Source organism: Emticicia sp. MM, assembly GCF_001649495.1.
This window is the reverse complement of record NZ_LXHX01000119.1, coordinates 57,672-104,405: the sequence shown is the minus strand read 5'-3', so window position 1 is coordinate 104,405 and position 46,734 is coordinate 57,672. Positions and strand designations below refer to the sequence as shown.

Genomic DNA, 46,734 nt, shown 5'->3' with positions numbered 1-46,734 from the left:
GAAAGTTCGTTTATTCCACGGTTCTTACCACGATGTTGACTCTGATTCATTGTCTTTCGAGATGGCAGCACGTATGGGCTTCAAAGAAGCTGCACGTCAAGCTGGTCCGAAAATCCTTGAACCAATCATGGCAGTTGAGGTAATTACTCCAGACGAATACACTGGTCCTATCACTGGTGACTTGAACCGTCGTCGTGGTATGATGAAAGGTATGGATACAAAAGCTGGTTCGCAAGTAATCAAAGCTGATGTGCCTCTTTCAGAATTATTCGGTTATGTAACTGACCTTCGTACAATGTCATCTGGTCGTGCAACGGCTAACTTGACATTCTCTCACTACGAAATCGTACCTCAAAACATCGCAGATGGTATTGTTAAGAAAAACGCTTAATTAATACCGAAAACGTAGTTTTAGCAATAAAAAAATCCTCCGTCAGCAATAACGGGGGATTTTTGTTTAAGGGAAGTCAGTATTCTACACTCTTTCAATAATCACGGCGTAGCCCATTCCTACACCTACGCACATTGAAGCCAAAGCATAACGCTTTTTACTTCTAACAAGCTGATTTACAGCCGCTTGAACAATTCTTGTACCTGACATTCCGAGTGGATGGCCGAGAGCAATTGCTCCACCGTTGGGATTGATTCGGGCATCATCATCGGCCAAACCAAGATTTCTTGAAACAGCCAAACACTGAGCAGCAAAAGCTTCATTGAATTCAATTACATCCATATCATTCAGCGTTAAACCTGCTTTTTGTAGGGCTTTTTGAGATGCTCCTACTGGCCCAATTCCCATGATGCGTGGCTCTACTCCTACTACTGCCGATGATACAATTCGAGCTTTAGGCGTCAGATTATATTTTTTTACAGCTTCTTCTGAAGTGATGAGCATAGCTGCAGCACCATCATTTAAACCCGAAGCATTTCCTGCCGTAACGCTTCCACCTTCTTTTTTGAATGCTGGGCGAAGTTTGGCCAAGGTTTCGAGTGTTGTACTTCCTTTTACAAATTCATCTTTGTCAAAAACTGAGATATTTCCTTTTTTATCGGTTATTTCTACACCGATAATCTCTTCAGCTAAAATGCCATTTTGTTGAGCAGCAAACGCTTTTTGTTGTGAACGATAAGCAAATAAATCTTGGTCTTCACGACTAATGCTATACATTTCGGCTAAGTTTTCGGCCGTTATACCCATGGCGTCAGTACCATACATTTTGTTCATCAGTGGATTCACAAAACGCCAGCCAAAGCTTGAATCGAATAGTTGGACATCACCACCGAATGGTTTTGAAGATTTACTCATTACCATTGGGCCACGAGTCATATGTTCGATTCCCCCAGCAATAAAAACATCACCATCATCAGCTTTAATTGCACGATTTGCGTGAATAACCGCCGACATTCCTGAAGAACACAGACGATTAACAGTTTCGCCTGGAACGGTATAAGGTAATCCAGCCAAAAGTAAGGCCATTCGAGCCACATTACGATTATCTTCTCCTGCTTGATTATGGCAACCCAAGATTACATCTTCGATAGATTCGAGTGGAATGTTGGGGTTTCTTTTGATTAATTCTTTGATTGGAATTGCCGCCAAATCATCAGCACGTACGGGCGATAAACTGCCACCAAAACTACCGATTGGTGTGCGTATGGCATCTATGATATATGATTCTTTCATTATTCGATAACTTTTGGCACGCTGATAACTCTGATGTTCCAACGCTGATTTACAGGGATTTTAGTTCACTAAAATTAATTATTAATCTAACTCAATCTCAAACTTCGCACTAGTTTTAGCCTTTACTTCTTCCAAAGTTGCATTTGGCATGAGACCGATGAGGGTTAATTTACCTGCTGGATAAGCAAAAACTGCCAAATCAGTGATAATCATATCAACCACGCCCGAAGCTGTGAGCGGCAATACACACGACGGAACTATTTTAGGCGAACCATCGGGATTGGTATGGGTCATGGTAATAATAAGCCTTTTTGCCCCTACTGCTAAATCCATCGCCCCACCTACACCTAAAAGTGGTTTGCCCGGAACCGCCCAGTTAGCCAAATTGGCTGCTTCATCACATTCTAAACCACCCATAATAGCCACATCAATATGCCCACCACGAATCATGGCGAATGAATCTGCACTATCGAAATAGCTACTTCCATTAAGGGCTGTTACTGGTATTTTTCCTGCATTTACCGGATAATCCATTGCTCCACCACCATCAGTTGGGACTGGCCCGACACCCAACATACCATTTTCGGTATGTAAGATAATGCCGTGTTCTTCGGTAATTAAATCGGCTACTAATGTCGGTATTCCGATTCCTAAATTCACCACATCGCCTTTTTTCAATTCTTGCAATGCTCTGCGGGCCATATTCATACGAACTTCATCGACTTTCTTTGAAGTAGAAACCGATGCCGACGTACCTAAATCTTCAAGCATGAGGGTGGCTTGTACTAAATAATCGACATAACAACCTTGGGTATGCACATTTTCGGGAGCAATTTCGCCAACTGGTACAATCTCCTCTACTTCGGCAATGACCAAATCGGCGGCAGTTGCCATAGATTTATTGAAGTTATTTTCAGTCATACGGTATTGAAGATTTCCAGCTGTATCGGCTTTCCATGCACGAATAAATGCTACATTTCCCCTCAAACCTTTGATAAAAACATATTCTTCACCATCAATTATTTTTGTTTCTCTACCTTCGGCAATCTTTGTTCCTGCAGAGGTCTTCGTATAAAAACCGCCAATTCCTGCTCCACCCGCACGAAGAGCTTCGGCAAGCGTACCTTGTGGTAATAATTCGGCTTCAACCAAACCTGCTTGTACTGCTTTCACGGCATTGGGATTTGAGGTAAAGAATGAACCTATCACTTTCTTTAACTGTCCGTTTGCCAAAAGTCTATCACCACCTAAGCCTGGTTCGCCAGTATTATTTCCTATAAATGTAAGGTTTTTAGTACCTATTTCGGCCAAAGCGTGCATTAAATGAACAGGATTACCAGTCATACCAAAGCCACCTTGCAAAAGTGTATCGCCCTCTTTAACCATCGAGGCGGCGGTTTTTAAGTCAACAATAGGAACTTGCTTCATGTTTTTATTTATACAGGTCGAATTTATAATACTTGTTTAATCTTCAAATGTTTCAAAAGGCAATCCCACATAGTTTTCAGCAATGGTTGTGGCGTATGCTTCTGATAATGAAATATACTCGAATTTTGCTTTTTGTAATTGATATTGGAATGAACCATGCTCAGCTTGCTTGTGGAAAAGCGTAGTCATGAAATTCGAGAAATCTTGAGCTCTCCAAATACGTTTTAAGGCAGTTTTTGAATAGTCATCTAAGGACTTCATCGAATTATTCTTGTAAAAATCAGTAAATCCATCTACCAAATGTTTTACATCAGCCACCGCTAAATTTAGGCCTTTTCCACCAGTTGGTGGTACGATATGAGCGGCATCTCCTGCTAAAAACAACCGTCCGTGTTGCATATTATCAATAAAATAACTACGCATCGGCGTAATACTTTTCTCGAAAATAGGACCAGATTTCAATTCCCAACCTTCTGTTCCTAATCGAATAGAGAGTTCTTCCCAAATCTGTTCGTCTGTCCAATTATCTACGTGGTCATCATTATCAACTTGAATGTAGAGACGACTTACTTTTTCTGAACGTAAACTATGCAATGCAAACCCCCTTTCGTGATAAGCGTAAATCAACTCTTCAGAAGATGGAGCGACATTTGCCAAAATACCTAACCAACTAAACGGATAAGTAACGGTATATTCTTTGTAACTATCTTTTGGCATTGACTTACGGCCAAGTCCGTGGAAGCCATCGCAAGCAGCAATAAAATCACATTCGATGATACCTTTTTCACCTTCATGTTCGAAATATATTTTCGGACTTTGGCTATCAATTCCTTCTAATTCAAGAGCAGGAGCTTCAAAAAGCAAGGTTTCTCCAGTATTTACCCATGCTTCGGTTAAGTCTTTTACGACTTCTTGCTGACCATAAATAGTTATATTTCGTCCATTGGTTAATTTTCCGAAAGGCACACGAATACGTTTTCCATCAAAATTCAGATAGACACCATGATGCTCTTGCCCTTCTCGAACTAATCTATCGGCTAAACCAAGGTTTTTGAATATATCAACCGTATTTTGTTCTAACAAACCAGCACGCACACGAGCCTGTACGTATTCTTGGCTACGATGCTCGATAATGACTGACGAAATACCTTCTTTCTTTAACCAATGAGCTAAAGTAAGCCCAGCAGGCCCAGCACCAATAATTCCGACTTGTGTTTTTATTGTTTTCATATTTTTTGAATTCAATGTAAATTCCTACAGTAGAGCCGTTGCATGCAACATCTCTACGATGTTTATTCATTAATATTTATACCTAATTCTTTAAATACTTCTTCGGCAGCATGAGTAGCTTCATTAGCAGCAGGAAGGCCACAATACAAGGCAGATTGCATGATTACCTCCTTGATTTCATCAACCGTTACACCATTATTGAAGGCTGCTCTTACGTGCATTTTAAATTCAGTTTGACGGTTCAAAGCAATTAGCATCGCCATGGTTATCAAGCTTCTATTGTGCTTTGATAAATTTGGTCGAGTCCAAACTTCACCCCAAGCATAATTTGTAATAAACGATTGAAAATCAGCATTAAAAGAGTTTATTTTACTATTCGCACGATCAACATGAGCGTTTCCTAAAACGGTTCTACGAACGTGCATCCCTTTGTCAAAGGTTGACTGGCCTGTAAAAAAATCAATTAAAACTTTGGCATATTCTTGGGGTAATTCGGTAGCGGCTAAATGTCTGGCATGAAGCACTTTAAGTGTAGCATTTGGAATATTTGCTACTAAAAACTCAGCTTGTTCAACATTCGTAACAGGGTCTTCATCGCCAGTAATTACTAAGGTTTCAACACGCAAGTTTTGAAGCTGATTTCGAAAATCGGCATCACGAATGGCACAACAGCAATTTGAATATCCTTGCACATCGCTACGTAAAAACATGGCGTGGGTTTGGGCAACTCTTTCTGGATTTTGTTTGCGAAAATCTTCGGTAAACCAACGCTCCATCGTGTCATCAACAATAGCTTGCATACCATTCTTGGAAATAGTTTCGATTCGGCCATTCCAACGCTCATCATTGCCAATTTTTGCACCTGTATTGCTCAAAACTATCTTTTTGAAGCGATTGGGATGATTTAGTCCAAGATATTGACCAATCAAACCACCCATCGAAAGACCGCAATAGTAGGCAGTTTCGATATTTAGGTCATCCATTAGGTTGATGATATCTTTTCCTAAAAGCTCGATTGTATATCCCTCCATACTGATATCATTCTTTGAACTTCCATGTCCACGTGTATCGTATTGCAAGACTCTGAAATAAGGTAGTAAGTAGGGTATTAGTTCATCCCACATCATCATTTCCGAACCTAATGAGTTTGAGAAAATCAGTACGGGGCTGTTCGGAGTGCCTTGTATTTTGTAGTTCATATTTTTTATCTTTTACCTTTGTCAAAGTTCAAAACTTTGACAAAGGTTTAATTCAAAATCTCATCAATCATTTCCAAACTATTACCAATTGAGTTTTCGGGTTTGAATAATGCTTCTAAATTGGGTAAATCAATATTCATTTCTTCAAGTATTTCTTTCAAATGTTTTTGCTGCGAAATAGCTGATTTACAGGCCTTTTCAACCAATTCGTGAGCATTAATTTTACCTATTTTTGTAGCTAAAGCCAGCGAAACATTTTCGGCATAAATTAAACCTTTGGTAAGTTCGAGATTGAGTAACATTCGCTGTCTATCTACTTCTAAACTTTCCATTAACTCAATAGCTCGCTCAATACTTCCCGCAGTTAGGAGCATAATTTCGCTTAAAACCTCCCATTCAGCATGCCATAATCCAGCCGAACGCTCATGCTCTTGAGGCATCGCCGAATACAAACTTGCCACCAAATGCGGCACCCTTGTGGCATTAGCAATAATAGCCGCACAAGTAACAGGATTACGTTTGTGTGGCATCGTGCTTGACCCTCCTTTTCCCTCACCAGCTCCTTCGAAAACCTCTGCAATTTCGGTTTGCATAAGCAATGAAATATCCTTCGCCATTTTACCCAATGATTGATTCAGTAAGGCAAAAACCGAAGCCGCCTCAACTAAAGTATCACGATTAGATTGCCAAGAAAAGGCAGATTTTAAATCTAATATATTGGCCAAACTCAGTTGCACTGACTTTGAAATATTAGCATTCCCACTTCCTACGGCTCCTACTAATTGAAGCATTAAAGCCCGCTTTTGTGTACTTTTTAGGCGGTCTTTACTACGTGAGATACTTTGTAGCCAACCTGCCGTTTTCAGTCCAAATGTAATGGGTCGAGCTTGTTGTAATAATGTTCGGCCAATCATCAATGTTTCTCGATGTTTTTTCGTGAGGTCGGTAAGAAGTTCTTGAAGGATTACTAATTTATCGTTGAGCCAGTACCAATATTCCTGCATTTGCAAAACAGTAGCAGTATCAACCACATCTTGGCTAGTTGCTCCTAAATGCACATACTTCGATGCCTCAACATCGTTATTTTTTACGATTCGAGTGAGCTGCTTTACCAAAGGAATAGCGGCATTCCCCCCTAATTTTATTTCGGATTTGAGCTTATCAATATCTATAAAATCGACTTGACAACAAGTATCAATAATTTCGGCCGATTGCAAAGGAATAATATCATTCTCAGCTTGAGCAAGAGCCAAAGCTCCTTCAAAACGCAACATTTGGGCAATTGTTTGGCGTTCGGAGAGAAGGTTATTTATATCCTTTGAATAAAAATACTCGGAGTATAAAGACATTTTTAATTTACGATTTTTGATTTACGATTTACGAATGTAAAGCACCTTTCGAATAAACTTTTCGTCAATCGTAAGCTCGTCATTACATTTTATACTTCAAAAAATACAGTTTCATTTTCGCCTTGCATATAAATATTAAATTCATATTGCAATGATGAGATTTGTTGGGCAATTAGTGTATGTTTTCTATCAGCAGGAACAAGGTTTAATACCTCATCAGTTGCGTTAAGCTCATCTTCATCAGAAAAATAAATACGCGTGTATGAATGAATCAACTGACCACGCATGAAAACAATTACCGACAAATACGGAGCTTGTCCGTTGTACGATTTTGGCTTGACAGTACTAAAAATAAAGCGATTCTCAGCATCGGTTCCCGTACCAAAGCGACCAAAAAGTTGCTTTTCGCCATCATTCTGCCAAATTTCAATCATGGCATCTGGAATCACAACGCCATTTCCATCGAAAACTTTACCAATAATCGTGATAGCATTTTCAACTTCAAAAGGCTTAACCATCTGGTTACCAACTAATTGCTTGAAATCATATAAATATTGCTCAGGCGTGAGACCATAAGCAAAATATGGCCCGACGGTTTGTGAGGGAGTTTGTTTCATTTTGATTTACGATTTGCGAATAACGATTTTACGATTCAAAAATTGACTTTATAAACTATCATTCTTAAGATTATCATTTTTACAAATTTTCAAAAGGGGTAGCATTATTGCCTCTCAATACAAAGTCAAAGCGATAGGCTAAGGCAAAACTTTCTTCGGTGTTTTCTAAATCAAACTTAGAAATCAACAAATCACGGCCTTTGGGTGGTACACCCAAGAAAATCGGGTCGTATTGCAAAAGTGGGTCGCCCGGAAAATACATTTGAGTAACCAAACGATTTGTAATATTTGCCCCAAACAATGAAAAATGTATATGATTCGGACGCCAAGCATTATAGTGATTTCCCCACGGATACGCCCCTGGCTTTATGGTATAAAACTTATAATTTCCGTCTTTGTCGGTCATACAACGCCCTGCTCCTAAGAAATTTGGGTCAAGTGGAGCATCGTGCTGGTCAACTTTATGCACATAACGTCCACAAGAATTTGCTTGCCAAATTTCGATAAGTGTATTTGGTACTGGTTGTCCGTTTTCGTTGACAACTTTACCAAAAACCTTGATTCTCTCGCCTAAAGGTTCACCATTTTTGATAGAATTTTTTGTAAGGTCATGATCGAGTGGACCTAAATTAAAATCTCCGAAAACTGGACCCGTCAACTCCGAAAGCGATTGTTTGATAACCACCAAAGGCTTAGTTGGAGCTCTGAGAATCGTTGATTTATAATCTGGAAATAGTTTTGGAGGATGAACTTCCAAATCTAGGGGGTTGTAGATGATGTTGCTCATTGATCGAATATTTTTTAACAAAAGTATTGTATTAGTCAAAAACTTTCTTGGATAAATCAAAATAATACTTGTACAAATCAAACATAAAATTTATTTGCGATTTGGAATTTACGATTTGAGATTTTTAATTTTTATCTAATAATGAATACTTTATGAATATAAATTAATATTTTAATAATAAACTAATATATTTAATAAAGATTTTATGACGTTATTTTCAAACATTCAATGAAAAAAGGATTAGTACAATTTGGGGGGCTTTACGGTGATACACAATCAGTGGTTTTTCCGAATTTTTTGCATCATGAAATGCTCGAAACTCGAAGCAAAATTTATGATTGGGAGATAAAAGAACATCTCCATACAGAACTCTTTCAAGTTTTTTTTATTGATGAAGGAAATGGAATTTTGATTTCGGGTGAAAATGAATTAAAAATTGAAGGACCAAGTATTATTCTAATTCCAGCGAATACCGTACATGGATTTGTTTTTCAGCCAGAGGTAATTGGTGAAGTCATTACTTTTTCGGAATCCTTTTTAGAGAATATCTTCAAAAATTCTCCCAAAATCTTGATGGAAACAATGCAACTTAAAATTTTGAATTTTGGTAAAGAAAACTCAACTTTCGACCCAATCATTCAATATAGAAAACAAATTTTAAATGAGTTAATTGATGAAAACCCTGAAAAACGCAATGTCATTCAACTGTTATTTCAGCTTTTATTTATTCAGATTTACCGATTCAGTATCTTAGAAAAACAAGAAATTTCGGTTTCTGATAATCGAATGCTCAATTATTTCAAGGCATTTCAGAAGAATATCAAACAAACAATCACCGAAACAAAATCCGTAGAAGCTTATGCAAAAGAATTAAATATAACGGCTGTTCATCTCAATAGAATTTGTCAGGCAATTGTCAAGAAATCGGCCTTACAAATTATTCATGAATACCTCATTGCTGAAGCAAAAAAATACCTTTTGAACACTCATTACTCTATTTCAGAAGTATCCTATTTTCTTAATTTCAAAGACCCAGCTTACTTTACACGCTTATTCAAAAAACAAACGGGCGTTTCGCCGAGTGAGTTTAAAAAGATATAAAAAATGGCAACCGAAGTCGCCATTTTCAATTAAGTAGAATTGTGTTTTAATGCTTACTCCATAAAACCAGCTTGGGTTTTCTGACCCGTTTTTACCCAATTGCGAAGAGCATCGAAGGCTTTGCCAGTTTGTTCATTCGTAAAATTACAATGTCCTTGTCCATTGGTATATTTTACACTAAAATATTGCTGTTTACCTTGCTTCTGAAGCAAGTTTTCGTAACTAACAATCGCCAAATCGGCTGGAATTAATTGGTCATAAATCGTATGAAGAGCCAAAGCAGGTTTATCAATGATACCCGTACGGTCATATTTATCGAACAGCGTATTTTGACTTACTGTGGCAGCCAATCGCTCAGCCTTCTGATTAACCAAAAGACTATTCGGAAATCTACCGTAAACCGTATTGGTATTATCGTAAGGGTTTCCGCCCGCTTTTTGTGCAATATCTCTCAAAACCCCTTCGCCAAATACAAGTGCAAAAGCCAAATCATCGGGTTTCATATCAAAGTGCTTGGCAAATTCTACAGCCAATAAAGAATCTTTCGCATAGATTGCTTTTTTCATCACAACTGCTTTACGAAAACCCGCCTGCATCGACATAGGCTCTTTGGGTGCTTTCGAACTATCAAAAATATCGTATAATGAGGTAGCAATTCCGGGGAAAAGGCCATTGAAAGTGGCAAACATATCAAATTCTTTGCGAGTCTGAAGATAAATTCGTCCAGCCAACGGACACATTGGTAAGCCTCCGTTATAGTTTTTTCCGAAATTTTCGAGTGTGGCTAACGTAATTCCTCCACCCATTGAGTGGCCAGTCATGAAAGTAGAATCGGGCTGACCATATTTTTTCACGAAGTATTGACGTAAAGACTCTGTATCATCAACACCACGTGCCAAAGCCAAACCTTGATTGCCATAATCAGAAGCCGCTACGGCAAAGCCTCTTTCCAAAAAAGGAGCCATTCGCTTCGGGAAATCTGGATTTTGACTTTGTGCTGGCTTCGAACCCATAAACTCGTATCCGTGAGCATACATCACCAATTTTCCTTTCCAATTTTCAGGAAAAAGGATTTTGTATTTTGCCCCATCAATACTTCCTGTATCGGTTTTGGCAATATTTTGAGCAAAAACTACCTGCGTGAATAATAACAGAGTTAGGATTTTTTTCATGGTACTTTTGGTCAGTAATTTTAGCTATTAGCTCAAGGTATTTCCAAAAAACTAATCGCTTATTTTGAAAGTAAGTTTTATAATAATAGGTTAGTACGCAGGTCGAATCCCTAGAGATTCGACCTGCAAATTATGCTTCTCCCCAAACTTTTAGGGCTGTATTTACAACTAAATCGAGCTTACGCCATTGGTCATCGTGGCTCATATCATTTCCGTGATGTGTTGAAGAAAAACCACACTGTGGACTCACACAAAGGTTTTCGAGTGGAGCATATTGTGCAGCTTCATCAATGCGTTTGCAGAGATCGTCAATGTTTTCGAGCTCTCGTTTTTTCGATGAAACTATTCCCAAAACAACCTTTTTGTTTTTCGGCACAAAGCGAAGTGGTGCGAAATCGCCCGAACGCTCATCATCGTATTCCAATAAATAACGGTCAACATTGATTTCGTTGAAAAGAATTTCAGCAACTGGCTCATAACCACCTTCAGCAAACCAAGTGCTTCGGTAATTTCCACGGCAAAGGTGAATTCCAACTGTTAAATCAGCAGGGCGATTATCAATAACTGAATTGATAAGGGCAGCATACGTGCGTGGTAGTTCATTTGGGTCTTCACCACGTTCGGCAGCAGCAGCACGCATTTTAGGATCGCATAAGTAAGCTAAGTTTGTGTCATCTAATTGCAAATAACGCAAACCAGCCTCATATAAATGATTAATTTCTTCACGATAAGCGGCGGCTAAATCGGCAAAGAAAACGTCCATATCAGGATATGAGTTGATGTCAATTGATTTACGACCGCCACGAAAGTGAATCATTGTTGGCGAAGGAATGGTTACTTTTGGTGTTTGCGTAACAATTGATTTCAAGTAGTTAAAATCAGCCACCTGAATATCTTTTACGTGCTTCAATTTGCCTGTTACACTCAATACAGGTGGTTTAAAACCATCTTCTGCTACTTTTGCATTAGGGTTTGCTTCGATTCCACCAGTAACCGTCACTCCTGCCAATTCTTTCAAGAAATCGAGGTGGAAATAATCACGACGAAACTCGCCATCTGTAATGGCTTTCATGCCCGTTGCTTCCAGTTTCTTTACGGTTTCTGCAATGGCAGCATCTTCGATCACCCTTAGTTCTTCGGCCGAAATTTGACCTAATTTCCATTTATTACGATTTTCTTTCACTTCTGGGCTTCTTAATAAACTACCCACGTGGTCGGCTCTGAAATTTGACATTTTCTTTGACTATTTTTATGAACTAAATACAATTATTTTTGACGATAAATTATGTCGTCCCTTCGGGATTCGGTTTGACATAATACTATTTTTATAATCCTATCATCCTTTCAGGATTATTAAAATGACTCAAATCTTGAAGAAATGATATATTTTTGGCGATAATCTTATTTATCCTTTCAAGAGTATTAAAATCGTTTAAATCTCGAAGAGATGATATGATTGTAGCTATTAAACGAGAAAATCACCTTGAATCCCGAAGGGATGCAATACGAATGTTTAAATCATCTTTCAGCTTATTTCCTTCGAGTCGATTCTTGAAGTAATAATACCCGCAAGAGCAGCTGGTAAGGCAAAAATTAAGAAATTGGTTGCTATTCCTAAACCCGCAGCAATCAACACACCTGCTAATGCTGGGCCAACGATTCCGCCTAGACGGCCTGCTCCCATTGCCCAGCCCACACCTGTAGTGCGGAATTCAGTTGGGTATAATCTTGCTGAAAGAGCATAGAGTCCAACAAAGCCACCTTGGATGCCAAAGCCTAAAAGTGCAAAAATCAGTAGGACTACATCAGAGCCAACAAATAATCCAAACGAGGCCATTAAGACTCCTGTAAGCACTAAAATAACTCCTAATGTCTTTTTTAAACCATATTTGCTCGAAAAATAGCCTTGTGTAATTATTCCAAAAAATGCTCCAACATTGAAAATTGTACCCGCATAAATAGCCAATTCCATCGAAAGTCCTGCATCTTTAGCTAATTTTGGAATCCAGCTTGTAAGGAAGTATAAGGCCGCAAATGCCATAAACAAAGCCGCCCAAAGCTGAATTGTTGGTTTTTTAAAATCAGATTTCAACAGTTGGTCAACTGGTAACCTTGATTTTAATTTTTCAACATTGGGTAAAGAATCTATTGTCGGAATATTCATTTTTGTTAAAATCTTATTCAATTTTTCAAGAGCATTTTTAGGTTGTGCTCGGAAGTAAAAATCAATTGATTCGGACAAAAACAATAAAATTAGAGGTACTGAAAACATGGAAGCTATGCCCGCAATGCGAAACATATACTGCCAACCATCGGTAGGAATAACTTTAGCAGCCACCAAACCCGATGCAACTGCTCCAACTGGATAACCCGAAACCACAAAACTTACCCAAAAATCGCGGGTTTTGTTGGGTGTATATTCAGAAGCTAAAGAAGCAGTACTCGCCAACATACTACCAATACCAAGCCCACTAATAAAACGATAAATTAATAAATGACTAATTGAAGTAGCGTATGAGGTAAGAAAAATACATATACCCATTATAATACCGCTAATGAGAATGATATTTTTTCTACCAATTTTATCGGCAAATGGTGCTAAAAAGAGTGTACCAAGTGTCATTCCGAAAAGACCCGAACTGAAAACTGTTCCGAGTGCAGCGGGACTAATATCCCAATCTTTGGCAATGGCTGGTGCAGTGTAAGAAATAACCAATACATCCATACCATCAAGCATATTCATCAAAAAACAGATAATAATGGTAGAGTATTGTAGGGCAGTCATCGGGTTTTTATCGATAAAAGCCTTGGGGCTTAAATTCATGTGCTTATAATTGTTAAGGTTGAATATTTATTTCGAATAAATCATTTTTTACTAATCTATCAATTCAATTTCCAAACTTGAATTGCCACATTATCAGGATTTCTAATGCCTTTACAAACAAAAATAGCATTGTTCATCCATTCGTATTTACCCTGTGGTGCTTCAAATTTGGGAATCGCACGGAAATAATACTCTGATGGAGACACCTGTTCGCCTCTACCTATGCGAGCTGCCACTTCGGGCGTTGCTACTCTCATCCCTGTATTTTTTATATAAATAATTACGCCATCATCGGTTTTGATTTGATAGTGAGCTTCTAATTCTGCTACACCATCTTTTCTTACAATTTGCCAATCGGCTCCACCATCAAGGATTTCTCCTTTCATCTTCGGCCCTTCAAAAGTTCCACCTACGATTGGAATGATTCTACGCATTCCGTGAGGAGTATCTCCCACAACATAAGGCGGTTTTAATTTTACCTTTAATTCACAAACAAACTCAAGTGACGGTGCCTCTGGGGCATTTTGAGCGGAAATTTCCATTGAAATAAATAGAGAAAGGAAGAAAAATAAGCGTTTCATAGTTTAAATAGGGGAAAAATTATCAAGCCAAGTTAGCTATTTTTTTTGATTTAATGTTTGAATATCAAATCCAGCTACTTTTTTATAATTATCCATTACGGCTGCCAATTTATCGTGAGGTACTTCTTCGGGCAAAAATCCATTCGGAAACCAGTCTTCCATCATATCCATAATTTCATCGGGGCCTTTGGCTCTATTTTGCAGAACTACCTTCGCCGTTGCAGGTACTCTTTCCTTATCGTATTCGATTAATGCTTCTTCTATACTACTTGTATTTTTCAAACATTCTGTGAGGCAATCAGCATCTAAAATGGCTTGAGAAGCTCCGTTTGAACCAATTGGATACATTGGGTGAGCAGCATCGCCAAGGAGCGTAATCCGTCCGAACGTCCATTTATCTAAAGGATTTCGGTCCGACATCGGAAATTCATAGACTGCCTTTGCACCATCAATCATTTTTGGCACATCCAACCAATCGAAATTCCAAGTTTTGTAAATTTCAACTAATCGAGCCTTATCGGCCTCACGATTCCAATCACGAGCCGTAAGTTTAGATTTTCCTTCTTTCAGATTTCCAACCCAATTTACCAAGCAATTTCCATCGGCATCGGGTTTTCCAATCGGATAAACCACCATTTTCTGACGTAAGCTACCAATCATTGCCATAGAATTTCCATTCAAAAAAGGCTTCATGATGGTTGTGCCTCGGTAAAGCACATTTTCTGAATAGACAGGAGGACCTTCATTAGGATATAATTGCTGACGCACAACTGAATTAATACCATCAGCCCCAATCAAAATATCGCCTCTTTCTTCATGAATCTTCTCACCAGTTTCTTTATCAATAAAATGGGCAATTACTTCATGTTGGTTTTGCTCAAAATGACTTAAATGATGATTTTTAGTAATTGTTTCGACACCCATTCGCTCAACAACCTCATCAAAAAGAAGCATTTGCAACACCCCACGATGTACTGAGAATTGCGGCCATTTATAGCCAGCAAATCGACCACGAGGTTCTGTCCAGAATTGTTGGCCAAATCTATTGAAATAAACTAAATCGCTTGTTTCGATGGCATTTTGGGCAATTTTTTCTTGCAAACCCAGATTTGTAAGCACACGCACACAATGCGGGAGTATATTGATACCCACGCCAAGCGGTTTTATTTCTTTAACCGATTCAAAAACCTTTACTTCAAAACCTGCTTCATGCAAACTTAATGCAGTTGTTAAACCACCAATCCCTCCACCGATAATGATTACTTTCATATTAGTCTCTATTTTTTACAATAACTCGAATAGTAAATTGTAATTTTTCAACAAAAATCTATATTTTTCTTAGATAAAAATATGCAATTTTAGACTGAAAGTAAGCAAAATCAATCAATTTAAAGTTTGGAAATTAGAAAAAGGCTCAAAATATCCTTAAATCTCAATTATTATTTTACTTTCTGCTCCAATAGCTGCTTTTTCGAGGGCATTTTGCAGGTCATGAAATGGAGAAAAACTTGATATAATTCGATGAGGTTGAATTGTTTTATTACGAATTAGTTGAATTGCTCGCCTAAAATCGGTCGGATGATGATAAATGATTGATGGTAAAATAGATATACCCTCACGAGCAATCTTAAGCGGTGTAAAATTTGCTTGCTTTTCTGATAAGCCCACCAACACAATTTCCGAGCCACGGGGAGCTGCTGCGGCTACTAAAGATGCGGTTGCGGCCGAACCAGCACACTCAAAAACAGCCGAAACATCGTTTTCCTCCCAAAGTTTATTTAGCGTATCAGCATCGCCATTGGCGGCAATTGCACCTTCTTCAACGGCCATTTGTAGTTTTTGTTGATTGATTTCGCTTACAAAAACGTTGTATCCTAAACGTAAAGCCAAATGATTCAGCAACAAGCCAATGGCTCCTAAACCAATAATTGCGATGGTATCTCCAGGCTTAGCCGACGAAGTGAATAGAGCATGAACACCAACAGCCATTGGTTCGATACAAACCGCATCAAGTTCGTCCATTTCCGCAGGGACTACCCAACAATAATCGGCTGGTACACAAACATATTCAGCAAAACAGCCATTTTCAAGTAAACCAATGACACGTTTGTTGGAGCAAATATACCCTTTGCCATTTAGGCAATGTTTACAATGATTACAGGCAATATTGGGTTCAATAACCACTTTTTCGCCCACTGTTCTATTGTTTACTCCTTCCCCTAATTTGTCAATGATACCTAAACCTTCATGCCCGATAACCGTAGGTTTGTTGAGTAAACGGTGCCCCAAAAACAAATGTACATCCGAACCACAAATGCCCACTTTTGATAGTTTCACGCGTACTTCGCCTCGATTGGGTTCTGGAATTGCAATTTCTTTGAATACAATTTTTTGGGGTTCTTCTAAAAATGCTGCTTTCATTTATAGTAATCATTAGAATAATTTGAATTTTCCGAATGACGAATAAATCGAATTTAAATTTCTTGAAATATAGAATTACTGTAAGAGCTAAATTATTAAAACACAAGAAATTCGGATTATTCGAAAAACTCTACACTCAAAATATTCAAAAATTTATAATTTATCTGATCTAATAGCCCAAATACACACGCCCATCATGAGTAAAGGTATTGAAAAGGCAATAAATAATGCTTGAATACTTAAACCTAAGTCTGAAAAATAGCCAAAAACCAAAGGACCTAAAATTGCTCCAACTCGGCCAATTCCTACTGTATATCCCACACCAGTTGTTCTGATTTTTGCTTCATAAATACGTGAAAGTGTAGGCCAAATACCATTGAAGCCTCCTTGTACAAAGAAGCCAATTAACAAAACTAAAATAAAAATTAGGGTTGTTGTAAGGGTAGAAAAAGCGTAGGTTTGCATGACTACAAATGCTACCAACATAAAGGTAAAAATGGTTTGGCGAAGGCCAAATTGACTACCAATTGCTCCAACCGATGCCGAACCAATAGCCGCACCAATATTGAGCATAATACCAACCCACGTAGCTAATTCAAACGGAAGGCCAGAGTCTTTAGCAATCGTTGGCACCCAACTCATAAGCGTGTAGAGTGTCATAAAACCAAAGAATGCCGCTATCCAAACTTTTATAGTAGAATTTTTATAAGTATTTGTAAATAAAGCACTTACACCAACCTTTTCTATAGTATTTTCTATTTTCGGAAGTGATTCTAAACTTGGCTGATTAAGTTTTATGAGTAGTTTATTAGCTGCTTCAAGGGTATGAGCATTTGGATTATTGAACATAAACTCAAGCGAATCGGTCATGAAAAAGTAAACCATCAACCACATAAGCAACGAAACACAGCCCGCTCCGAGAAACATGGTATGCCATCCAAATATAGGGATAAATTTAGCACAAAGTAAGCCCGTAAGTATTGCTCCAATCGGCCAACCTGCTTGTACTAATCCAACATTAAAATCACGGTATTTTTGATTGGAAAACTCTGCGGCCGTAGCTGCCATCGTTGGTAAAATTCCACCAATGCCAAGTCCTGTAATAAATCTCAACAGGAGCATTAGGCTATATTGCTGACAAATGCCCACACTCAACATTCCAAGAGCAATCATTCCAACAGAAATCAAGAAAATTCTTCTTCTCCCAAATTTGTCAGCTTGAGGAGCAATTAAAAAAGCACCGAAGGTCATTCCTGCCAATCCAGCACTAAAAATATAGCCCATTTCGGTTTTCGATAGTCCCCAATCTTTGATGATTTCGGTACTTGAAAACGATACTATGAGTACATCAATGCCATCATTGAAATTTAGAATAAAACAAATAGCTACCATGAGCCACTGAAAGGAGGTCATGGGGCGGTTTGAGAGTTCGGTTAGGTTGTTTTTCATTATTTAGAGAAAGGGTATAAAAAAATAGAACTTACTGAAGTGTAAATTCTATTGGAGGTGTAAAGCTATAAATTTATTTCAACCCAAGCATTCTGATTGCGTTTTCTTTTAAAATCAAGGGCTTTACTTCTTCTTTGAAACCTGCGTCTGCAAAATCCTTCATCCATCTTTCGGGCGTGATTAATGGAAAGTCTGTTCCGAAAAGCATACGATCTTTTAGCAAAGTATTGGCGTATTGCACCAATTGTTTCGGAAAATATTTCGGCGACCAGCCGCTCAAATCAATATAAACATTGGGTTTGTGCATGGCCACACTTAAAGCTTCATCTTGCCAAGGCCAACTTGGGTGAGCAATAATTATCGGACAATCAGGAAAATCAATGGCTACATCATCGAGGTGCATCGGATTGGAATATTCTAAACGCAAACCACCTCCTCCACGCACACCTGAACCAAAACCAGAATGTCCCGAATGAAACAACATAGGCAATTTATACTCGGCAATTACTTCATAAAGATGATAGGCCATTTTATCTTGTGGATAAAACCCTTGCACAGTTGGATGAAATTTGAAGCCTTTAACACCGTAATTTTCAATCAAATTACGGGCTTCTCTTGCTCCCATTCGTCCTTTGTGGGGGTCTATACTCGCAAAGGCAATCATCACATCATCGTTTTTGAGAGCAGCCTCTGCTACTTCAATGTTTGGGATTCGGCGTTTACCCACATTATGCTCAGAGTCAACCGTAAACATGACAAAAGCTAAGTTATTATCTCGATAAAAATCAGCCGTTTCTTGAATAGTTGGGCGTTTATCTGATTTGAAGTATTTGGCAAATGCTTCATCTAATTCAGGACGAAAATCATCATGTGGTTGGCAGCACGAAACCTCTGCGTGGGTATGTACATCTATGGCGATTACTTTGTTAATATCAATCATTTTGTATTCGGAATTATATAGGGTCAATTTCTAATGTAAGATAATATTCAAACTATATTCTGCTAAGTCTGCGGTAAGATTTTCAAACGACTTAATACATTTCATTTACCAAATCAGCTCTATGCTTTAAAACTGCTCGTTGATTCAATGAACCTTTATCAGTTATTTCTCCTAAATCTATTGATGGTGGGTCGAAGGCTATCACATACTTTCTAATGGCCGTCGAACTCCCTGTTGAGGTTTTATTAAACTCCTCGAGCCAATTATTAATAAATGCCTTGACCGAATCGTGTTGAAAAGCTTCTTTATTTGATATTTCGGATTCCAAATTAGCTAATTTTCTACAAGCATCAGCATTTAAAAATAAAATTGCACCAATATACTCTTTATCTAAACCAGCCAAAACAACATCTTGAATAATAGGTGAACCCGTAGAAATAACTTTTGCTTTCAGCACCCCAACATTCACCCAAGTACCCGTAGAAAGTTTGAAATCTTCAGCTATTCGCCCATCAAAAACCAAACCTTTATCAGGGTTATTTTCATCTAAAAACTTCACCGCATCTCCCGTTTTATAATAGCCATCTTCATCGAATGCGGCTGTCGTTGCTTCGGGGTTTCGCCAATAACCTTTGGTTACATTCGAAGCTCTATAACGGGCTTCCACTTTATCGCCATCGGGTACAAGTTTTACGTCCATTCCCGCCACAGGTACACCTAAAAGTCCAGAAAATGCACCTCCCCAATTCGCAAACATCGCGGAAGGTCCAGACTCCGTACAACCTAAACCCGTAATTATTGGAATTTTCACGCCGATGGTTTCAAGGGCTAATTCTTCTAATCGGTTCCAAACGGGTTGAGCCAAGCTCGCTCCAGCATAAAACAATATATTTAGATTTCGAAAGAAGTTTTCTCGCAAAGTTGGTTCATTTTCAAGATACGGAATGAGCATTTCAAAACCTTTGGGCACATTAAAATAAGCCGTTGGAGAAATTTCTCTTAAATTCTGTACAGTTTCTTCGATACCTTTGGGCGTTGGTTTACCATCATCAATCAGAATTGTTCCACCATTATAAAGTGCCAAACCAAAATTATGGTTACTTCCAAAAGTATGATTCCACGGTAACCAATCAATAAAAATGGGCGGCTGCTCCTGCATAAACGGCAGCACTTGCGTAATTTGTTGTAGATTCGCACACCACATTCCTTGATGATTCATCACACCTTTTGGTAAACCCGTTGAGCCAGAAGTAAACAAAACTTTAGCAATCGTATCGGCATTTACTTTAGAAGCAGCTTCTTCTACATCTGCTGTTGCTTTTACTTGAAGCATTTCTTCAAAATGAGTACCGATTATCCCATCAGCCGTAATAATTACAGCATCTGGGAAAAGTGACTTTGATAACTCAATGGCTTTATGATATACCTTGCCACTTTGGGCAAAAATCACCTTCGGAGTCATGAGTTCGAGGCAATGTTTGAGCTTACCAAAATCATCAGAAACCAACGAATAAGGTGGCGAAATAGGCGTATAAGTAATACCTATATGCACCGAAGCCAACACTAAAAGTGCATGTTCGAGGCTATTTTCTGAAAGAATCACAACTGTTTCATCGGGCGAAAACTCAAGATTTAGCAAATATTGAGCAATATTTTTTACCTTTTCTAGGGTTTCGTGATAAGATAAATTAACCCAATCTCTCGTAAGTGGGTCTCTTCTACCAATAAAAGTATGGTTAGGTTTTATTTCAGCCCATTGCAGCAATTTATCAGTAATTTTTATTGGAAAATCCGCTAATGTCTGCTGATTTCCAAAATGAACAATGCCGTTTTCGAGCTGTTTTTTATAAGTTTTAGTAGGGCCGAATGAGGTATTTTTATACATTTTTATTCTAAAGTTTTATGCCAGAAATAAATCACTCTCCAACTTTCTTAGCTCTTCCTTCCAAGAAATCGGTCAATCTTTTCTTGGCTTCGGGGGCATCGGCCGAAATTGCTGCGATTAAACTTTCCATCATCAAACCTTCGCTCTGACCCGAATCTACAATTTTGGGCAAGACGTGCATCAATGCATAATTGGTCATGCCTGCATTACCCGAAATTTTCTTGGCTAATTCAATACCTTTTTCGAGTCCTTGCCCTTCTTCTACCAAATATTGAGCAAGACCAATGCGTTCGCCTTCTTCGGCTTTATATACTCTTCCCGTAAACATCATATCCATCATGCGAGCCATTCCAATCAATTTTGGTACACGAACCGAAGCTCCTCCGCCCACAAAAATTCCTCTTTGTCCTTCTGGTAAAGCATAAAACGTACTTGACTCTGAAACTCTAATATGGCAAGCTGAAGCTAACTCAAGTCCACCGCCCACAACAGCTCCGTGCAAAACAGCTACTACAGGAACAGGCCCAAACTGCACTTTATCTAAAGCACGATGCCACATTCTTGAATGATAAAGCCCTTGCACAGCATCTCGTTCACGAAGTTCTGAAAGGTCGAGACCAGACGAGAAATGCTGCCCTAAACCATAAATAATGGCACAACGAATATTGGAAGGAATATTTTCGAATACTTTTTCGATGCCTAAAACCAAATCATCATTGAAAGCATTACGCTTCTGCGGTCGATTGATGGCAATTAAAAGTATTTCATCACGAATTTCTAATTTGATTGATTCGGTTGGCGAAGTGAGTTCTTGCATTGATTTAGACAAAAATGAATTGTTTTATTTCAATACAAAATTGAACAATAAAAAGAAATCAAAATAGGTAAAAGGCTATTAATTATATGCAATTTCAATCAAGATTGTAGATTTCGATATTCTTTTGGCGAAATTCCTGTCTTAGATTTGAAGAATCTCGAAAAATCGCTTGGTTCGAAGCCTCCAATTTTAAAAGCAATGTCGGCGATTCGTAAAGGGGTTTGTTTGAGTAATACTTTTGCTTCCAAAATCCGCATTTCTTCGAGCAATTCATGAGCCGATTTCCCTGTGGTTGTCTTTACACATTTATGTAAATGATTGGGTGAAACTGCTAACATTTCGGCAAACTCAGTTACAGTCTTTTTATCGTAGATATTTTCTGAAAGTAAACTTTTATAGCGTTGGGTCAGATTCGAAGCGGCATTATTGAGCGATTTTCGAGTTTGTGAATAAAATTCTTTTATTTCTTTCAAAAATGCTGTTAAGTACAAAGCAATTATTTCAGCACGATTGGCTTCATTACGTAGTTTTTCGGAAATCAGGATTTCTAATAAATCAATAATCCTCTGATTATCAATTAATTGAATTAGTGGCTCGGAAGTAATTTGAAAAAAAGGAAAATCATTTTCGAGGTCGATATTGAGCAGCGATTGATTAAAAAACTCTGGCTGAAAATGACAATAGAAACCCTCAACATCATCAGAAATGGCTTCGAGCGATGTAATTTGGTCTGAAGATAAACCAAAAAAAGTATTAGCTTCTACTTTATATTCGGTCAATCCTTTGCTTCTGATAGCAAAACCTTTGGTTACAAAAAGGAAAAAATACACCGAACGTCGGTGCGGTAAAACAGGGAGTTTTAGGAAAGATTTATAATTTTCAATTCGCTCAATATGAAATTGCTCGTACAAATCAGAGACTTTAGGTTTCCAACTTCCAAATAAATAATTATCAAACTGTGAAGGATTGAGTTTTGGTATTTCTTTCGAGCGATTCATTTTCCCTGATAATTCATTATTAACGCAATTTCAATTAATGTGATTGAGCAAAATCTTAGCAAAACTACCCAAAGCCATCTATTCTAATAGGAAAACAAGGTATTTTTACCGAACTTTGCAAAAAAAATTACGTAAAACAATCGGGCGGCATGCTGCTCTCCAGAATTGTTTGGAAAGAAAAATGAAAACAAAAGGAACAGTAAAAAATAAAATCAATATCGTTACGCTTGGTTGTTCGAAAAACCTTGTTGACTCAGAAGTGCTTTATACCCAACTCAAAGGCAATGGGATGAAGGTAGAGCATGAATCAAAAAAGGACGATGCCAATATAGTTATCATTAATACTTGTGGTTTTATTGATAATGCTAAGCAAGAATCTATTGATACGATTCTTCGATACGTTGATGCCAAAGATGCTGGAATTGTAGATAAAGTTTATGTAACAGGCTGTTTATCACATCGTTATAAAGATGAACTTTCAGTTGAAATTCCAACGGTTGACGCGTGGTTTGGCACAAATGAGCTGCCAAGAATGCTTAAAACACTAAAAGCAGATTATAAGCAAGAATTAGTCGGAGAACGCCTACTTACCACGCCTGCACATTTTGCTTACTTAAAAATTGCCGAAGGTTGCGACCGTCCTTGTAGTTTCTGTGCGATTCCGCTTATGCGTGGAGGGCACGTAAGTCGCCCAATGGATGAGCTAGTTTTACAAGCTCAAAATTTGGCTAAAAAAGGCACTAAAGAGCTAATTTTGATTGCCCAAGACCTTACTTACTACGGTTTAGATATTTACAAAAAACGTAATTTAGCAGAGCTTCTTGATAAACTTTCTGATGTAGAAGGAATTGATTGGATTCGCCTACAATATGCTTATCCTTCAGGTTTTCCGATGGATGTGCTTGATGTGATGAAGAATCGTTCGAATATCTGTAAATACCTCGATATGCCGCTTCAACATGGCTCTTCAGAAATGCTTAAGATTATGCGTCGTGGCATCGACCGTCCAAAAACTGAAGCTTTAATTAATTCTATTCGCGAGAAAATTCCAGATATTGCCATTCGTACAACTCTCATTGCTGGTCATCCCGGAGAAACAGAAGAACATTTTGAAGAAATGTATCATTTCGTAGAGAAAATGCGTTTCGAGCGTTTGGGTGTTTTTCAGTATTCACATGAAGAAGATACCCATTCATTCTCAATGCCTGATGATATTCCAGCCGAAGTAAAACAAGAGCGAACTGATATTATCATGGAGCTCCAACAAGGGATTTCGGCTGAATTAAATCAAGCTAAAATTGGAAATACTTATAAAGTTTTATTTGATAGAAAAGAAGGAGGATATTTTATTGGAAGAACAGAGTTCGATTCTCCAGAAGTTGATAACGAAGTGTTGATTCCTGCTTCACAATATGTGCGAATGGGAGATTTTGCCAATGTAAAAATCAACAATGCCGAAGAGTTTGATTTATACGGTGATTTGGTTTAATAAAATATACCGTAGAGACGTTTCATGAAACGTCTCTACGATTTAGTTTATAAAATTTAAAACCATCACTTCACTGCTGCTACAACACCTTTCACTAAAGCAGAAAGATTAAAATTATCTTTCGGTGTGCATCCCAAACGCACAATTACTAAATTCTTCGACGGCACAACTGTTACCGACTGCCCTTCAAATCCTAAAGCCATAAAAGCATCTTGTGGGAAAGTTTTATCTTGATGGTCAAGCCAGAAATGTGCTGCGTATTTACCATCTGAATGTGCAGTTTCGGTAGAGGAATATTTCACCCAACCTTCTGGCAAGAGACGTTCGCCATTCCAAATACCATCTTGAAGATATAATTGACCAAATTTTGCCCAATCACGAGCAGTGGCGTACATAAACGAAGAACCGACAAAAGTTCCTATAGCATCTGGTTCCAAAACGGCACTTTTCATTCCAATTTTATGAAATAATCGTTGATATGGGAAAGCCAAATAATTGGCGTGAGAAGCAAACTGGCGTCGAATAATTTCTTGCAAAATATTACTTGTTCCACTTGAATACGACCATATTTTATCGGGTTCGGCAGCGGCTTTACTTTGCAAAGCGTAAGCACCTGCTCCTTTTTTACGAAATAACATTCGGGTAGCATCGCTTGGTGCGGCATAGTTTTCTTCAAAACCAAGTCCACTACTCATACGAAGAAGGTGGTCGATGGTAATTTTCTTTCGCTCATCGTTTTGCCATTCCGATATTGGAGCTGGCTTTTTGATATCCAATTTTCCATCTTTTACCAAAAGTCCAATCATGGCACTAGTTACACTTTTGGTCATCGACCAACCCAAAAGCGGTGTTTCGGGCTTAATATTGGTGGCATATCTTTCTGCTAAAATTTGTCCATTATGCAGTACAACCACTGCTCGTGTACGAATAATATTCTGAGGGTCTTTTTCTTGAAAAGCTTCATTGATAGTTTTATCTAAAGATACTTTATCTATTCCTGCAAAATCTGATATTGTTGTTAGTTTCTCGGTAAGTGTATCGGCTAAAGGAACTGATGGTTGTTTTTTGATTTCTTCTTCGGTTAGTTCATTCACAAGTGTACATCCAAGCCCTTTTCTGTAAATGGCCTTGGTTTGAGCCAAGCCATAAATATTAGCGGTTACGGCTTTATTTACTTCATCAACTTCTACTGTGGCAAATGGCACAGCATAGAGTTCTTCTGCTTTGATATTTTCTAAATCACGCCCAGAAACAAACATACAAGAACATACTGTTTTGGCATTATAAGAAGAACCTATGTAAGCATATTGAATGGCATAATTTCCAGCATAAATAAGCCCAATTGCCACAATTAGCAACGTAGCATAAATGATTTTTCGTTTGTTAGACATGGTTTTGATGAATTAGATGGATATGGATACATTTCTTATTGAAAGAAAAAACTTTACAAGAGATAGCATTTAAAGTTGAATTCTTCGAATCAATCTTCCAAAATATTGCCAATGAATGTGTTTTTAAAGAAAAAAGCAGTCAGTAGAAAAACAACCGCCCAGTTGAGATAGATATAGTAAAAATCTTCTACATCACGATAAACATTATCTTTGATTTTTACTTTTTCGAGGCTATTAATTTGCTCAAAAATCTGCTTAAGTGTCTGATTATCAGTAGCTCTAAAAAATTTTCCATTACCTTCTCTGGCGATTTCACGAAGTGTATTTTCATCAACTTTAACTTCGCCATCATTACCTCCAACGGCAATTGTGTACACCTTTATACCAAAAGATTTTGCTAAATCAGTAGCGGTAAGTGGGTCGAGCGTACCAGCGGTATTATCTCCATCGCTCAACAAAATAGCTACTTTACTTTTACTTGGCACTTCTCTGAGTCGATTGATACAAGTAGCCAATGCACTACCAATGGCGGTTCCAGTAGTTTTAATAAGATTGCTATTTATTTCTTCTAAATATTCGTTGAGCATTTCATAATCAGTTGTGAGTGGAGACATCGAAAAAGCTTCTCCTGCAAAAACAACCAATCCGATACGGTCTTGAAAACGACCTTTAATAAATTCGTGGGCAACATTTTTGGCTGCTTCCAGTCGATTAGGTTTTAAATCATTCGCCAACATCGACTCTGAAATATCCATGGCCAGCATGATATCAATTCCTTCGGAAAACTGTTCTTTACTTTCACGCACACGTTGGGGGCGAGCCAAAGAAAGCAAGACACAAATAACACCAAGCGAGAAAAATACCGGTGGAATAAAACGGAGATAACTAATCCAACTCGTGCGTAATTGATAGCTAGTCAGTGAAAGCCCTAATTTTTGTTGACCCCGAGTATAAAAAAGCCAACGAAATAAAAATAGAAATGGCACTCCAACGATACTATAAAGATAGAGTTTTTCAGCCCAAACGAACGAACGCAGGGTTTGCCAGCTTAACCAATCTATCGAAAACCAATCCCACATGAAATAATGAAGAATGTAAATGAAGAATATAGATTTTTCTACTTATCTTCTTTTCTAAAATATCGTTCTGAACTATTTTCTATAATTATCAACGGCATTTCTTACGCTGCCATAAGTATGAAGGAGGTCACTTGCTTCTTCGTAGGGAATATTTAATTCATTCATGACCATTCGGATACCACGCTCAACTAATTTATGATTGGTTAGCTGCATATCAACCATTTTATTCCCTTTTACTCGCCCTAATTGAATCATTACGGAGGTAGAAATCATATTTAAGACCAATTTCTGGGCCGTTCCAGACTTCATTCTCGTACTGCCCGTTACGAATTCAGGCCCCACTACTGCTTCTACTGGGTATTCTGCCTCAGCCGCAACTGCACTTCCTGCATTACAAACAACACAACCAGTAAGAATTCCGTTTTGGCGAGCGGTGCGTAAACCCCCTACTACATAAGGTGTGCGACCCGACGCAGCAATGCCTACTAAACAATCGTTGGTATTGATTTCGTATTCTTCTAAATCTTTCCAAGCTTGTTCTATATCATCCTCCGCATTTTCAACGGCTTTTCTGATTGCTTTATCTCCACCGGCCATTATTCCGACCACCATTCCAAACGGAACTCCGAAGGTAGGCGGGCATTCTGAAGCATCTACTACACCCAAACGGCCACTTGTGCCCGCACCAATATAAAACAAACGTCCTCCAGCCTTCATTCGAGGTACAATCTGATTCACCAATGCCTCAATCTGAGGAATGCACTTTTCTACTGCATAGGGCACGGTTTTATCTTCATTATTGATTCCTTCGAGTAATTCTCGAACCGACATTTTCTCAAGATTATCATAATGAGATGAAGATTCGGTTGCTAATTTTTCTAAGCCAAGTGACATAGTTTTGTTCGCTTCTAATTTTAGATTTTATAAAATAGTGGATGAATTTGTTCAAAAGTAAAGAATTATCCTTTTTCAAAAAACATAATTGATGAAACTCCTTATTTATGCTACCTCTAATGATTTATTTTGGGTAATAATTTGCCAGGATTCATGATATTTTGAGGGTCTATTGCCTTCTTAATCGTCCACATAAGGTTAAGTGCTTCACCATGTTCGGCTTTCATGTAATGAAGTTTCCCGACGCCAATCCCATGTTCGCCTGTGCATGTTCCACCCATTTCAAGAGCTCTCGTTACCAATCGTTCGTTTAGGGCTTTTGCTCTTTCAAATTCATCAGCATCATCGGCTGAAACAACAATTGTTAGGTGAAAATTACCATCTCCTACGTGCCCTAAAATAGGGGCTAAAATATCACTATTTTTAATATCTATCTGTGTATCAACAATACACTTTGCTAATTTAGAAATCGGCACGCAAACATCCGTTGACATCAATTTACCTCCTTCTCGTAGTGCAACCGATGCAGGAGCAGCATCGGTTCGAGCTCGCCAAAGTTTCTTTCGATTTTGTTCGCTGGTTTCCCACAAAAACTCCATAACTCCGTGCTGCTTTGCAATTTCTTCAACTTTCCTTATCTGTTCTTTTAATTCTATTTCCGAACCCGCAAATTCTAAGAAAAGAGTTGGTTTTTCTGCATATTCTAAGGCAGAGTATAGGTTAATCGCACGCATCATTGCATCGTCAAGCAATTCTATTTTCGAAATCGAAATTCCCTTTTGAATTGTTTTAATGGCTGAATTAACGGCCATTTCTACGCTTGGGAAAGAACATACAGCCGCATAAATAGCTTCTGGATAGCTGTGTAATTTAAGGGTTAGTTCGGTAATTATGCCCAACGTGCCTTCGGCTCCAACCAGCAAACGAGTAAGATCATATCCTGCCGATGATTTTTTTGCCTTACTACCTGTCTGAATAATTTCTCCATTGGGTAAAACCGCTTTGAGCGTTAGGACATTATCTTTCATAGTTCCGTAACGCACCGCATTAGTGCCCGAAGCCCTCGTACTGGCCATTCCACCCAAAGTAGCATTTACACCTGGCCCAATTGGAAAGAAAAAACCACTTCCTTCTAAGGCTTCGTCAATCTGATTACGGGTGACTCCCGACTCAACCGTTACGTACATATCAGCAGTATTGATTTCGATGATATGATTCATTTTGCTTAAATCAATACAAACTCCTCCTTCGATGGCTAAAATGTGGCCTTCAACTGAAGTGCCTGCACCAAAAGGAATAATCGGAGTATTATGTTTGGCACAAACCTTTACGATTTCGGCAACTTCTTGAGTATTTTTAGGAAAAACAACACAGTCAGGTGGCGTACAAGCATGATAACTAAATCCGACACCGTGTTCGTTTCGGATGTTTGTTTCGCTCGTTACACGGTCTTGCAAAAGGCTTTTTAGTTCTTCAAAAACCGACTGATTGAATCGTTTTTCCATATTGTGTTAATATAATTATATAGAACCAAGAGACTTTATAAGAGTCTTTGCAAACATATCTATCTTTGAGCGAAAAGCTTGTGTCTATGTCTGTCTATTCTTTAAAACACCTAATTTTTTTCCTTATGAAAAAAGAAAAAAAGCACCAATATAACCATTCCAAGCTAATTAAAATCTGTTTTAATATTTACTTTTAATTATACTAAAAACGGGTTTGTCATTTATGAATTTGGGGTCGATGTTTATCACTAAAACTATCTCCTTTTTTTATATTTTCTTTCTAAATTCAAAAACAATAAAATCTTCTTTTTTAAGATATGGCTGGTATTTTTTAAAAAGTATAAGGTTATGTTTGGTAAATAAATTTATTAACTCTGGCTCTAAAAACATTGGTTTTCCACACCCTTTATGCCTTTTGTTAGGTTTGCTCGAAATATACTCAGAAACAAATAGGCTCCCATTATTTGAAAGTTTTTGTTCAATATCACACAACATTTCATAGGAGTTCGAGAATTCATGTAAAGAGTTTTCAATCAAAATTTTATCAAATAATATTTTAGGTAGCTTGGTTGAAATGCTATCTCCTATATAAATCCTAAACTCTGATTTTGTTTGTTTTCCGTAGCTATTCTGAAGCAAGAAAATTTCTTTTTCTAATAAGCTGACGTTCAAAAACTGAGCATTGATATCTTCAAGGTAAAAGTAAAGTTTGGGAGACTCTAATGAATATATAATTTCATTTATACCCCAACCAGCTCCAATGCTTGCAACTTTTTCGTTTTCTTTAAATTTATAAATTGGTTGATAGCATTCATTTTCAAAAGCAATATGCTTTTTTTTAGTCACACTACTGGGAATATTATAATTTTGACCATCTATCTTAAATTCATATTGTCCAAACATTTGAGCAGGAATCAATAAGATTAAAAGTAATTGGATTTTAAACATACTTTTCTCCTTTTTACTTCATCAATTCGGCATAATGCTTGAAAAACAGCGGAATGGTTTCGATTCCTTTAAAGAAATTAAACAATCCGTAATGTTCGTTGGGCGAATGTAGGGCATCTGAATCTAAGCCAAATCCAAAAAGAATTGATTTCAGACCTAATTCTTGCTCAAATAATGCCACGATTGGAATACTTCCACCCCCTCTTGTTGGAACTGGTTTCTTACCGAAAGCTTCTTCCATAGCCAACATAGCTGCCTTATAACCCGCTGAATCGGTTGGAGTAACGTATGGTTGTCCGCCATGATGACGAGTGACTGAAACTTTGACAGTTGGCGGAGCTATTGCTTTAAAATGAGCTTCAAATAAATCTGCTATTTCTTCCCAATCTTGGTCAGGCACTAAACGCATAGAAATTTTAGCGAATGCTTTCGATGGAAGCACCGTCTTAGAGCCTTCGCCAGTATATCCACCCCAAATACCATTTACATCAAGTGTTGGGCGAATACTTGCACGCTCACGTGTAGTGTAGCCTTTTTCACCCGAAACTTCGGCAATATCTAGGTCTTTTTTGTATTCTTCTAAATCAAAAGGTGCAGCCTCTAAATCATCACGCTCAGCTTGGCTCAGCTCTGCTACTTTATCATAGAATCCTTTAATCGTAATTTTGCCATCGGCATCGTGCATGGAAGCAATCATCTGGCAAAGAACATTAACAGGATTGGCCACAGCTCCACCATATACACCCGAGTGTAAATCTCGATTTGGACCGGTTACGGCAACTTCCATATAAGTAAGTCCACGCAAACCAGTTTCTACCGAAGGAATATCATTGGCAATGATAGAAGTATCAGAAATCAGGATTAAATCGGCCTTAAGTTTTTCTTTATTTTCTTTCACGAAAATACCCAAATTCTCTGAGCCAACTTCTTCTTCTCCTTCAAACATAATCTTTACATTACAAGGCAAACCACCTTGAGCCAACATCATTTCGATAGCTTTTACGTGCATATAGATTTGTCCTTTATCATCACAAGAACCACGAGCAAAAATAGCTCCGTCTGGGTGATTTTTAGTTACCTTGATTGTTGGTTCAAATGGAGGCGAATCCCATAGTTCGTAAGGGTCAGCAGGTTGAACATCGTAATGTCCGTAAATTAAAATTGTTGGCAAAGATGCATCTACCATTTTTTCAGCATATACAATCGGATGCCCCGCTGTCGGACAAATCTCTGCTTTATCAAGGCCTGCAGCTAATAATTTTTCTTGAATATATTCAGCCGCACGAAGCATATCGGGCTGAAACTTTGAGTCGGCACTAACCGAAGGAATACGTAAGAAATCAAAAAGTTCGTTTAAGAACCTATCTTTATTTTGTTCGATGTAAGTGTTCATTGATTTATTTTGTCCAGTGGACTTTTACTACATATACAAAGTTATGGCTTTATTTTTTCGCCCCAAACTTATTTTCAGTACCGTTTATTAGGCGACTGATATTTTGGCGATGCATGATAGTTAAGATTAAGAAAACCACCCAAGCAAAGCCAATGGCGTAATTATCGGCATTATCATTCCATAAATTGAACATCAATTGAATAGGGAAAGCTAATCCGCCTAAAATTGAACCTAAGGATACATATTTTGTAGCAAGTACTATTACTAAAAATACTAAAAAGCAACCTAAAGCAGCCCAAGGAAAAGTAGCAACCAAAACCCCCATTGAAGTAGCCACGCCTTTTCCACCTTTAAATTGGGCAAAAATTGGAAAAATATGCCCCATAATCACGGCTAAGCCCATAAGTAAATATAGATACTGAGTAGTATCTGACATAAACAAACCAGCAGCTTTTACAGCTAAAAAACCTTTGAGGAAATCGACAATCAGAACAATGATACCTGCTTTTTTGCCAAGTGTACGAAGAGAGTTGGTTGCCCCAGCATTTCCACTTCCATGTTCGCGAACATCAATACCGTGAAAAATCCTACCATACCAAACTGCTGTGGGAATCGAGCCCATTAAATAGGCTAAAATAATACTTAGAATCATTAAGGTTATAGAAAACTTTTAAGGTGAGTTGGCAAAATTAATCAAAATTGTGCTATTTCATGATAGTCACCCATAAAAAAACACATAAGATATTGATATACAAAATCTTATGTGTTTAAAAGTATCATCAATAATTGTATATTTTGAAAACTATATACGTGTTATACCCTTACGTTTCAGGGCTAAATCGTGAGCAGTATCGTAGTACGAACGTAGATTTGTCCAATCAAATACTTCTGAGATATTCTCTACTCTATTACGCTGCATGATGCGGTCACGTCGGTTCATTGTTACGAACTTAAAGAGAATTTCGGCTAGTTGGTCGGCGGCTTTATCAAAGTTTTTACGCTTACGATTAACCACATATACCCCTACGTTTTCGAAATCTTTCATGAGTTGCATAATGAAATCGCCAAAGCCTGATAAATCACTCGTTACAGTAGGAATTCCTCTTACAACACACTCTAGCGGCGTATATCCCCAAGGTTCATAATAACTCGGGAAAATGCCCAAATGGCATCCACGCACAAACTGGCTGTATTCCATTCCAAAAAGTGGGTTGGTAGGAGAAATAAAATCTGGGTGATACACAAATTTTACGCGGTCTTGTTCGTGGTTAAGTAAATTGGTTTCCTTCAAATAATTGGTAATATCATCGGGTTGCTTCAAAAGGTGCGTCACCGTATGAGGAAGTTTTTTGGTCTTCCAAGTTTGAATTGTGCGGCGTAAACGTAATCTCCAATATTCATCAACAAACTGATTTAAGTCAGGAAGATTTGGGTCATCGTTTGATGCCGAGGCATGGAATAGATGTTCTCCAATTTGTTTTTCCATAGCCTCACAGGTTTGTCGAATCTCTTCCATTACAGCCCTCGACTGCAGCACCTCTGGGTCTATCGAATGAACAGGGTTTTTAGTAATGATAAACATCACGATTGTCGTATCAATACCTGCCTGAACAAGTTTGAAGTTCAAACGTTTGAGAGCTTCAAGTGTAAGGTCATATCCTTTGTTTCTAAATTCGTAGCGGCCTGAAGTAAAGAAGTAGAGTGTATTATCTAAATCCCAAGAATAACTTTGGAAGAAGTGCCCCATCACAAATTGATGGATTTTTTCTTTATATTTCAAGTGAAGATTCTGGAATTCATGAATAGCTGCAAAACGTGTAACATTCAGACCATTCGGTAGAATCAAATCACAAGTTCGACCGAAAAACACCTCACATTCTTTAGCTGTCACATCACTTACTGTAGTGAGTACATGCGATTTTTGGGCAGCTAAACGTTCAATTTTCGCTTGTGCTTCTATTCCATAATGGCGTGCTTCTTGTTCCCAATCATATCCTGATAGTTTTTCGTAGAAATCAGGCTCATTTCCAGCGATATAACGCCCCAACATGGTGGCATGTGTAGTAAATACGGTCGAAATTGGCACATTATCAGTGCGAATATCTATCAAAGCAGTGGCAACCATCCACTCATGAAAATGAGCCACAACCTCGTTTTTGCTCCCAAAAGCTTCACCAAATTCGGTCAAGAAAACCCTAATCATCTCACCTAGAGCAATCACTTGGTCAACCAATGGCTCAGCATTTAAAGTTGAAATTTGATGTCTTTCCCAAAGTTTAAACTTTAAATCGTTGGTATCATTCAAAATTGACTTGAAATCGAGCAAAACAATTTTGGGTTTGCCCGTAACCAGCCAACGGCCATAATGGGCATCAAAGCCCATTTCTTTCATTTTTTTTACAACTTTCCCAAAAGGCGATTCATCGAGGTCTGCAATTGGTTCAAACTCAATCATTGCCGTATTAGGGAAGTACGGGCCAACGAGACAGTAATTTTCGCCCCACTCCTCAACCATTGAAGGTACTTTCGAGCGAATTACTGTATAAATTCCACCAACTTGGTTACATACCTCCCAAGCAATCTCCATCAACATTGGCTTCTTTTGTTCACGCGGCTTAATACTAATAGTTTCTTCTGATGCTTTCTTTAATTTTGCTTTGGTTGTTGCCATGTTGAATATCTAATTTATTAAAACACAAGGTTGAATTAGCTTAAAATTTTTAATAATAACAATAAAAAATTTAACTTTTCTAACAGAATTTATGCAAATTTATTGATTTTAAAGAATATCCTTTTTTTTCACCGTACTTTGTATTAGCAAATCTATCATATTCATTCTTTTTTCTGGTTGAGATTCCGTTATTTTTTATGCCCAAACGCTCAAATTATTGGTTAGGAGCTTTATTGGTTTTTGGAGCTGCGTTTGGTTTTGCTTTAAAAGGTATTTTCATCAAATCGGCCTACCAATATGGGGTAGATACCATCTCCCTACTTTCCCTCCGATTTATATTTGCTGCTCCTTTCTATATTTTTACTATCTTAAGAAAACGCTTCAAAGAAGAGGCACACCCAAAAGTATCTACCAGCACTTGGCTTAAGTTATTTGGGGTTGGGTTTATTGGATACTATATTTCGGCTTACTTTAACCTTTTAGGGCTGAATTATATTACCGCTAGTTTAGAGCGAATCTTGCTTTTTGTCTATCCTACTTTTGTCTTAATCTTGAGTGCTATCATTTTCAAAAAGAAGATTACTCCTTTGCAATGGTTGGCTTTGGGTATTACTTATTTCGGTATCTTCATTGCTTTTTTAAAGAACTTCGATGCTCACCAACAAAAAGATATTTGGCTAGGAGCTTTTTGGGTAATTTTAAGTGGTTTTACTTATGCGTTTTACTTAATCAGTAGCGATGGGCTTATCGCTAAGCTTGGTACAACTCGTTTTACCTCTTGGGTTATTTTATCAGCTTTTGTTCCTACCCTTATTCACTGCTATACCGTTAATCAATTAAATATTTTAAATTTTCCTATTCCTGTTTATACCATTTCGTTGTCAATGGCCGTTTTCTCAACGGTTTTACCAACTTTTATGTTATCGGAAGGAATCAAAAGAGTTGGCTCAGGAAACGCTTCCATCATTGCTAGCATCGGACCCATTTTTACGATTGTGCTAGCCACAACGTTTTTAGGCGAAACGATTTGGCTTGAACAAATTATAGGAACTGTTTTTGTACTTATCGGCGTATTTTTGATTAGTTGGAAAGGGAAAAAATAAACAAGAAACGAACAAAACTTTTACCTATATATCTAAATGAAGCCATAACGAATCATTAACACTATAACACTATAAAATTTCCACACAATTTCACTAATTTTGAATGATTATTTGAATCAAAAACCAAAAAATGAAATACCTCATCACTGCTATTTGCCTATTATTTACACTCACTTCATGCCAAAACAAAAACGAACAGAAAAATCTTCAGCTCTCTGATACTCAAGAGTTCAGAAAATACTGGTTTAATAATCAAGCCGAAATAAGTAGCTACGATTTACAACAGGCTCGCTACGGAAAAAAACATGTGGGCGAAGCTGTAATGGTTTTTGTAACTGAAGATTTTAGACTAGATAAACAAGTAAAGCTCGAATCAGATGCTCGTGAAAAAGCAACCCCAGTTTTGAAGCTAAATTTTCTAAAAAAGTTCATTACAGGTATCTATGATTACTCCATGTATTCATCAATCTTTACACCTGTACAAACCAACACCTACCCTGCTACTTTAAAAGTGACAAACACGAATCAAGAATGGTGTGGACAAACATTTACCCAATTAAACTATCATCAAAATGGCTATCAAGTTCTAGGAAAATCTTATTTTGAAGAAGAAGTTTCGGATGATTTTCATGTTGATTATGCATTGCTTGAAGATGAATTATGGAGTAAAATTAGACTTTCTCAAACCGAGCAACTACCCATTGGCAATGTAATGATGATTCCGAGTATGACTTCTTTACGCCTTCGCCACAAGCGTGTATTGCCCGAAATGAGCAAGATTAAACTTGAAGCTTATAAAGGAGATTCAACGTTTAAAGGTACAGAACTGATGGACTACAATATTCATTATCCAGAGAGTAAACGTGACCTCAGAATTATTTTCGAAAAAAACTTTCCGCATCAAATTATCGGCTGGGAAGAATCTTATGAAGAAAACAAAAAGCGGCTAACTACCAGAGGAGTTTTGAAAGCGACCATTCGCAATGATTATTGGAAGAAAAATATGCCTGCTGATACCATTTATAGAAAACTATTGAAGTTGAAATATTGATTTTTTTATTTTTGTAAAAAGTTGCCCCAAAAAGGCTGACTTACAAATACTTAAATGATTTCCCTCAATGAAAAAGCCAGCTAATTTTTTCCTAATTGCTTTAATTATCGTCTTTTTAGCTTCTTGCGGCGAAAAGAAAACTCAAAAAACCGAAAATACTGCCAACAGTCCGGCTATTCATACATTGGTATTTATTGATAAAACTGCCAGTGTTGATGTATCGAAGCCTTTTGTAGCACAAAAATATCAGCAAGCCCTCAATAGCATCATTGAGGAAAATGTGAGGAAATCGGGTGATAAATTTGAAATTTATTATATCCACGAAAATACCGCTAAAGGACGTTGTTTATCGCTTACTTGTCGAACCGAAATGGAAGATACAGAGGGAGTCAATGCAACCGATTTAGAGGCTATCAAAACTAACTATGACCTCTCCATTCGAAAAGAACGTTCTTTTGTCTCTAAACAAGCATTAGCACGCCTCAATGCTGAAAATACAAGCGAATCGAACCGCGAAACCAATATTTTAGCAAGTCTACCAGTCATTGCGAAAGCATCAGAGTCGGGAGCGATTGTGAAGGTATATTACCTAAGTGATATGGTTGAAAGTGTGAAAAGTGGGCGTGATTTTCAGATTAAACCACCAAAAGATAATTCAGAAGCAGAAAGCTGGGCTAAAGCTGATGCCGATAAATACAAAGACTTAGCCTTGAATGGTCCAGATATTTCGATGATTTTACCTTTTGAAGCAACCAGTTCTATCAAAGAAAATAACCCAACAATTACTTATTATTGGACTAAATTATTTGAGAACTTAGGTGTGATGAGTGTTCAAGAAATGTAACACAATTCTCCGAATTGTGCTGTAGGAAAAGAAAAACGGCGATATATCTTTCGATGTATCGCCGTTTCTGATATATAAGAACTAATAATTAGTTTCCTTTCAAAGCTTCTGCACCACCCACAATTTCCAAAATTTCTTTTGTAATGGCAGCTTGGCGACTACGGTTATATTCGATTTTCAAATTACGTAATAACTCGTTGGCGTTATCAGTTGCTTTATCCATAGCAGTCATACGAGCACCGTGTTCAGAAGCATTTGATTCTAAAACGGCTTTGAATAACTGCATTTTGATAGCCTTTGGCATTAATTCTAATACAATTTCTTCTTCCGATGGTTCGAAAATATAATCTGTATTAGCAGCTTTAGCGTTATCATCTTTTTTCTCAACTAAAGGAAGCATTTGCTCTACACGAATAATCTGCGTAGCTACGTTTTTGAATTCGTTGAACACAATTTCAACTACATCATATTTTCCATTTGCAAAAGCTGCCATTGCTTGCTCTGCAGCTTGGCGAGCAGTAGCAAAACTCAAGCGTTGGAAAATATCCATAAACTCGGTATTTGTCTTGAAGCCACGCTTTTGTAATGTTTCACCACCTTTTTTACCCAAAGCCATGATTTCAACATTACCTTTAGCTAATTGAGCAGGGTAGTTTTCGTTAATATGAGCCATAGTGGCCTTTACAACGTTTGCATTAAATGCACCGCAAAGTCCTCTATCAGAAGTAACAACGATTACTAAAACCTTCTCAACAGAGCGAACTTGAGTATATGGACTCGCTGTTCCTACCTCAGTATTAGCCGATACCGCAGAAATCAACTCATTGAGTTTCGTTGCATACGGACGCATCTGAGTAATGGCATCTTGTGCACGACGAAGCTTCGCCGCTGATACCATTTTCATTGCCTTGGTAATCTGTGTTGTAGAGTTTACCGAGGTAATTCTATTTCTAACTTCTTTTAATGAAGGCATCTTTTTATTAAATTAAGAATGTAGAATGTAGAATTAAGAATTAATTATGCTAAAAAACATTCCTAATTCTTAATTCTCAATTCTTAATTGTATTAAGCGTATTTCTCTGCTAATTCTTTACCTACTTTCTTGATAGTGTCAGTAGTAGCATCATCTAACTTACCAGCCGCAAGGTTTGTAATAACCTCTGGGTTTTGGCTCTTCAATAATAAAGCGAATTCGTTTTCGAATTCTTTTACTCTTGCAACAGGTACTTTGTCTAATACACCGTTGATTGAAGCATAGATAATAGCAACTTGCTCTCCTACTGATACTGGCGAGAATTGAGCTTGCTTTAAGATTTCTTGGTTACGACGTCCACGCTCGATAGTCAAACGAGTAGCAGCATCTAGGTCTGAACCAAACTTCGCAAAAGCTTCCAATTCACGGAACTGTGCTTGGTCAAGTTTCAATGTACCAGCTACTTTCTTCATTGATTTAATCTGAGCATTACCACCTACGCGTGATACCGAGATACCTACGTTAATCGCTGGACGAATACCTGCATTGAACAAGTTAGACTCCAAGAAGATTTGTCCGTCAGTAATCGAGATTACGTTTGTAGGGATATAAGCAGATACGTCACCTGCTTGTGTTTCGATGATTGGAAGGGCTGTTAATGAACCACCACCTTTCACTTTAGATTTCAATGATGGCGGTAAATCGTTCATTTCACTTGCAATAGCATCATCAGCGATAACTTTTGCAGCACGCTCCAATAAACGGCTATGTAAGTAGAATACGTCACCTGGATAAGCTTCACGGCCTGGTGGACGACGAAGCAATAATGATACTTCACGGTAAGCTACGGCTTGCTTAGAAAGGTCATCGTAGATAACCAATGCTGGACGGCCTGTATCACGGAAGTATTCACCGATAGCAGCACCCGTAAACGGAGCAAAGAACTGCATCGGAGATGGGTCAGAAGCACCCGCTGCTACGATTACTGTGTAATCCATAGCACCATATTTACGTAATGTCTGCTCAACAGCCTTAATTGTAGAAGCTTTTTGACCACAAGCTACGTAGATACAATATACAGGTTCGCCTTTGTCGTAGAATTCTTTTTGGTTAATGATGGTGTCAATACAAACGGCAGTCTTACCAGTTTGACGGTCACCGATAACCAACTCACGTTGGCCACGGCCAATCGGAATCATCGCGTCAATAGCTTTGATACCTGTTTGTAAAGGCTCAGTTACTGGCTGACGATAAATAACGCCTGGTGCTTTACGCTCCAAAGGCATTTCAAAAGTTTCTCCTTGAATAGGGCCATTGCCATCGATAGGCTCAGCCAAAGTATTTACAACACGGCCTACGATGCCATCACCTACTTTTACAGAGGCGATTTCACCTGTACGTTTTACTGTTGCACCTTCTTTGATACCTGCCGAGTCACCTAACAATACCGCTCCTACGTTGTCTTCTTCGAGGTTAAGTGCTAAGGCTTTTAAGCCATTTTCAAATGCCAGCAATTCACCGGCTTGAACTTTTGATAAACCGTATATACGTGCTACACCGTCACCGATTTGTAGCACTGTACCAACTTCTTCGAGTTCGGCTTCGGTTCTTGCACCTGCCAATTGCTCACGCAGGATAGCCGAAACTTCGTCTGGTCTAACTGATGCCATATAATTCTTTATGATGAGTTTTGAATGTAATTTTTTAAGAAACGTGTGCTGTACTCTTAATTTTCGGCTGCAAAATTACGATACGATTTTCACAATTCCGATATTTTGCTTAAAAAAAGATTAAAAATGTAGGATTTTTTTTAGAATTTGGAACTTAATTGAAGAAGTTTTGAACAAAAAATTGACAACTTTGCAAAACTTGTCAATTTTAAACACTTTTTTTGGCATCTTTGCCAAAAAATCTCATAATTCGAAACGACACCGTTTTATATTGCATTACGATGAAAAATATTGATGTTTGTTTAACTCCCGATTTACTTCACCTACATAAAATTGATAATACGATTGTTATTGTTGCTGATATTTTTCGTGCAACTTCTTGTATGGTTACAGGCTTTGCTTATGGTGTAAAAGCCATTATTCCAGTTGAAACCGTAGAAGAATGTCAAGAATTACAGGCCAAAGGTTTTATTGCCGCGGCGGAACGAAACGCCCAAAAAGTGGAGGGATTCGAACTTGATAATTCTCCTTTTAGCTACATGGATGAAAAGCTAATCGGTGAAAAAATTGCCATGACAACCACCAATGGCACCTATTCGATTTCAAAAGCTAAAACATCTGCTGTAAAGGTTTTAGTTGGAGCTTTTCTAAATCTCAATGCAATCGTAGAATACCTAAAAACACAGCCTTACGATGTATTGGTGCTTTGTGCAGGCTGGAAAGGGCGAACCAATTTAGAGGATACACTCTTTGCAGGAGCAGTAGTAGATGCCGTACAAGATGAGTTTTTTGTGGCCGAAGATAGTGCTATTATGTCTATGAGACTCTATCAACAAGCCAAAGACGATATGCTTGGATACTTGGCAAATTCATCGCATATTCGCCGTTTGCAACGCTTAGGTATCAACAAAGATATTAGCTATTGCTTACAACGTGATTTGTATGATGTTGTGCCTGTACTACGTGGAAATGAGTTGGTGAATATGTGATATTTTATCTTTGAGGATAATGAGAGATAAATTGAAAGGTAAAAAATACGAGAACAAAATTTCCCCTCCTTTTTTCAAGGAGGGGTGGCAAAATTTTGACGAAGTCGAATTTTGACGGGGTGGTTGAACATTGGAGTAATTTTTTAGAAAAAAACTATGCAACTCAATAATCTAAAGTCCTTAAAACCACAAAGAAAACATTTACGAAACCACTCCACATCGGCTGAGGCAACTTTATGGAGTTACTAAAAGAATAGTCAATTAGAAGGACGAAAGTTTAGAAGACAACACAGTATTGAATTTTACATTCTTGACTTTTTTTGCCCATCAGAAAAAATAAACATAGAATTAGATGGACAAGAACACTTTGAAGGCTACGGACTCGTGCACGATGAAAAACGTGATGAGTTTTTAAAATCACTCAACATTAAAGTATTAAGATTTGAAAATAAAGAAGTTTTTGAAAATATAGAATGGGTTTTGAATGAGATTAAAAGGCATTTTAAAACTTAAACAACCACCCCGTCAAAGTCCGATTCCATCAGGACTTTGACACCCCTCCTTTGAAAGGAGGAGAAACTTTATTACACGGTATAAACAAACGACCTTCATCAAAATGAAACTAAAATTCCATATTCTCACGCTGCAAATGCGGCATACTTTTACCATTGCTCACGGCTCACGTGATGATATTGATGCCTTTATCGTTGAACTTCAAGACGGTGAACTCAGTGGTTATGGTGAAGCAACTCCAATACCTTATTATGGAGTTACGGCCGAAGGAATGAGAGACAAACTCTCTGAATATCAAGAAATTATCGAAAACTACGACCTTCAAAATCCAGAGGATTTTTGGGCATTTATGTACCCTCATCTAAAAAATGACCCTTTTGCACATTGTGCATTAGATATGGCAGCTTGGGATTTATGGGGCAAAAAACAAGGTAAACCCTTATACGAAATTTGGGGCCTTGACCCTACAAAAGCCCCGAATTCTAATTATACCATCGGAATTGATACCATTGAAAAAATGGTTGAGAAAATGAAAGAGTTTGATTTCCCGATTTATAAAATCAAGTTGGGTACTAATCATGATGTTGAAATAGTTCGTGAACTAAGAAAACACACCGATGCTCTTTTTAGAGTTGATGCTAACTGTGCCTGGGGTATTGAAGAAACCATTGAAAACTCGAAAGCTTTTGCAGAGTTGGGTGTAGAATTTATAGAACAACCAATGCACAAAGATGCTTACGTAGAGATGGAAGAAGTAATGAAAGGTTCGGTTTTACCACTCATTGCCGATGAAAGCTGCATTGTGGAAGAAGACGTAAAAAAATGCGTAGGTAAATTTCATGGTGTAAACGTAAAATTGGCCAAGTGTGGTGGAATTACACCCGCATTACGCATGATTTCAGAAGCAAAAAGCTTGGGATTGAAAGTTATGTGTGGCTGTATGACGGAAACAAGTGTGGGTATTTCAGCAATCGGGCAGCTAGCACCTTTACTTGATTATGTAGATATGGATGGTTCGATTTTAATTGCCAATGACCCTGCAACGGGAGTATATCTTGACAAAGGCAAACCTGTTTTCCCGAAAGTAAACGGAACAGGTGCAACACTTTTATAAATTTTTGGGGTAGTTAGGAATAAATATCTTCCTATACTACCCCAATCTCTTTAAAATTCATTCAATACAATCACATCTGACTCTGCGGTATTACTCACATTCCCTGCTCTATCTTTAATGATTACTTGAAATTTTAGTGAATCTTTAGGAGGCGTAAATGGGTGAGGAAACTCCATTGAATAATCAAGTGTCCCTTCTATCGGACCAGTTTTGCCATCAGCTTTTAAGCGAGGAAAATAACCCGAATAGGGTACCGCTGGAATAAATTCGGTAAAAACACCTTTTTTCTTGCGAAATAGCCTAATGAGATAATTATAATTACTAGTTGTTTCGGCAGTAGTTCTTTCTTTTTCATTCAAACCTAAATCACCATCTCCATCTTGAAACTTAATCGTCAGAATAACAGAATCCTTTTTCGTACCAGCAAATTGGTCGATTCTAACCTCCTTTTTAATTGACTTAAAGCTAATGGCTGGCGTATTATCAAAAGTGGTTTCTTTATAACAACCTACCAATGCGACAATTATTGTTAATATTCCAAAAACTGAAACCTTTTTCATTCTAAAAATGTAATTTTAATTAGTCTGTTATGCAAAACAAGTGTGGCACATTTTAATTGAATAGAAAACCTTGAGAAAACGGTGTCGTCTGACGTGCTACACTTTGCAATATCAATAATTTTCTATATTTCGGCTAATTTAGTAAAAATCATAAAATTTTCAATGGGCATTCGTGACGAACTAAAATCGGCGGTTTTACAGTTGAACGACTCTTCCGTACGACCACACGATTTCGAAGAATTGGCTTTAGAAATATTTCGTTTTCAAGCTGCCACTAATTATACCTACAAAGAATATTTAGCGTATCTCCGAGTAAATCCTCAGCAAGTGAGTCGAATCGAAAAAATTCCTTTTTTACCGATTCAGTTTTTCAAGCACCATAAAATTGTTTCTGAGGGAGCTCCTACCCAAATAATTTTTGAAAGTAGCGGCACCACTGGCGATACCACCAGTAAACATTTAGTGAGCGATTTACCTTTTTATGAATACATCAGTCAACGAATTTTTGAGCAGTTTTATGGCCCTTTGAATGAGTTTCACATTTTAGCTTTACTGCCTTCTTACCTTGAACGAAATAATTCTTCGTTGGTGTATATGGTACAGAGTTTTATTTATAGAACCTACTCAAGAGAATCTGGTTTTTATTTGAAAAATACCCAAGAATTGCTTCAGCAACTTCGACTGTTATCTAAACAACAATCTAAAAGAAAAGTTTTGTTGATTGGCGTCACATTTGCCTTGCTTGATTTAGCTGAATCTGGAGAAGATTTATCTTGCATGAAAGACCTAAAAAAACGCTTAATTGTCATGGAAACTGGGGGAATGAAAGGTAGAAGGAAGGAATTATTGCGGGAAGAAGTACACGAAATCTTAACCTCGGCGTTTGGAATCGAAAAAATTCACTCTGAATATGGCATGACAGAACTACTTTCGCAAGGATATTCGAAAGGCGATGGGGTTTTTGAATTACCCAATACTATGAGAGTGCTACTTCGTGAAATAAACGACCCATTCAAGATTATCTCAACGGTAAACTATTCCCAAAAGAATGAGAAAACCTTGATTCGTGGCGGAATCAACGTAATTGATTTAGCTAATATTGATTCTTGTTGCTTCATAGAAACCCAAGATTTAGGAGCATACGATACTGAAAATCAATCATTTAGCATCATTGGTCGCTTTGATAACTCTGATATCAGAGGCTGCAATTTGATGTATCAAGGCTAAAACCTTATAGATATCTATTGAGAGTTCTGATGATTGGGGGTAAATAGCTCGTTCCAAAAATATTGGTATGCACAAGCAAGGGATAAATATTATAAATAGGCACTCGTTCATCGAATCTTGGTTGGAGAGGATAGGCTTCCTGATACGAGTCATAGAAACGCTTATCAAAACCGCCAAATAAGTTTGTGAAAGCTATTTCCATTTCTCGGCTTCCGTAATAAACCGATGGGTCGATGAGTGAGGGCTCACCTTTTTCATCAGTAATCACATTTCCCGACCACAAATCTCCATGTAAGAGAGAAGCTGGTTCGTTTGGAATAAGTTCGGGCAAAACCTTATAAAATTGCTGAAATTTATCGTATAAAGATTTAGAAATCAACTCATTATAATAGGCTAAACCTGCTTGAACATTCAAACGTTTTTCAATAAAAAAGCTCAGCCAATCAGATTTCTGCTCATTACTTTGACGAAGTGAACCAATATAATTATCGAACGAGAGGCCAAAAGAATCGGCTGTATTTCGATGCAGACTAGCTAATTTTTGACCCAAAGACTCCCAATAATCGAAATTAGGTTTAGAATATTCGATATTTTCGAGAACCAAATAATCTTGTCCATCACGACGCCCCCAATGAATCACCTCGGGCACACGAATCACGTTAGTTTCACGCAATAGGTCAAGGCCTTTTGCTTCTGTTTCAAACATTCCTTCGTAGTTCCGAGTATTATATTTAATAAAATATTTGCCTTCGTTGGTAAGTACTTGCACGGTCACATTGATACTTCCACCCTGTATTAGGCGATACTCGTTTACTTGTAGGTCACGTCCGAAGCTTTCAAAAAAAACGCCCTCAAAAAATTGGAATTGGTCTTCAGCCGTTTGCATAGATGCCCTTAACCCCTGTGGGGAATAAATTTAAAAAGTATTTAAACTCAACTCTTGAATATATCTATAAATCGCTAATAACTAACTCATTAGACAGATAAACTCGAAAACCAAAATGCTTATTTCGTATTTCAAGTCTAATACAAACGTTAAAATAAAAACTTTATCATTAAATTTTCCGAACTTTGTAAAAAATTTCAATAGTTTATTTCATGCAGAAACGTCATCTTGCTATTCTTGGCTCAACTGGTTCTATCGGAACACAAGCCTTAGAAGTTGTTGAAGCCAATCCAAATATTTTTGAAGTAGAAGTACTGACCGCCCAAAACAACGCCGATTTGTTGATTGAACAAGCAGCTAAGTTTAAGCCAAACGTAGTGGTGATTTCTAACGAAAACCTTTATGACAAAGTCTTTGCCGCTCTCGACCCACTTGATATAAAAGTTTATTCTGGAGATAAATCTTTGGCATCGGTTGTAACCATGGAATCGGTGAATATGGTGCTCACAGCACTCGTGGGTTATGCTGGACTCATTCCGACGGTTGCGGCTATCGAAGCAGGTAAACATATTGCCTTGGCCAACAAAGAAACGCTCGTAGTAGCTGGCGAATTAGTGACGGAATTAGCTCAAAAGCATAGAGTTGATATATTACCTGTTGATTCTGAACATTCGGCTATTTTTCAGTGCTTGGTAGGTGAGTTTCATAATCCTATTGAAAAAATAATACTAACGGCTTCGGGTGGGCCATTTAGAGGAAAAGACCGTGAGTTTTTGAAAACAGTTACCAAAGCCCAAGCCCTCAAGCACCCTAATTGGAGCATGGGAGCAAAAATTACCATAGATTCTGCTTCTTTGATGAATAAGGGTTTAGAGGTAATTGAAGCAAAGTGGTTATTCGGACTCACACCAGAGCAAATTGAAGTGGTTGTACACCCACAAAGTATTATTCACTCAATGGTGCAGTTTGAAGATGGAAGTATGAAAGCCCAAATGGGTTTACCAGATATGCGAGTGCCGATTCAGTTTGCGATTGGCTATCCGAATCGTTTAAAATCAACTTTCCCACGTATGGATTTTGCTCAGTATCCATCATTGACATTTGAAAAACCAGATTATGAGACATTCAGAAATTTAGGTTTTGCATTTGATGCCCTACGTACTGGCGGAAATATGGCGTGTATTGTCAATGCAGCTAATGAAATAGCCGTTGCGGCTTTCTTGCGTGATGAAATCGGATTCTTAGAAATGTCAGATTTGATTGAAGATTGTATGAAAAAAGTGAGTTTCGTGCGTACACCAACGCTCGAAGATTATATCGAAACCGACAAAGAAACCAGACGTCTGGCTTTGGAGTTTGTTTAAATTTATAGTTTTACATCCCGCATCGGCGGTCCGAACCTGCCCCCTACAGAGGTAGAATAACTGTTACACGCGAACAGAAAAATCCCCCTTTGAAGAGGGCAGGGAGATGTCGTAAAAGAGTAATTATGTAAATAAATTATGGCAAAGCAACCATTTCAAGTAGTTTACGAAGATAATCATATCATTATCGTCAATAAAGCCCAAGGAATTTTAGTTCAGGGCGATAGCACTGGCGATAAAACGCTTTCTGACTACGTAAAAGAGTATATTAAAGAAAAATACAATAAACCAGGAGATGTTTTTCTTGGAACCGTACACCGCCTCGACCGCCCCGTGAGTGGCTTGGTGGTTTTTGCACGTACATCAAAAGCACTCGAACGCATGAACGAGATATTTAGAAAACGTGATGTTCAGAAAACTTATTGGGCAGTTGTGGGTAAAAAACCCGAGAAAAAATCGGCAAAATTGACCAACTGGCTCGTAAAAGATGAAACTAAGAATACCGTAAAAGCCTACGACGAAGAAGTGCCTAACTCACAAAAAGCAGAGTTGACGTATCGTTATTTAGGCGAATTGAACCATTATCAT

40 protein-coding genes and 3 pseudogenes (1 of these 43 cut by a window edge) are annotated in these 46,734 nt (G+C 37.8%); 12 read left to right on the top strand and 31 right to left on the bottom strand.

The annotated features are described in order from the left end of the window. A pseudogene (fusA, locus tag A6M55_RS16605) lies at positions 1-391 on the top strand (elongation factor G); the annotation flags it as partial. A gap of 84 nt (positions 392-475) precedes the next feature. Here the strand turns inward: fusA and pcaF are convergent. The 8 genes and pseudogenes from pcaF to pcaH all read right to left on the bottom strand — a co-directional run bounded on the left by pcaF (position 476) and on the right by pcaH (position 8,294). Next, positions 476-1,684, bottom strand: a complete 1,209-nt coding sequence (gene pcaF, locus A6M55_RS16600; RefSeq protein WP_064198589.1) for a 3-oxoadipyl-CoA thiolase — start codon at positions 1,682-1,684, stop codon at positions 476-478. A gap of 81 nt (positions 1,685-1,765) precedes the next feature. Beyond that, positions 1,766-3,112, bottom strand: coding sequence for a 3-oxoacid CoA-transferase (locus A6M55_RS16595; protein ID WP_064198588.1), 1,347 nt, complete (start codon positions 3,110-3,112; stop codon positions 1,766-1,768). A gap of 36 nt (positions 3,113-3,148) precedes the next feature. Continuing rightward, positions 3,149-4,342 carry a 4-hydroxybenzoate 3-monooxygenase gene (locus A6M55_RS16590; protein WP_082893077.1) on the bottom strand — a complete coding sequence of 398 codons (1,194 nt, stop codon included), beginning with the start codon at positions 4,340-4,342 and terminating at the stop codon, positions 3,149-3,151. A gap of 62 nt (positions 4,343-4,404) precedes the next feature. Further along, on the bottom strand, positions 4,405-4,806 hold the full coding sequence (pcaC, locus tag A6M55_RS17720) for a 4-carboxymuconolactone decarboxylase (RefSeq protein WP_374755376.1): 402 nt from the start codon (positions 4,804-4,806) through the stop codon (positions 4,405-4,407). Next, positions 4,798-5,541 (bottom strand): annotated as a pseudogene (gene pcaD / locus A6M55_RS16585) (3-oxoadipate enol-lactonase); the annotation flags it as partial. The pseudogene pcaD and the gene pcaC, both read right to left, overlap by 9 nt. A 47-nt stretch (positions 5,542-5,588) precedes the next feature. Then, positions 5,589-6,890, bottom strand: coding sequence for a 3-carboxy-cis,cis-muconate cycloisomerase (gene pcaB / locus A6M55_RS16580; protein ID WP_064198587.1), 1,302 nt, complete (start codon positions 6,888-6,890; stop codon positions 5,589-5,591). An 89-nt stretch (positions 6,891-6,979) separates the two neighbouring features. Further along, positions 6,980-7,507 carry a protocatechuate 3,4-dioxygenase subunit alpha gene (pcaG, locus tag A6M55_RS16575; RefSeq protein ID WP_064198586.1) on the bottom strand — a complete coding sequence of 176 codons (528 nt, stop codon included), beginning with the start codon at positions 7,505-7,507 and terminating at the stop codon, positions 6,980-6,982. Positions 7,508-7,586: 79 nt separating this feature from the next. Beyond that, positions 7,587-8,294 (bottom strand): protocatechuate 3,4-dioxygenase subunit beta, encoded by a 708-nt coding sequence (gene pcaH, locus A6M55_RS16570; RefSeq protein ID WP_015028427.1) that lies wholly within the window; start codon positions 8,292-8,294, stop codon positions 7,587-7,589. Positions 8,295-8,522: 228 nt separating this feature from the next. Here pcaH and A6M55_RS16565 point away from each other — a divergent pair, with 228 nt between their 5' ends. Further along, the gene (locus A6M55_RS16565) at positions 8,523-9,395 is read left to right on the top strand and encodes a helix-turn-helix domain-containing protein (RefSeq protein ID WP_064198585.1); all 873 of its coding nucleotides are present in this window, start codon (positions 8,523-8,525) and stop codon (positions 9,393-9,395) included. Between the two features lie 53 nt (positions 9,396-9,448). Here the strand turns inward: A6M55_RS16565 and A6M55_RS16560 are convergent, their stop codons facing one another. The 11 genes from A6M55_RS16560 to A6M55_RS16510 all read right to left on the bottom strand — a co-directional run bounded on the left by A6M55_RS16560 (position 9,449) and on the right by A6M55_RS16510 (position 22,482). After that, on the bottom strand, positions 9,449-10,567 hold the full coding sequence (locus tag A6M55_RS16560; RefSeq protein ID WP_015028429.1) for a S9 family peptidase: 1,119 nt from the start codon (positions 10,565-10,567) through the stop codon (positions 9,449-9,451). A gap of 130 nt (positions 10,568-10,697) precedes the next feature. Next, the gene (locus A6M55_RS16555) at positions 10,698-11,801 is read right to left on the bottom strand and encodes a 5-methyltetrahydropteroyltriglutamate--homocysteine S-methyltransferase (RefSeq protein ID WP_015028430.1); all 1,104 of its coding nucleotides are present in this window, start codon (positions 11,799-11,801) and stop codon (positions 10,698-10,700) included. A 291-nt stretch (positions 11,802-12,092) separates the two neighbouring features. Next, positions 12,093-13,391, bottom strand: coding sequence for an MFS transporter (locus tag A6M55_RS16550; RefSeq protein WP_064198584.1), 1,299 nt, complete (start codon positions 13,389-13,391; stop codon positions 12,093-12,095). 59 nt (positions 13,392-13,450) lie between these two features. Continuing rightward, complete coding sequence (locus A6M55_RS16545) at positions 13,451-13,972, bottom strand: DUF3237 domain-containing protein (RefSeq protein ID WP_064198583.1); 522 nt, start codon at positions 13,970-13,972, stop codon at positions 13,451-13,453. A 36-nt stretch (positions 13,973-14,008) separates the two neighbouring features. Further along, positions 14,009-15,241, bottom strand: coding sequence for a flavin-dependent oxidoreductase (locus A6M55_RS16540; protein WP_064198582.1), 1,233 nt, complete (start codon positions 15,239-15,241; stop codon positions 14,009-14,011). Positions 15,242-15,397: 156 nt separating this feature from the next. Further along, complete coding sequence (locus A6M55_RS16535; RefSeq protein WP_064198581.1) at positions 15,398-16,393, bottom strand: zinc-binding dehydrogenase; 996 nt, start codon at positions 16,391-16,393, stop codon at positions 15,398-15,400. A gap of 153 nt (positions 16,394-16,546) precedes the next feature. Further along, complete coding sequence (locus tag A6M55_RS16530; protein ID WP_064198580.1) at positions 16,547-17,842, bottom strand: MFS transporter; 1,296 nt, start codon at positions 17,840-17,842, stop codon at positions 16,547-16,549. Positions 17,843-17,915: 73 nt separating this feature from the next. Then, a complete protein-coding gene (locus tag A6M55_RS16525) occupies positions 17,916-18,782 on the bottom strand; it encodes a 4-hydroxyphenyl-beta-ketoacyl-CoA hydrolase (protein WP_015028437.1) in 867 nt (288 codons plus the stop codon). Between the two features lie 91 nt (positions 18,783-18,873). After that, entirely contained in the window at positions 18,874-20,667 is a 1,794-nt protein-coding gene (locus A6M55_RS16520; protein WP_064198579.1) for a feruloyl-CoA synthase, read from the bottom strand. A gap of 31 nt (positions 20,668-20,698) precedes the next feature. After that, positions 20,699-21,484: a crotonase/enoyl-CoA hydratase family protein gene (locus A6M55_RS16515; protein WP_015028439.1), complete on the bottom strand. Its 786-nt coding sequence runs from the start codon at positions 21,482-21,484 to the stop codon at positions 20,699-20,701. 98 nt (positions 21,485-21,582) lie between these two features. Next, complete coding sequence (locus tag A6M55_RS16510) at positions 21,583-22,482, bottom strand: AraC family transcriptional regulator (protein ID WP_015028440.1); 900 nt, start codon at positions 22,480-22,482, stop codon at positions 21,583-21,585. Between the two features lie 181 nt (positions 22,483-22,663). On the opposite strand from A6M55_RS16510, the gene rimO reads away from it, so the two are divergent. Further along, the gene (rimO, locus tag A6M55_RS16505; protein WP_064198578.1) at positions 22,664-23,971 is read left to right on the top strand and encodes a 30S ribosomal protein S12 methylthiotransferase RimO; all 1,308 of its coding nucleotides are present in this window, start codon (positions 22,664-22,666) and stop codon (positions 23,969-23,971) included. 65 nt (positions 23,972-24,036) lie between these two features. Here the strand turns inward: rimO and A6M55_RS16500 are convergent, their stop codons facing one another. The 8 genes from A6M55_RS16500 to A6M55_RS16465 form a co-directional block, all read right to left on the bottom strand. Continuing rightward, positions 24,037-25,362, bottom strand: coding sequence for a serine hydrolase (locus tag A6M55_RS16500; RefSeq protein ID WP_064198577.1), 1,326 nt, complete (start codon positions 25,360-25,362; stop codon positions 24,037-24,039). Between the two features lie 89 nt (positions 25,363-25,451). Continuing rightward, positions 25,452-26,441 carry a VWA domain-containing protein gene (locus A6M55_RS16495; RefSeq protein ID WP_064198576.1) on the bottom strand — a complete coding sequence of 330 codons (990 nt, stop codon included), beginning with the start codon at positions 26,439-26,441 and terminating at the stop codon, positions 25,452-25,454. A 72-nt stretch (positions 26,442-26,513) separates the two neighbouring features. Further along, on the bottom strand, positions 26,514-27,335 hold the full coding sequence (gene murQ / locus A6M55_RS16490; protein WP_064198575.1) for an N-acetylmuramic acid 6-phosphate etherase: 822 nt from the start codon (positions 27,333-27,335) through the stop codon (positions 26,514-26,516). Positions 27,336-27,451: 116 nt separating this feature from the next. Continuing rightward, a complete protein-coding gene (locus A6M55_RS16485) occupies positions 27,452-28,840 on the bottom strand; it encodes an FAD-binding oxidoreductase (protein WP_064198574.1) in 1,389 nt (462 codons plus the stop codon). 267 nt (positions 28,841-29,107) lie between these two features. Then, positions 29,108-29,788 (bottom strand): hypothetical protein, encoded by a 681-nt coding sequence (locus A6M55_RS16480; RefSeq protein ID WP_015028446.1) that lies wholly within the window; start codon positions 29,786-29,788, stop codon positions 29,108-29,110. Positions 29,789-29,801: 13 nt separating this feature from the next. Continuing rightward, positions 29,802-31,181, bottom strand: coding sequence for a dipeptidase (locus A6M55_RS16475; protein WP_064198573.1), 1,380 nt, complete (start codon positions 31,179-31,181; stop codon positions 29,802-29,804). 49 nt (positions 31,182-31,230) lie between these two features. Next, entirely contained in the window at positions 31,231-31,833 is a 603-nt protein-coding gene (gene plsY / locus A6M55_RS16470; protein WP_064198572.1) for a glycerol-3-phosphate 1-O-acyltransferase PlsY, read from the bottom strand. Positions 31,834-31,983: 150 nt separating this feature from the next. Beyond that, a complete protein-coding gene (locus tag A6M55_RS16465; RefSeq protein WP_197491723.1) occupies positions 31,984-33,852 on the bottom strand; it encodes a glycogen/starch synthase in 1,869 nt (622 codons plus the stop codon). A 197-nt stretch (positions 33,853-34,049) separates the two neighbouring features. Here A6M55_RS16465 and A6M55_RS16460 point away from each other — a divergent pair, with 197 nt between their 5' ends. From A6M55_RS16460 to A6M55_RS16450, 3 genes are all read left to right on the top strand, one after another. Continuing rightward, entirely contained in the window at positions 34,050-34,955 is a 906-nt protein-coding gene (locus A6M55_RS16460; RefSeq protein WP_064198571.1) for a DMT family transporter, read from the top strand. A 130-nt stretch (positions 34,956-35,085) separates the two neighbouring features. Continuing rightward, a complete protein-coding gene (locus A6M55_RS16455) occupies positions 35,086-36,006 on the top strand; it encodes a hypothetical protein (protein ID WP_015028451.1) in 921 nt (306 codons plus the stop codon). A gap of 67 nt (positions 36,007-36,073) precedes the next feature. Continuing rightward, complete coding sequence (locus tag A6M55_RS16450) at positions 36,074-36,850, top strand: hypothetical protein (RefSeq protein ID WP_015028452.1); 777 nt, start codon at positions 36,074-36,076, stop codon at positions 36,848-36,850. Between the two features lie 88 nt (positions 36,851-36,938). Here A6M55_RS16450 and atpG read toward each other — a convergent pair whose 3' ends face one another. Beyond that, positions 36,939-37,823, bottom strand: a complete 885-nt coding sequence (gene atpG / locus A6M55_RS16445) for an ATP synthase F1 subunit gamma (RefSeq protein WP_064198570.1) — start codon at positions 37,821-37,823, stop codon at positions 36,939-36,941. Between the two features lie 92 nt (positions 37,824-37,915). Next, positions 37,916-39,493, bottom strand: coding sequence for a F0F1 ATP synthase subunit alpha (atpA, locus tag A6M55_RS16440; RefSeq protein WP_015028454.1), 1,578 nt, complete (start codon positions 39,491-39,493; stop codon positions 37,916-37,918). Between the two features lie 281 nt (positions 39,494-39,774). Between atpA and A6M55_RS16435 the strand changes: the two genes are divergently transcribed. From A6M55_RS16435 to A6M55_RS16425, 3 genes and pseudogenes are all read left to right on the top strand, one after another. Next, positions 39,775-40,482, top strand: a complete 708-nt coding sequence (locus A6M55_RS16435; protein ID WP_041693435.1) for a 2-phosphosulfolactate phosphatase — start codon at positions 39,775-39,777, stop codon at positions 40,480-40,482. 264 nt (positions 40,483-40,746) lie between these two features. Continuing rightward, positions 40,747-40,995, top strand: a pseudogene (locus A6M55_RS17610) (endonuclease domain-containing protein); the annotation flags it as partial. Between the two features lie 103 nt (positions 40,996-41,098). Continuing rightward, a complete protein-coding gene (locus A6M55_RS16425) occupies positions 41,099-42,109 on the top strand; it encodes a dipeptide epimerase (protein ID WP_064198569.1) in 1,011 nt (336 codons plus the stop codon). A 50-nt stretch (positions 42,110-42,159) separates the two neighbouring features. Here the strand turns inward: A6M55_RS16425 and A6M55_RS16420 are convergent, their stop codons facing one another. Next, positions 42,160-42,669, bottom strand: a complete 510-nt coding sequence (locus A6M55_RS16420; RefSeq protein ID WP_015028457.1) for a hypothetical protein — start codon at positions 42,667-42,669, stop codon at positions 42,160-42,162. A 162-nt stretch (positions 42,670-42,831) separates the two neighbouring features. Between A6M55_RS16420 and A6M55_RS16415 the strand changes: the two genes are divergently transcribed. Continuing rightward, positions 42,832-43,896 (top strand): hypothetical protein, encoded by a 1,065-nt coding sequence (locus A6M55_RS16415; protein WP_064198568.1) that lies wholly within the window; start codon positions 42,832-42,834, stop codon positions 43,894-43,896. A gap of 4 nt (positions 43,897-43,900) precedes the next feature. On the opposite strand, the gene A6M55_RS16410 is transcribed toward A6M55_RS16415, so the two are convergent. Beyond that, the gene (locus A6M55_RS16410; protein WP_015028459.1) at positions 43,901-44,782 is read right to left on the bottom strand and encodes a fructosamine kinase family protein; all 882 of its coding nucleotides are present in this window, start codon (positions 44,780-44,782) and stop codon (positions 43,901-43,903) included. A gap of 212 nt (positions 44,783-44,994) precedes the next feature. On the opposite strand from A6M55_RS16410, the gene A6M55_RS16405 reads away from it, so the two are divergent. Then, positions 44,995-46,146 carry a 1-deoxy-D-xylulose-5-phosphate reductoisomerase gene (locus tag A6M55_RS16405; RefSeq protein ID WP_064198567.1) on the top strand — a complete coding sequence of 384 codons (1,152 nt, stop codon included), beginning with the start codon at positions 44,995-44,997 and terminating at the stop codon, positions 46,144-46,146. 138 nt (positions 46,147-46,284) lie between these two features. Continuing rightward, a protein-coding gene (locus A6M55_RS16400; protein ID WP_015028461.1) for an RluA family pseudouridine synthase crosses the window boundary here: on the top strand, positions 46,285-46,734 show its 5' portion. 279 nt of this gene lie beyond the right edge of the window; only the first 450 of its 729 coding nucleotides appear in the window; its start codon is at positions 46,285-46,287; its stop codon lies off the right edge, out of view.

Excerpts from the sequence above, each read along its gene's own strand:
- pcaF (WP_064198589.1), bottom strand. The coding sequence starts at position 1,684 with ATGAAAGAATCATATATCATAGATGCCATACGCACACCAATCGGTAGT.
- A6M55_RS16595 (WP_064198588.1), bottom strand. The coding sequence starts at position 3,112 with ATGAAGCAAGTTCCTATTGTTGACTTAAAAACCGCCGCCTCGATGGTT.
- A6M55_RS16590 (WP_082893077.1), bottom strand. The coding sequence starts at position 4,342 with ATGAAAACAATAAAAACACAAGTCGGAATTATTGGTGCTGGGCCTGCT.
- pcaB (WP_064198587.1), bottom strand. The coding sequence starts at position 6,890 with ATGTCTTTATACTCCGAGTATTTTTATTCAAAGGATATAAATAACCTT.
- pcaG (WP_064198586.1), bottom strand. The coding sequence starts at position 7,507 with ATGAAACAAACTCCCTCACAAACCGTCGGGCCATATTTTGCTTATGGT.
- pcaH (WP_015028427.1), bottom strand. The coding sequence starts at position 8,294 with ATGAGCAACATCATCTACAACCCCCTAGATTTGGAAGTTCATCCTCCA.
- A6M55_RS16565 (WP_064198585.1), top strand. The coding sequence starts at position 8,523 with ATGAAAAAAGGATTAGTACAATTTGGGGGGCTTTACGGTGATACACAA.
- A6M55_RS16560 (WP_015028429.1), bottom strand. The coding sequence starts at position 10,567 with ATGAAAAAAATCCTAACTCTGTTATTATTCACGCAGGTAGTTTTTGCT.
- A6M55_RS16555 (WP_015028430.1), bottom strand. The coding sequence starts at position 11,801 with ATGTCAAATTTCAGAGCCGACCACGTGGGTAGTTTATTAAGAAGCCCA.
- A6M55_RS16550 (WP_064198584.1), bottom strand. The coding sequence starts at position 13,391 with ATGAATTTAAGCCCCAAGGCTTTTATCGATAAAAACCCGATGACTGCC.
- A6M55_RS16545 (WP_064198583.1), bottom strand. The coding sequence starts at position 13,972 with ATGAAACGCTTATTTTTCTTCCTTTCTCTATTTATTTCAATGGAAATT.
- A6M55_RS16540 (WP_064198582.1), bottom strand. The coding sequence starts at position 15,241 with ATGAAAGTAATCATTATCGGTGGAGGGATTGGTGGTTTAACAACTGCA.
- A6M55_RS16535 (WP_064198581.1), bottom strand. The coding sequence starts at position 16,393 with ATGAAAGCAGCATTTTTAGAAGAACCCCAAAAAATTGTATTCAAAGAA.
- A6M55_RS16530 (WP_064198580.1), bottom strand. The coding sequence starts at position 17,842 with ATGAAAAACAACCTAACCGAACTCTCAAACCGCCCCATGACCTCCTTT.
- A6M55_RS16525 (WP_015028437.1), bottom strand. The coding sequence starts at position 18,782 with ATGATTGATATTAACAAAGTAATCGCCATAGATGTACATACCCACGCA.
- A6M55_RS16520 (WP_064198579.1), bottom strand. The coding sequence starts at position 20,667 with ATGTATAAAAATACCTCATTCGGCCCTACTAAAACTTATAAAAAACAG.
- A6M55_RS16515 (WP_015028439.1), bottom strand. The coding sequence starts at position 21,484 with ATGCAAGAACTCACTTCGCCAACCGAATCAATCAAATTAGAAATTCGT.
- A6M55_RS16510 (WP_015028440.1), bottom strand. The coding sequence starts at position 22,482 with ATGAATCGCTCGAAAGAAATACCAAAACTCAATCCTTCACAGTTTGAT.
- rimO (WP_064198578.1), top strand. The coding sequence starts at position 22,664 with ATGAAAACAAAAGGAACAGTAAAAAATAAAATCAATATCGTTACGCTT.
- A6M55_RS16500 (WP_064198577.1), bottom strand. The coding sequence starts at position 25,362 with ATGTCTAACAAACGAAAAATCATTTATGCTACGTTGCTAATTGTGGCA.
- A6M55_RS16495 (WP_064198576.1), bottom strand. The coding sequence starts at position 26,441 with ATGTGGGATTGGTTTTCGATAGATTGGTTAAGCTGGCAAACCCTGCGT.
- murQ (WP_064198575.1), bottom strand. The coding sequence starts at position 27,335 with ATGTCACTTGGCTTAGAAAAATTAGCAACCGAATCTTCATCTCATTAT.
- A6M55_RS16485 (WP_064198574.1), bottom strand. The coding sequence starts at position 28,840 with ATGGAAAAACGATTCAATCAGTCGGTTTTTGAAGAACTAAAAAGCCTT.
- A6M55_RS16480 (WP_015028446.1), bottom strand. The coding sequence starts at position 29,788 with ATGTTTAAAATCCAATTACTTTTAATCTTATTGATTCCTGCTCAAATG.
- A6M55_RS16475 (WP_064198573.1), bottom strand. The coding sequence starts at position 31,181 with ATGAACACTTACATCGAACAAAATAAAGATAGGTTCTTAAACGAACTT.
- plsY (WP_064198572.1), bottom strand. The coding sequence starts at position 31,833 with ATGATTCTAAGTATTATTTTAGCCTATTTAATGGGCTCGATTCCCACA.
- A6M55_RS16465 (WP_197491723.1), bottom strand. The coding sequence starts at position 33,852 with ATGGCAACAACCAAAGCAAAATTAAAGAAAGCATCAGAAGAAACTATT.
- A6M55_RS16460 (WP_064198571.1), top strand. The coding sequence starts at position 34,050 with ATGCCCAAACGCTCAAATTATTGGTTAGGAGCTTTATTGGTTTTTGGA.
- A6M55_RS16455 (WP_015028451.1), top strand. The coding sequence starts at position 35,086 with ATGAAATACCTCATCACTGCTATTTGCCTATTATTTACACTCACTTCA.
- A6M55_RS16450 (WP_015028452.1), top strand. The coding sequence starts at position 36,074 with ATGAAAAAGCCAGCTAATTTTTTCCTAATTGCTTTAATTATCGTCTTT.
- atpG (WP_064198570.1), bottom strand. The coding sequence starts at position 37,823 with ATGCCTTCATTAAAAGAAGTTAGAAATAGAATTACCTCGGTAAACTCT.
- atpA (WP_015028454.1), bottom strand. The coding sequence starts at position 39,493 with ATGGCATCAGTTAGACCAGACGAAGTTTCGGCTATCCTGCGTGAGCAA.
- A6M55_RS16435 (WP_041693435.1), top strand. The coding sequence starts at position 39,775 with ATGAAAAATATTGATGTTTGTTTAACTCCCGATTTACTTCACCTACAT.
- A6M55_RS16425 (WP_064198569.1), top strand. The coding sequence starts at position 41,099 with ATGAAACTAAAATTCCATATTCTCACGCTGCAAATGCGGCATACTTTT.
- A6M55_RS16420 (WP_015028457.1), bottom strand. The coding sequence starts at position 42,669 with ATGAAAAAGGTTTCAGTTTTTGGAATATTAACAATAATTGTCGCATTG.
- A6M55_RS16415 (WP_064198568.1), top strand. The coding sequence starts at position 42,832 with ATGGGCATTCGTGACGAACTAAAATCGGCGGTTTTACAGTTGAACGAC.
- A6M55_RS16410 (WP_015028459.1), bottom strand. The coding sequence starts at position 44,782 with ATGCAAACGGCTGAAGACCAATTCCAATTTTTTGAGGGCGTTTTTTTT.
- A6M55_RS16405 (WP_064198567.1), top strand. The coding sequence starts at position 44,995 with ATGCAGAAACGTCATCTTGCTATTCTTGGCTCAACTGGTTCTATCGGA.